At 42.9% G+C, this 57,671-nt stretch carries 60 protein-coding genes (2 of these 60 cut by a window edge); 33 read left to right on the top strand and 27 right to left on the bottom strand.

Translation table 11 applies throughout. The features are described from left to right. The 7 genes from sufB to mnmE all read right to left on the bottom strand — a co-directional run. Positions 1–904 carry the 5' portion of a Fe-S cluster assembly protein SufB gene (sufB, locus tag KW060_RS15535; RefSeq protein WP_249036363.1) on the bottom strand. The gene continues 551 nt to the left of window position 1, outside the view, so 904 of the gene's 1,455 nt are visible here — the first part of the coding sequence; it begins with the start codon at positions 902–904; its stop codon lies off the left edge, out of view. Positions 905–913: 9 nt separating this feature from the next. Then, the gene (locus tag KW060_RS15530; protein WP_249036362.1) at positions 914–1,366 is read right to left on the bottom strand and encodes an SUF system Fe-S cluster assembly regulator; all 453 of its coding nucleotides are present in this window, start codon (positions 1,364–1,366) and stop codon (positions 914–916) included. A 143-nt stretch (positions 1,367–1,509) separates the two neighbouring features. Continuing rightward, positions 1,510–2,436, bottom strand: coding sequence for a ParB/RepB/Spo0J family partition protein (locus KW060_RS15525; RefSeq protein WP_249036361.1), 927 nt, complete (start codon positions 2,434–2,436; stop codon positions 1,510–1,512). Positions 2,437–2,472: 36 nt separating this feature from the next. After that, on the bottom strand, positions 2,473–3,288 hold the full coding sequence (locus KW060_RS15520) for a ParA family protein (RefSeq protein WP_249036360.1): 816 nt from the start codon (positions 3,286–3,288) through the stop codon (positions 2,473–2,475). 32 nt (positions 3,289–3,320) lie between these two features. Then, positions 3,321–3,929: a 16S rRNA (guanine(527)-N(7))-methyltransferase RsmG gene (rsmG, locus tag KW060_RS15515; RefSeq protein WP_249036359.1), complete on the bottom strand. Its 609-nt coding sequence runs from the start codon at positions 3,927–3,929 to the stop codon at positions 3,321–3,323. Then, entirely contained in the window at positions 3,929–5,809 is a 1,881-nt protein-coding gene (mnmG, locus tag KW060_RS15510; protein ID WP_249036358.1) for a tRNA uridine-5-carboxymethylaminomethyl(34) synthesis enzyme MnmG, read from the bottom strand. The genes rsmG and mnmG overlap by 1 nt, the downstream gene beginning before the upstream one ends. Before the next feature lie 93 nt (positions 5,810–5,902). Continuing rightward, complete coding sequence (gene mnmE, locus KW060_RS15505; RefSeq protein WP_249036357.1) at positions 5,903–7,243, bottom strand: tRNA uridine-5-carboxymethylaminomethyl(34) synthesis GTPase MnmE; 1,341 nt, start codon at positions 7,241–7,243, stop codon at positions 5,903–5,905. A 275-nt stretch (positions 7,244–7,518) separates the two neighbouring features. Here mnmE and KW060_RS15500 point away from each other — a divergent pair, with 275 nt between their 5' ends. Further along, positions 7,519–7,998, top strand: coding sequence for a methylated-DNA--[protein]-cysteine S-methyltransferase (locus KW060_RS15500; protein ID WP_249036356.1), 480 nt, complete (start codon positions 7,519–7,521; stop codon positions 7,996–7,998). 17 nt (positions 7,999–8,015) lie between these two features. On the opposite strand, the gene nhaC is transcribed toward KW060_RS15500, so the two are convergent. From nhaC to hemE, 5 genes are all read right to left on the bottom strand, one after another. Next, positions 8,016–9,482 (bottom strand): Na+/H+ antiporter NhaC, encoded by a 1,467-nt coding sequence (gene nhaC, locus KW060_RS15495; RefSeq protein WP_249036355.1) that lies wholly within the window; start codon positions 9,480–9,482, stop codon positions 8,016–8,018. Positions 9,483–9,590: 108 nt separating this feature from the next. Then, complete coding sequence (gene rho / locus KW060_RS15490) at positions 9,591–10,847, bottom strand: transcription termination factor Rho (protein WP_249036354.1); 1,257 nt, start codon at positions 10,845–10,847, stop codon at positions 9,591–9,593. Between the two features lie 150 nt (positions 10,848–10,997). Next, complete coding sequence (hemJ, locus tag KW060_RS15485; protein WP_249036353.1) at positions 10,998–11,456, bottom strand: protoporphyrinogen oxidase HemJ; 459 nt, start codon at positions 11,454–11,456, stop codon at positions 10,998–11,000. Continuing rightward, the gene (gene hemH / locus KW060_RS15480) at positions 11,456–12,421 is read right to left on the bottom strand and encodes a ferrochelatase (RefSeq protein WP_249036352.1); all 966 of its coding nucleotides are present in this window, start codon (positions 12,419–12,421) and stop codon (positions 11,456–11,458) included. The genes hemJ and hemH overlap by 1 nt, the downstream gene beginning before the upstream one ends. Positions 12,422–12,427: 6 nt before the next feature. Further along, positions 12,428–13,465, bottom strand: a complete 1,038-nt coding sequence (hemE, locus tag KW060_RS15475) for a uroporphyrinogen decarboxylase (protein ID WP_249036351.1) — start codon at positions 13,463–13,465, stop codon at positions 12,428–12,430. Positions 13,466–13,814: 349 nt separating this feature from the next. Between hemE and KW060_RS15470 the strand changes: the two genes are divergently transcribed. From KW060_RS15470 to dnaQ, 5 genes are read left to right on the top strand one after another with little or no spacing between them, the layout of a single operon-like run. Next, the gene (locus KW060_RS15470) at positions 13,815–14,648 is read left to right on the top strand and encodes a pyruvate, water dikinase regulatory protein (protein ID WP_249036350.1); all 834 of its coding nucleotides are present in this window, start codon (positions 13,815–13,817) and stop codon (positions 14,646–14,648) included. Further along, positions 14,648–15,241 carry a Maf family protein gene (locus KW060_RS15465; protein WP_249036349.1) on the top strand — a complete coding sequence of 198 codons (594 nt, stop codon included), beginning with the start codon at positions 14,648–14,650 and terminating at the stop codon, positions 15,239–15,241. The genes KW060_RS15470 and KW060_RS15465 overlap by 1 nt, the downstream gene beginning before the upstream one ends. Then, positions 15,234–16,082 (top strand): shikimate dehydrogenase, encoded by an 849-nt coding sequence (locus KW060_RS15460; RefSeq protein ID WP_249036348.1) that lies wholly within the window; start codon positions 15,234–15,236, stop codon positions 16,080–16,082. The genes KW060_RS15465 and KW060_RS15460 overlap by 8 nt, the downstream gene beginning before the upstream one ends. A gap of 3 nt (positions 16,083–16,085) precedes the next feature. Then, positions 16,086–16,682: a dephospho-CoA kinase gene (coaE, locus tag KW060_RS15455; RefSeq protein WP_249036347.1), complete on the top strand. Its 597-nt coding sequence runs from the start codon at positions 16,086–16,088 to the stop codon at positions 16,680–16,682. Further along, positions 16,675–17,349 (top strand): DNA polymerase III subunit epsilon, encoded by a 675-nt coding sequence (gene dnaQ, locus KW060_RS15450; RefSeq protein ID WP_249036346.1) that lies wholly within the window; start codon positions 16,675–16,677, stop codon positions 17,347–17,349. Before coaE ends, dnaQ begins: the two co-directional genes overlap by 8 nt. Positions 17,350–17,417: 68 nt before the next feature. On the opposite strand, the gene secB is transcribed toward dnaQ, so the two are convergent. Together secB and KW060_RS15440 are read right to left on the bottom strand one after the other, a co-directional pair. Next, the gene (gene secB / locus KW060_RS15445; protein ID WP_249036345.1) at positions 17,418–17,930 is read right to left on the bottom strand and encodes a protein-export chaperone SecB; all 513 of its coding nucleotides are present in this window, start codon (positions 17,928–17,930) and stop codon (positions 17,418–17,420) included. A gap of 118 nt (positions 17,931–18,048) precedes the next feature. Then, a complete protein-coding gene (locus KW060_RS15440; protein ID WP_249036344.1) occupies positions 18,049–18,537 on the bottom strand; it encodes an FxsA family protein in 489 nt (162 codons plus the stop codon). Between the two features lie 130 nt (positions 18,538–18,667). Between KW060_RS15440 and KW060_RS15435 the strand changes: the two genes are divergently transcribed. From KW060_RS15435 to KW060_RS15420, 4 genes are read left to right on the top strand one after another with little or no spacing between them, the layout of a single operon-like run. Further along, a complete protein-coding gene (locus KW060_RS15435) occupies positions 18,668–19,381 on the top strand; it encodes a Tim44/TimA family putative adaptor protein (protein ID WP_249036343.1) in 714 nt (237 codons plus the stop codon). A gap of 14 nt (positions 19,382–19,395) precedes the next feature. Further along, complete coding sequence (gene mltA / locus KW060_RS15430) at positions 19,396–20,598, top strand: murein transglycosylase A (protein WP_249036342.1); 1,203 nt, start codon at positions 19,396–19,398, stop codon at positions 20,596–20,598. Continuing rightward, a complete protein-coding gene (locus tag KW060_RS15425; RefSeq protein WP_249036341.1) occupies positions 20,598–21,152 on the top strand; it encodes a Smr/MutS family protein in 555 nt (184 codons plus the stop codon). Before mltA ends, KW060_RS15425 begins: the two co-directional genes overlap by 1 nt. Continuing rightward, entirely contained in the window at positions 21,149–21,505 is a 357-nt protein-coding gene (locus KW060_RS15420) for a helix-turn-helix domain-containing protein (RefSeq protein WP_249036340.1), read from the top strand. The genes KW060_RS15425 and KW060_RS15420 overlap by 4 nt, the downstream gene beginning before the upstream one ends. On the opposite strand, the gene KW060_RS15415 is transcribed toward KW060_RS15420, so the two are convergent. Genes KW060_RS15415 through KW060_RS15405 form a run of 3 tightly spaced genes read right to left on the bottom strand, consistent with a single transcriptional unit; the run spans position 21,506 to position 24,534 of the window. Further along, positions 21,506–22,777, bottom strand: a complete 1,272-nt coding sequence (locus KW060_RS15415) for an HlyC/CorC family transporter (RefSeq protein ID WP_249036339.1) — start codon at positions 22,775–22,777, stop codon at positions 21,506–21,508. Positions 22,778–22,781: 4 nt separating this feature from the next. Then, on the bottom strand, positions 22,782–23,876 hold the full coding sequence (gene aroB, locus KW060_RS15410) for a 3-dehydroquinate synthase (RefSeq protein ID WP_249036338.1): 1,095 nt from the start codon (positions 23,874–23,876) through the stop codon (positions 22,782–22,784). Further along, positions 23,857–24,534 (bottom strand): shikimate kinase, encoded by a 678-nt coding sequence (locus KW060_RS15405; protein WP_249036337.1) that lies wholly within the window; start codon positions 24,532–24,534, stop codon positions 23,857–23,859. The genes aroB and KW060_RS15405 overlap by 20 nt, the downstream gene beginning before the upstream one ends. Positions 24,535–24,691: 157 nt before the next feature. Between KW060_RS15405 and KW060_RS15400 the strand changes: the two genes are divergently transcribed. The 4 genes from KW060_RS15400 to KW060_RS15385 all read left to right on the top strand — a co-directional run bounded on the left by KW060_RS15400 (position 24,692) and on the right by KW060_RS15385 (position 28,864). Next, the gene (locus tag KW060_RS15400) at positions 24,692–24,832 is read left to right on the top strand and encodes a hypothetical protein (protein WP_249036336.1); all 141 of its coding nucleotides are present in this window, start codon (positions 24,692–24,694) and stop codon (positions 24,830–24,832) included. A 15-nt stretch (positions 24,833–24,847) separates the two neighbouring features. After that, positions 24,848–26,869: a hypothetical protein gene (locus KW060_RS15395; protein ID WP_249036335.1), complete on the top strand. Its 2,022-nt coding sequence runs from the start codon at positions 24,848–24,850 to the stop codon at positions 26,867–26,869. Between the two features lie 21 nt (positions 26,870–26,890). Continuing rightward, on the top strand, positions 26,891–27,817 hold the full coding sequence (locus tag KW060_RS15390; RefSeq protein WP_249036334.1) for a site-specific tyrosine recombinase XerD: 927 nt from the start codon (positions 26,891–26,893) through the stop codon (positions 27,815–27,817). Positions 27,818–27,910: 93 nt separating this feature from the next. After that, the gene (locus tag KW060_RS15385; RefSeq protein ID WP_249036333.1) at positions 27,911–28,864 is read left to right on the top strand and encodes an acetyl-CoA carboxylase carboxyltransferase subunit alpha; all 954 of its coding nucleotides are present in this window, start codon (positions 27,911–27,913) and stop codon (positions 28,862–28,864) included. A 77-nt stretch (positions 28,865–28,941) separates the two neighbouring features. On the opposite strand, the gene secA is transcribed toward KW060_RS15385, so the two are convergent. After that, positions 28,942–31,680 carry a preprotein translocase subunit SecA gene (secA, locus tag KW060_RS15380; protein ID WP_249036332.1) on the bottom strand — a complete coding sequence of 913 codons (2,739 nt, stop codon included), beginning with the start codon at positions 31,678–31,680 and terminating at the stop codon, positions 28,942–28,944. Positions 31,681–31,886: 206 nt separating this feature from the next. On the opposite strand from secA, the gene argJ reads away from it, so the two are divergent. From argJ to mutT, 3 genes are read left to right on the top strand one after another with little or no spacing between them, the layout of a single operon-like run. Continuing rightward, the gene (argJ, locus tag KW060_RS15375; protein ID WP_249036331.1) at positions 31,887–33,113 is read left to right on the top strand and encodes a bifunctional glutamate N-acetyltransferase/amino-acid acetyltransferase ArgJ; all 1,227 of its coding nucleotides are present in this window, start codon (positions 31,887–31,889) and stop codon (positions 33,111–33,113) included. After that, entirely contained in the window at positions 33,113–33,649 is a 537-nt protein-coding gene (locus KW060_RS15370) for a GNAT family N-acetyltransferase (protein WP_249036330.1), read from the top strand. Before argJ ends, KW060_RS15370 begins: the two co-directional genes overlap by 1 nt. A 14-nt stretch (positions 33,650–33,663) precedes the next feature. After that, positions 33,664–34,116, top strand: a complete 453-nt coding sequence (gene mutT, locus KW060_RS15365) for an 8-oxo-dGTP diphosphatase MutT (protein WP_249036329.1) — start codon at positions 33,664–33,666, stop codon at positions 34,114–34,116. On the opposite strand, the gene KW060_RS15360 is transcribed toward mutT, so the two are convergent. Next, positions 34,111–35,034 carry a methyltransferase domain-containing protein gene (locus KW060_RS15360; RefSeq protein ID WP_249036328.1) on the bottom strand — a complete coding sequence of 308 codons (924 nt, stop codon included), beginning with the start codon at positions 35,032–35,034 and terminating at the stop codon, positions 34,111–34,113. The two genes, mutT and KW060_RS15360, sit on opposite strands and share 6 nt — an antisense overlap. Before the next feature lie 99 nt (positions 35,035–35,133). Here KW060_RS15360 and KW060_RS15355 point away from each other — a divergent pair, with 99 nt between their 5' ends. From KW060_RS15355 to mobA, 5 genes are all read left to right on the top strand, one after another. Continuing rightward, positions 35,134–35,856 (top strand): ComF family protein, encoded by a 723-nt coding sequence (locus tag KW060_RS15355; protein ID WP_249036327.1) that lies wholly within the window; start codon positions 35,134–35,136, stop codon positions 35,854–35,856. Positions 35,857–35,932: 76 nt separating this feature from the next. Continuing rightward, complete coding sequence (grxC, locus tag KW060_RS15350) at positions 35,933–36,190, top strand: glutaredoxin 3 (RefSeq protein WP_249036326.1); 258 nt, start codon at positions 35,933–35,935, stop codon at positions 36,188–36,190. Between the two features lie 32 nt (positions 36,191–36,222). Beyond that, a complete protein-coding gene (locus KW060_RS15345) occupies positions 36,223–37,056 on the top strand; it encodes a carbon-nitrogen hydrolase family protein (protein ID WP_249036325.1) in 834 nt (277 codons plus the stop codon). 71 nt (positions 37,057–37,127) lie between these two features. After that, a complete protein-coding gene (locus KW060_RS15340; protein ID WP_249036324.1) occupies positions 37,128–37,634 on the top strand; it encodes a DUF1178 family protein in 507 nt (168 codons plus the stop codon). A 10-nt stretch (positions 37,635–37,644) separates the two neighbouring features. Next, positions 37,645–38,223, top strand: coding sequence for a molybdenum cofactor guanylyltransferase MobA (mobA, locus tag KW060_RS15335; protein WP_249036323.1), 579 nt, complete (start codon positions 37,645–37,647; stop codon positions 38,221–38,223). Here mobA and fdhD read toward each other — a convergent pair. Together fdhD and ubiG are read right to left on the bottom strand one after the other, a co-directional pair. Then, positions 38,220–39,017 carry a formate dehydrogenase accessory sulfurtransferase FdhD gene (fdhD, locus tag KW060_RS15330; protein ID WP_249036322.1) on the bottom strand — a complete coding sequence of 266 codons (798 nt, stop codon included), beginning with the start codon at positions 39,015–39,017 and terminating at the stop codon, positions 38,220–38,222. The genes mobA and fdhD overlap by 4 nt on opposite strands. Continuing rightward, positions 39,010–39,777, bottom strand: a complete 768-nt coding sequence (ubiG, locus tag KW060_RS15325) for a bifunctional 2-polyprenyl-6-hydroxyphenol methylase/3-demethylubiquinol 3-O-methyltransferase UbiG (protein WP_249036321.1) — start codon at positions 39,775–39,777, stop codon at positions 39,010–39,012. Before ubiG ends, fdhD begins: the two co-directional genes overlap by 8 nt. 137 nt (positions 39,778–39,914) lie before the next feature. Between ubiG and KW060_RS15320 the strand changes: the two genes are divergently transcribed. The 11 genes from KW060_RS15320 to clpB all read left to right on the top strand — a co-directional run bounded on the left by KW060_RS15320 (position 39,915) and on the right by clpB (position 53,509). Beyond that, the gene (locus KW060_RS15320) at positions 39,915–41,132 is read left to right on the top strand and encodes an aspartate kinase (RefSeq protein ID WP_249036320.1); all 1,218 of its coding nucleotides are present in this window, start codon (positions 39,915–39,917) and stop codon (positions 41,130–41,132) included. 45 nt (positions 41,133–41,177) lie between these two features. Then, positions 41,178–42,185, top strand: a complete 1,008-nt coding sequence (locus KW060_RS15315; protein ID WP_249036319.1) for an NAD(P)H-dependent flavin oxidoreductase — start codon at positions 41,178–41,180, stop codon at positions 42,183–42,185. A gap of 92 nt (positions 42,186–42,277) precedes the next feature. Continuing rightward, a complete protein-coding gene (ptsP, locus tag KW060_RS15310) occupies positions 42,278–44,488 on the top strand; it encodes a phosphoenolpyruvate--protein phosphotransferase (protein WP_249036318.1) in 2,211 nt (736 codons plus the stop codon). Between the two features lie 219 nt (positions 44,489–44,707). Then, positions 44,708–44,878, top strand: a complete 171-nt coding sequence (locus KW060_RS15305) for a helix-turn-helix domain-containing protein (protein ID WP_249036317.1) — start codon at positions 44,708–44,710, stop codon at positions 44,876–44,878. A gap of 120 nt (positions 44,879–44,998) precedes the next feature. Then, positions 44,999–45,493 (top strand): DUF4115 domain-containing protein, encoded by a 495-nt coding sequence (locus KW060_RS15300; RefSeq protein WP_249036316.1) that lies wholly within the window; start codon positions 44,999–45,001, stop codon positions 45,491–45,493. A gap of 114 nt (positions 45,494–45,607) precedes the next feature. Continuing rightward, positions 45,608–46,717: a flavodoxin-dependent (E)-4-hydroxy-3-methylbut-2-enyl-diphosphate synthase gene (ispG, locus tag KW060_RS15295; RefSeq protein ID WP_249036315.1), complete on the top strand. Its 1,110-nt coding sequence runs from the start codon at positions 45,608–45,610 to the stop codon at positions 46,715–46,717. Positions 46,718–46,737: 20 nt separating this feature from the next. Then, positions 46,738–47,991, top strand: coding sequence for a histidine--tRNA ligase (hisS, locus tag KW060_RS15290; protein WP_249036314.1), 1,254 nt, complete (start codon positions 46,738–46,740; stop codon positions 47,989–47,991). Further along, positions 47,988–49,067 (top strand): peptide chain release factor 1, encoded by a 1,080-nt coding sequence (gene prfA / locus KW060_RS15285; protein ID WP_249036313.1) that lies wholly within the window; start codon positions 47,988–47,990, stop codon positions 49,065–49,067. Before hisS ends, prfA begins: the two co-directional genes overlap by 4 nt. Then, a complete protein-coding gene (gene prmC / locus KW060_RS15280) occupies positions 49,048–49,923 on the top strand; it encodes a peptide chain release factor N(5)-glutamine methyltransferase (RefSeq protein ID WP_249036312.1) in 876 nt (291 codons plus the stop codon). The genes prfA and prmC overlap by 20 nt, the downstream gene beginning before the upstream one ends. Before the next feature lie 210 nt (positions 49,924–50,133). Further along, the gene (locus KW060_RS15275) at positions 50,134–50,805 is read left to right on the top strand and encodes a DUF4167 domain-containing protein (protein ID WP_249036311.1); all 672 of its coding nucleotides are present in this window, start codon (positions 50,134–50,136) and stop codon (positions 50,803–50,805) included. Between the two features lie 127 nt (positions 50,806–50,932). After that, a complete protein-coding gene (gene clpB / locus KW060_RS15270; protein WP_249036310.1) occupies positions 50,933–53,509 on the top strand; it encodes an ATP-dependent chaperone ClpB in 2,577 nt (858 codons plus the stop codon). A 42-nt stretch (positions 53,510–53,551) separates the two neighbouring features. Here clpB and KW060_RS15265 read toward each other — a convergent pair whose 3' ends face one another. The 6 genes from KW060_RS15265 to KW060_RS15240 form a co-directional block, all read right to left on the bottom strand. Next, positions 53,552–53,953 carry a CBS domain-containing protein gene (locus KW060_RS15265; protein ID WP_249036309.1) on the bottom strand — a complete coding sequence of 134 codons (402 nt, stop codon included), beginning with the start codon at positions 53,951–53,953 and terminating at the stop codon, positions 53,552–53,554. Then, positions 53,950–54,300, bottom strand: a complete 351-nt coding sequence (locus KW060_RS15260) for a P-II family nitrogen regulator (protein ID WP_249036308.1) — start codon at positions 54,298–54,300, stop codon at positions 53,950–53,952. The genes KW060_RS15265 and KW060_RS15260 overlap by 4 nt, the downstream gene beginning before the upstream one ends. Further along, positions 54,297–55,082 (bottom strand): DUF1538 domain-containing protein, encoded by a 786-nt coding sequence (locus KW060_RS15255; protein ID WP_249036307.1) that lies wholly within the window; start codon positions 55,080–55,082, stop codon positions 54,297–54,299. Before KW060_RS15255 ends, KW060_RS15260 begins: the two co-directional genes overlap by 4 nt. Next, positions 55,082–55,804, bottom strand: a complete 723-nt coding sequence (locus tag KW060_RS15250; RefSeq protein WP_249036306.1) for a DUF1538 domain-containing protein — start codon at positions 55,802–55,804, stop codon at positions 55,082–55,084. Before KW060_RS15250 ends, KW060_RS15255 begins: the two co-directional genes overlap by 1 nt. Before the next feature lie 100 nt (positions 55,805–55,904). After that, positions 55,905–56,660, bottom strand: a complete 756-nt coding sequence (locus tag KW060_RS15245; RefSeq protein WP_249036305.1) for a Rossmann-fold NAD(P)-binding domain-containing protein — start codon at positions 56,658–56,660, stop codon at positions 55,905–55,907. Next, positions 56,661–57,671, bottom strand: partial view of a M23 family metallopeptidase gene (locus tag KW060_RS15240; RefSeq protein ID WP_249036304.1) — the 3' portion only. 267 nt of this gene lie beyond the right edge of the window; only the last 1,011 of its 1,278 coding nucleotides appear in the window; its start codon lies beyond the right edge, outside the window; the stop codon is at positions 56,661–56,663.

Genomic DNA, 57,671 nt, shown 5'->3' with positions numbered 1-57,671 from the left:
TTGAATTTGTGCCGCGACATGCCGCTCGCTTGGTCACGAAATTGTAAATGCCACCTTTACCTTCTTTATCGCCCGGATACCAGTTTTGTACCGTCGAATATTTGACTTCGGCATTTTCAAGAACAACAATTTCAACAACCGCCGCATGAAGCTGGTTTTCATCACGCATCGGTGCCGTACACCCTTCTAAGTAAGATACATAGCTATCATCATCGGCAATGATTAGTGTTCTTTCGAACTGTCCTGTGTTGGCTTCGTTAATTCTGAAATATGTGCTTAGCTCCATCGGGCAACGCACACCTTTTGGAATATAAACGAATGTCCCGTCTGTGAAGACCGCGCTATTAAGGGCCGCGTAAAAGTTATCCGCAGCTGGCACCACTGAACCCAGATATTTCTGCATCAATTCTGGGTAATCAATTGCCGCCTCTGAAATAGAGCAGAAAATAACGCCCTTTTCTTTTAATGTTTCACGGAAAGTGGTTGCCACAGAAACACTGTCAAAAACCACATCAACCGCAACACCGGCAAGAACCTCTTGTTCCTGAAGTGAAATACCAAGCTTTTCATATGTGGCGAGTAGTTCCGGATCCACTTCATCCAGACTTTTTGGTCTGTCTTCTTGTGATTTTGGTGCTGCATAATAATGAATATCCTGAAAATCAGGTTTTTCATAATCAAGCATCGCCCAATCCGGCTCTTCCATTTTTAGCCATTTTTGGTATGACTTAAGGCGCCAATCAAGCAGCCATTCCGGCTCTTCTTTTTTAGCAGATATAAACCTGATGACATCTTCATTAAGACCTTTTGGGGCCTTAACCATTTCGATGTCCGTGACAAATCCGTATTTATAGTCGCTGCCGACTTCTTCAACGGTTTGTCTTGTTTCCAGTGTACTTACCATATCGGTACTTTACCCTTGTTTTCTTAATTTCTTTTTTTCTTCTTCAGTAAAGAAGTCGTACTTACTTGGCACCATTTCAGAAAGCGGAACATTATCAAGTGCCTCGTAAACAGCTTTGTTGATCTTGTCCCATTTTCCACGGGTTGCACAAACCGGTACATAATCACAATTATGCTCTTCTTCACTTAAACAATTTGTAAGTTGGACCGGCCCATCAACCGCTTCAATGATATCCGCGATACTAATTTCCACTTCTTTATTCAGAGAAAAACCACCCCCCACACCTCGGTGGGAAATGAGCAAGTTTGCTTTTGCCATTTTTCCAAGAATTTTACTCACTGTCGGAAGTGGTACTTTTGTGTCTTCATTTAATACTGCTGCTGTGAAATTCTCGTCCGGACGTGCAGCAATCGTGCTCATCAGCACAACGGCATAATCCGCGAGATTAGAAAGTTTGATCATCAGTCATCCACACAACAAATAATAAATACGAATTATTAAATGATGCGGATTTCCGATTTTGTCAACATAAATACGACTAAATTAGTCTTTTTTAGAAAATGGCAGAAAATAAGGGCTTTTATTAAGAATCATTCTTAGAATTGTTAAGAATCATTATTAATTTTTGCACAAATATCATCAAGTTGTTCTAACGTCCGATAATGGATTTTTAAAACACCCGACTCACCACCCTTGCCATCAATTTCGACTTTTAAACCAATGCTTGCTGATAATTCTTTCTCAAATGCGATCGTATCAACATCCTTAGATGCACCGGGTTTAGATTGTCCCATAGATGGTTGAACGCCACCGGTTTTAACGGCCTTGGCAAGAGTTTCCGTTTGACGAACACTAAGCCCGTCTTTCACAACCAATTTCGCAAGTGATGCAGGATCCACAGCAGTGATAAGAGCACGGGCATGACCCATGCTTAACTTCCCATCACGCATAAAGGCTTGAACAGATTCAGGAAGGGCAAGCAATCTTAAAATATTGGCAACATGACTGCGGCTTTTGCCGACAGCTTTACCGAGTGCATTTTGTGTATGTGCAAATTCATCCATCAAACGTTTATAACCAAGCGCTTCTTCAATCGGGTTTAAATCATGGCGTTGAATATTTTCAATGATGGCGACTTCTAGTGCCTCTTCATCAGTCATTTCCTTAACGACCGCAGGCACTTCATGAAGTCCTGCCGCTTGTGCCGCGCGCCAGCGTCTTTCCCCGGCGATAATCTCATAACTATCTTGTGCTTTTTTACGCACCAAGATTGGTTGAAGGATGCCTTTTGATTTTACAGATTCTTGTAATTCTTTTGCTTTATCATCATCAAAATGAATTCGTGGCTGATATTCATTGGCAACAAGAAACTCGATAGGAATAACTCTTGATGATCTTGGTGCCGTTTCTTGTGTGGTGGCAGCAGGCTGAATTTTATCATAGGCCGTTTCACGGGTATCCATCAGTGATGAAAGCCCTCTTCCTAGTCCTGTTTTTGATGCTGCTTTTTTGGTTGTCTTTTTACCAGCCATTTTCAATTAAGTCCTTAATATATAATATAAATTTATTTATGCTGCTTTTTTCGCTTTATGACGTTTTAATAATTCTGACGCGAGTTCGAGATAAGCCTGACTTCCGGAACATTTAAGATCATATAAAAGCACTGGCTTACCATGTGATGGCGCTTCTGAAACACGAACATTTCGGGGGATCACCGTATCAAAGACAACATCGCCCAGATAGCTTCTTACATCAATCGCCACCTGTTCCGTCAGGTTATTACGTTTGTCATACATGGTTAAAATAACCCCACCCATTTCAAGGCTCGGATTAAAGTTCGTCTTCACTGTTTCAATTGTTTGAAGCAGTAAGCTCAACCCTTCAAGTGCAAAAAATTCACATTGAAGTGGTACAATCACAGAATGGGATGCCGCCAATGTGTTTAATGTCAGCAGGTTTAATGACGGTGGGCAATCAATCAATACATAATCATAATTTTCCAAAACAGGATCACGGAAAGCACGACGTAATCTAAATGTACGCTGTTCCTGATGTACAAGTTCCAGTTCCGCACCCGTTAGATCAATCGTTGATGGTACCAAATGCAAACCTGGCACAATTGTATCAACGATTGCTTCCGCTAACGATGCTTCCCCCATAATTACTTCATAACTGCTGCATTCACGTTCATTGCGTTCCCGACCAAGCCCCGTACTCGCGTTACCTTGCGGGTCCATATCGATGATCAATACATCTTTTTTAATAGCAGCGAGTGCTGTGGCCAGATTAATGGCTGTCGTGGTTTTGCCAACCCCTCCCTTTTGGTTGGCAACGGCAATAATTTCGGGTTGTTTATTGGCCGTTGAAAGTCCTTTTGCTGTCATCCCCGGAAATACTCCACTCTATATTTCTTAATCTATTTTCTTTTTATATTACTTAATTCGAGGATGATACCTGATTCTTCAGATTTACTCGCAGTTTTTTTCACATCAAACTGCCATTTTTTTTGTGCGTCCGATATTTCCTGATCTGCCTTTTCCCCTTTTAAAAACAAACACTGCGTTTTTTCACCGATAAAGGCCGATGTCAAATCAAGTAGTTTTTCTAAATCTGCACAAGCACGCGATGTAATCAGATCAACTGTAAACGGATCCATTTGTTCGATACGTTCATTGTGAACGATGGCATTCATTCCTGTTGCCCGGACAACTTGTTTCATAAAAGAACACTTTTTCCCAACACCTTCGACAAGATGAACTTCCCCCGCCCCCATCAATGAAATCACCAAGCCGGGAAAGCCAGCACCGCTACCAAGATCAAGAATTTTCCTATTTTCATCTGGTTCAATCATTTCCATTAGCTGCGCACTATCATAAAAATGACGCAGCCATTTATCAGATAATGTTGTATTACTAACCAGATTTATTGACTTTTGCCATTTATCAAGCATCTCTGCATATGTGATAAATTTCTCAAGTGTTTCACGTGAAACATCTGTTTTTTGTTGAAACTCTTTTGCATTCATCAGGCGATTGCCTTTTTATCTTTGCGTTTTACATATCGTAATAACGCGGTAAGTGCAGCTGGCGTAACCCCTGAAATACGGGCCGCTGCACCCAGTGTTGCTGGTTTTGCCTGATCAAGTTTTTCACGGACTTCATTTGATAAACCGCCAATGGATTTATAATCAAGATCAAGAGGAAGCGTTAGATTTTCGTCTTTTCTAAATGCAAGAATATCAGCCTCTTGTCTTTCGAGGTATCCGCTATAGGTGGCATCAATTTCAATCTGTTCCAGTATATCAGATGGAATTTCTTTTAGCTCTGGCCAAATAACAGCAATCTGTTCAAACGTAATTGTCGGGTAAGACAACAATGTTTTGGCCGATCTTTTGACACCATCCTTATTGATTTTTAATCCATGCTTTGCGGCTTCATTTGGGCTTATTTCCAGTGAATCCATCAATTCACCAAACTTAGCCATCATAGACATCTTATTTTCATAAAAGCTTTTCCGCTCTTCTTTAACAAGCCCGATATCGATACCAAGCTGCGTCAGACGTTGATCTGCATTATCGGCCCGTAATTTAAGACGGTATTCCGCGCGAGATGTAAACATACGGTATGGTTCTTTGGTTCCCTTCGTCACCAAATCATCAATCATCACACCAATATATGCATCCGCACGGTCAAGCATAAATATATCTTTACCTTGTGAAGTGCGCGCAGCATTAATACCGGCCATCAAACCTTGCGCTGCCGCCTCTTCATATCCGGTGGTGCCATTGATTTGTCCAGCGAGGAATAAACCATTTATTTTCTTGGTTTCTAGTGTCGCTAGCAATTCCTGTGGGTTCACATAATCATATTCAATCGCATATCCCGGCTGTAAAATTTCAACATTCTCAAGACCTTTAATGGATTTGATATAGGCTTCCTGAACATCTTCTGGAAGTGACGTTGAAATGCCATTTGGATAAACTGTATCTGTGTCCAGTCCTTCCGGCTCAAGGAATATTTGGTGTGATGTTTTGTCGGCAAAGCGGACGACTTTATCCTCGATTGATGGACAGTAACGCGGACCTGTCCCCTCGATATGTCCAGAATACATCGCAGATTTATGCAAGTTGTCTTTGATAATCTGATGTGTTTTTTCATTGGTATGGGTGATATGACAATCAATTTGTGGGACTGATATTTCTCTATTCATAAATGAAAATGGTGTTGGCGGTGTATCTCCAGGCTGTGTTTGGCATACTGACCAATCAATTGTTTTGCCATTTAATCGTGCTGGTGTGCCTGTCTTTAAACGTTCTAGAGTAAATCCAAATCTTTCAAGCGTATCTGATAACCCAAGTGCTGGGGGCTCATCTTCGCTTCTGATTGATTTACGACCAGCCGGTATGCGTTTATCACCGATATGGATCATGCCACGTAAGAAAGTACCTGTAGTCAGGATTACTTTTTTACATGGGATTTCTTCGCCATCACCCGTAACCACGCCGGCAATAACATTCTCATTTTCAATAATTAAGTCTTCTACAGCCGCCGCTTTAATGTTTAAATTTTCAAAATCAGATAACAATTCCTGCATTGCACTACGGTATAAACTTCTATCCGATTGACACCTTGGGCCGCGAACTGCCGGTCCTTTACGGCGATTTAGCATTCTAAATTGAATGCCAGACGCATCAGCAATTTTGCCCATAATACCATCTAAGGCATCAATTTCACGAACCAAATGTCCTTTACCAAGACCACCAATCGCTGGATTACATGACATTTCACCAATGGTTTCTAGTTTATGAGTTATAAGTAATGTATTCGCGCCGAGCCGCGCAGATGCCGCTGCCGCTTCGCATCCTGCATGCCCGCCCCCGATTACAATTACATCATATGAAGTCATATTCTCATTTACCCTGCTTTAAAAAGTATGGCGGAATGTACGGATTCGCGATCTTAAAGTCAAAGTGTTTCACGTGAAACACTCTTGAAAAAGCTATTTACCGATGCAAAACTCAGTAAAAATCTTTTCCAGAATATCTTCTACATCGACATATCCAGTGATTTTTCCAATATCCCGTGCTGCCATACGTAGATCTTCGCTTAAGAGTTCTAATTCAAAATGCCCTGCATTTAGGAACCTATCCATATGTTCAAGTGCATTCTGAAGGTTCTGTCTATGGCGTGTGCGGGTCAGTGACGGTGTATCTGATAGTCCCATGCGTTTATCAACTTCACCTTCAAAGGCTCTCATAAAGTTGTCTAAGCCATCCCCTGCTTTCACAGAAAGATTCCATTTTCCAATGATATTTTCCGGTAAATTATTACCCGTATCAGACTGTCCCAAATCAGATTTATTGATAATGACCATTGTTTCACCATCCATATGGCTTAACATTTGCGGATCAATTTCTTTATTATCTGAACCATCTATAATGATGATTTTTAAATCAGCATCTTCGGCACGTTTTACGGCGCGTTTAATGCCTTCTACCTCGATAGTGTCATCGGTTGATCTGATCCCCGCCGTATCAATAATGCTAACTGGGTACCCTGAAATATCCAAATGAACCTCAAGCGTATCACGTGTCGTGCCCGCTATATCAGAAACAATAGCCACTTCGCGTTTCGAAAGATAATTAAGAAGTGTCGATTTACCGGCATTTGGCGCACCTAATATCACCACCTGAAGTCCGTGTCTTAATCGTTCCCCCCGGTACCCATCAGCAAGATGCTTATTAATATCTTGATATAATTTTTCAACAATCGGACGAATTCTTTCGGTCACATCATCTGGGATTTCTTCATCCGCAAAATCAATATCCGCCTCTAAGTATGCCATCGCAGAGATCAATTCATGGCGCCACCCTTCATAAAGTTCAGCCAAATTACCATCCATTTGACGAAGCGCTTGGCGTCTTTGTCCTTCTGTTTCTGAATTGATCAGGTCCGCTAAGCCCTCCGCGGCCGTTAAATCCATTTTACCATTATCAAATGCACGGCGGGTAAATTCCCCTGCCTCGGCTGGTCTTAATCCATCAATATTTGAAAGTGCTTCTAAAAATCCGGCAACAACGGCATAGCCACCATGAATATGAAATTCGGCAACATCCTCTCCTGTAAAGCTATTTGGACCAGGAAAATAAATCACCAAACCATGATCAAGACGCGAACCCGTCACCGGATCATAAAACCATTTGAGTGATGCCTTTCTCGCATCAGGACATTTTTCAGAATTGGTCAATTTTAAAATGGCGTTTTTGGTTTCAGGACCCGACACACGAATGACACTGACGCCCGCCTTTCCCTTTCCACTTGATAATGCAAAAATTGTCATTTTAAATTTCACCAATCATCTTCAAAAAATTATGCACTATGCTATAACGGATGAAAGAGGATAAATCATCAAAAAAACAGGACTCTATGACAAAGAAGAAGGTCCCAATATACGATCTTTTATTCTCTTGGCCGTTAGAGAGCCCAAAAAATAATCAAATATTAAAGTTGTCTTTTTATAAGTTATTGTTTTTAAATAAATATTTTGTAAAGTAGCGCCAGTTTCGCGCAAATAATTTAAAGGTCATTTTTTCTAATAATAGGTGTATAAAATTCATGACTCAACTATCACTACATAGTCCTGTTGGCGAGCTGACCATCAGCGAAGAAGATGGTGTCATCGTTTCCGTTGATTGGGGATGGTCGCCATTTCAGGAAGAAAATGAATTATTGCTCAGAGCAAAAAAAATGCTTGATGATTATTTTGATGGTGAAGAGGTTGAATTTGATCTGCCCTTAAAACCACATGGCACTGAATTTCAGAAAAATGTCTGGAAAATTATGTCTGAAATTCCTTATGGTCAGATTTTAACTTACGGGGAAATATCCGACCGTTTAAATTCACATGCACGTGCTGTGGGTCTTGCCTGTGGTGCAAACCCCATCCCAATCATTATTCCATGCCACCGCGTCATGGGGAAAAATGGAAAGTTAACCGGTTTTTCCGGCGGCGAAGGCATTTCAACAAAAAGGTACCTTCTAGAATTAGAAGATACCTTTAATAATTTGGATGATAATTTAAGCTTACCGTTTTAGTTTTCGGCTGGCCGTGATTATTCGGCCATTACCTCATCAGGATTAATCGGTGCAATCTTTACATTCATGTAACCATACATCACTGATACAAACGGACTAATCAGGTTAAAGAAACAATATGGCGCATATGCAAGCGTCGCAATCCCAAGTGTACCAGAGAAGAACGCACCACATGTATTCCATGGAATAAGAACCGACGTCACTGTTCCAGTATCCTCAAGCGCACGAGAAAGATTTTTCGCCGCCAGGTTACGTTTCTTAAATTCAAGTCGGTACATACGGCCCGGAAGAACGATTGCGATATATTGATCCGCTGCCATGATGTTAACACCGATACAAGTCAGCGCCGTCACCAAAATAAGCGAACCAGTTGTTTTCGCCATACCAATAAGACCAACAACCAGCTTCTTAAGAAGGCCTAGTTTTTCAAGGATAGAGCCAAACACAATAGCACACATCACAAGCCAGATTGTATTAAGCATGCTCGACATACCGCCACGGGTTAGAAGCTCATCCATCGCTGTATCACCAGTATCAGCGGTGAAACCATCGAATAATGCAGTCCAGATACCTTTAATAACAACAAAGATACCTTCAACATCATCTGCATCCGCAAACTTGATAATCACATCCTGCTGGAAAATAAGCGCAAAGAAAACACCAACAAGCGCACCAATTACAAGTGATGGGAACGCTGGGTATTTTTTCATCGCCAAATAAAAGACAACAACAAGCGGTAATAATAAATAAAGCCCGATATCAAAATTTTGTTCAATAAGTGATAATTGAGCATCGAGACTAATGGCTGAATCATTAATTTCACCAGTAAAACCAAGGATCAGATAAAGAACGAGCGCAATAGCAATTGATGGGAATGTCGTCCAGATCATATGTTGGATATGGGTGAATAGATCCGTACCCGCAACTGCCGGCGCAAGGTTTGTAGTATCTGATAATGGTGACATTTTATCACCGAAATAAGCACCTGAAATAATTGCACCCGCTGTAATTTCCGGCTCAAGGCCAAGGCCAGCTGCGATACCGATTAGACCAATACCAATGGTTCCCGCAACAGTCCAACTACTACCGATACTGATGGCGGCAACCGCAGATAATATACAGGCGGTGAAATAAAAGACATTCGGGTTAATGATTTGAAGACCATAATAAATCATAGCCGGCACAGTCCCCGATATAATCCAGGAACCAATAAGCATCCCCACCGAAAGCAAAATCAATATGGCACCGAACGTATTGCCGATCCCTTCTTTAATGGCTTTTTCAATTTCGCGCCATTCGAAACCATTCTTTTTACCGATGATCAATGTAATACATGATGCAAGAATAAGGGCGATCTGATTAGCCCCCGATGATGATCCGTCCCCATATAAATATACGGATATAGCAAGCATACACACCAAGGAAACAACCGGGATGAGAGCATCCACAAAACTTGGTTCGCGTGCAGTATTATTATCTGACATAAAAAATATTCCCTAAATATTTTGAAATTTTTCTGATTAAAGCAAAGAAATCCTAAAAATGCGAGCAATAAAAAAAGGCCCAATAATATTGGGCCTTTAGCGCATAGTTTAGTTATTCATCGAACTGTAAAACTCTTCATTATCCTTAGTATCTTTAAGTTTATTAAGAAGGAATTCAATCGCATCAACAGATCCCATTGGCATCAAGATACGGCGAAGAACATACATCTTCGCGAGCGTTCCAGCATCAAGAAGTAATTCTTCCTTACGTGTACCGGACTTGGTAATATCAATCGCTGGGAAGATACGTTTATCACTAACCTTACGGTCAAGAACAATCTCAGAGTTACCTGTACCTTTAAATTCCTCAAAGATAACCTCATCCATACGGCTTCCGGTGTCAATAAGCGCTGTTGCGATGATTGTTAAAGAGCCCCCCTCTTCAACATTACGCGCTGCACCAAAGAAACGTTTCGGACGTTGAAGCGCATTGGCATCAACACCACCGGTAAGCACTTTACCGGAGCTTGGAATAACCGTGTTATATGCACGTGCAAGTCGAGTAATACTATCTAGCAAAATTACGACATCATATTTATTTTCAACAAGTCGTTTTGCTTTTTCAATAACCATTTCAGCCACTTGAACGTGACGGCTCGCTGGTTCATCAAATGTTGAACTTACAACTTCCCCTTTAACAGAGCGGCGCATGTCGGTTACCTCTTCCGGGCGTTCATCAATAAGAAGAACGATCAAAAACACATCCGGATGATTTTCTTTAATGGCATGTGCAACATTCTGCATCAATACCGTTTTACCAGTTCTTGGCGGCGCCACAATCACACCACGCTGACCAAATCCAATTGGTGCCACAAGATCAATAACACGTGTTGATTTGTCTTTAATGGTTGGATCATCACGGTCCAGTTTAAATTTCCGGTCTGGATGAAGCGGCGTAAGACTATCAAAGTGAACTTTGTGTTTTCCAGCATCAGGGTCTTTATAATTTACCGCAGAAACTTTAAGAAGTGCGAAATAACGCTCGCCATCTTTCGGTGCACGGATCAAACCTTCTACCGTGTCACCTGTTCTTAGACCAAAACGTTTAATCTGGCTCGGGCTGACGTAAATATCATCAGGGCCCGGTAGATAATTTGATTCTGGTGATCTTAAAAACCCAAATCCATCCTGTAATACTTCTACAACACCGCCGCCGGAAATTTCCTCTCCCCGTGATGCATAAGCTTTAAGAATGGCAAACATCATATCCTGCTTGCGCATGTTGCTGGCATTTTCAACATCATTTTCTTCAGCAAGTGATAAAATGTCTGCGGGGGATTTCTTTTTAAGGTCCAATAGATTCATAGGAGATATCCAAAATGTTATGATTAGAAATGCGGTAGTGTGAGAATTTTCAAGAATTTTGATTAAAATAATAGGAAGATATAATCATTTGCGATTATTCGCTTATGATAAACTATTTTTGTATACAAGCAAAGATAAAAAATTAACCTCTTAAAATGGCTTTAAAATCACCATAAATACAATCAAAAACATCAGTAAAGTTGGCACTTCATTGACCATGCGGAAAAACTTTTCTGACTTCTCATTTTGATCACGGTAAAAGGCGCGGCGCCAATATGACAAGTATCCATGGAACCCTGACATCGCGAGCACAGCGGCAAATTTAACATAAAACCATCCGCCCGCGTTCCAGCTATCCTGTCCAAATGATAACGCAAGACCAAACACCCAAGTGGCAATCATTGCTGGATTTATAATAATCCTGAGCAGCTTTCTTTCCATTTCCTTGAACATTTCTGATGCATCGGACCCCACCTCTAAGCGTGTGTGATAAACAAAAAGGCGTGGCAAATAAAACATACCTGCCATCCAGCTGATAAATGAAATGATATGAAGCGCCAGAAGCCAGTAATAATAGTCCTGAAAAAATTCAATTAATGTTTCGATCATTAAATTCTGTGCTCCGTCACAAGGCTTGCAAGTCCGTCAATGAACTTATCACGGTCTTGAACTGTGTCAATACGGACATAATCTTTGATGCCTGCTTCATCCGCAAGCTCTTTATATTCAATATCAAGCTCAACAAGCGTTTCTGAATGTTCGGACACAAACGCAACAGGCACCATGATGATATTTTTACCGTCAACACCAGCGCGTTCAATTTCATCTTCTGTTGATGGACCGATCCATTCTAGCGGGCCAACGCGGCTTTGATAACAGACCACATGATCAAGATTTTGATCCTTTAAAACTTCCATCAATGCAGCACAGGTTTGTTCAACCTGTGTTTGATATGGATCGCCATTTTCAATGGTTTTCTTTGGCAAACCATGCGCAGATAATAAAAGCCTATATGCATTTTTATCATCAACATTTGCAAGTTTTTCCCGGATCATATCCGCCATTGTTTCTACGAAAAACTTATGATCAGGATATTCTTTAATCACACGATATGGGCTGATCAGCCCTTCTTTTTTGGCGCATTTATTCCATTCAATAATGCCGGTTCCAGTGGTCGTGATGCTATATTGTGGGTAAAGTGGCAAAAGAATAATTTCATCCGGGTTATATTCTTTAACCTGTTTCACCACATCTTTGGCAAAAGGTTTCCAATAACGCATAAAGATGAAACATTTATATTCATCTTCTTGCTCATTATTTAGAATATTTTCAAGCTTAACGCGTTGCTTTTCCGTTTCCTCAAGGATCGGTGATTTATTGCCGATTTCACGGTAAATGTTGCGCGCAATTGGTGCCCGTCTACTGGAAATGGTCTTTGCGATCATCCACCGAAGTGGATTTGGCACAGAAATAATCGCCGGATCATAAAATAAATTAAATAAAAACGGCTTCACGGCGTCCAGATTATCCGGACCACCCAAGTTAAACATAACAACAGCACATTTTTTGCTCATAGAATTTTATCTTCTATAATTTAAAATAATATCAGACACCATTTTTACATTTTCCGGCGGCGTTTGCGGGATAATGCCGTGTCCTAAATTAAATACGTGTGAGCCGTCTTTTAGATGATCTAAAATGTTATAAACTGCATTTTCTAGTGGTTTTCCTCCACTTACAAGCAATAATGGATCTAAATTCCCCTGAACAGTACACAGCGGCTGAACCACATCACGCACCCATGTGCATGATGTTGATGTATCAATACTGACAGCATTGACCTTGGTTTTCTTAATGAAATTCTTAATCTTGGCACCTGCCCCTTTTGGGAAGCCAATAATTGGAACATCAGGATGAACAGTGCGGATATTTTCAACAATTTTTTGAACCGGTTCCACACACCATTTGATAAATTCATCAGCAGGAAGCGTGCCGGACCAACTATCAAAAATTTGTAGCGCTTCTGCGCCGTTATTGACCTGCTCAATCAGATATTCTGATGTTGATGATACAAGTAGATCTATAAGCTTGGAGAATGTCTCACGGTCTTGATAGGCCATTAAACGGGTTTCTGCCTGATCTTTTGATCCTTTACCGTTGACCATATAGGTGGCAACCGTCCATGGCGCCCCTGCAAAACCAATTAACGCCACATGATCAGGTAATGCCTTTGAAAGGTTAGAAACCGTTTTATAAACAGGGCTTAGGTGGTCATGAAGCTTAGATGTTGATAATGCTTCAAGCTTTTCAAGATTATCTACAGGGGTGAGAACCGGACCTTCACCTTGTTTGAAAGCCAAATCCTGTCCCAGCGCGTGCGGGATGACCAGAATATCGGAAAATAATATGGCTGCATCCATATTAAATCTTCTAATGGGTTGAAGTGTGACTTCAGTTGCAAAATCAGAATTATAACAAAGATCAAGAAATGATCCTGCTTCTTTACGAAGTTTCATATATTCTGGTAAATATCTTCCGGCTTGTCTCATAAACCAAAAAGGAACACGATCAGTTTTTTCACCACGAAGAGTTTTAATGAATAGCTTATTATCAGTCATATTTTCATTCTTAAAAGTTATACACGAACAATACTACTTATATATTATTTATATATAAAAGGATGTAGTGGTTAATTGTTCCTGTGGATATTGTGGATTAAAAGTTATCAACAATATATTAAGGTAATTATCAACAGTATAAAATCACACTTTTAATATATGAAAATCCCTATAAAATAAACAAATATTGATGATTAATTTAAAAGTTATAAATGACCAGAATAACAATTATTCACAAAGGAAAAAAAACGTATCAAATATGAATTGCGGGTAGTAAAATTTATGAATGTGAAAAATTACACACTTATCCCCGTTATTCACGTTATTCATTTTTAAGCAAAGTACTCTTATGAAAAAAATCCATCTTCATCTTGTATCTGATTCCACCGGCGACACACTAGAACAGGTTGCTAAAGCAGCACTCGCGCAGTTTCCTGGTATTGAAACCGTAAAACATTATTGGCCAATGATCAGAACGGCCCGCCATATGGCAAGAATTATTGCTGAAATGGAAGAAAACCCAGGTGTTGTTATGTTTACACTGGTGGATCATGAAATTGAAAAAGTGTTGGTGGACAGCTGTAAAAAACATGGCTGGCGCTATATTTCCGTTCTTCACGGTATTATCCGTGAATTAGGCCGTCATGTGGGTGAAAAACCATCCGAACGTCCGGGGCTTCAGCATCAAATGGATGATGAATACTTTGACCGCATTGATGCTATTCAATATACGCTTGCCCATGATGATGGACAGATTGCCGATAATTTGATGGATGCAGATATTATTCTGGTTGGTGTTTCCAGAACTTCAAAAACACCGACCTGTATTTATCTTGCGAACCGTGGTTATCGGGCGGCAAATATTCCGATCGTGCCGGGATTGCCGTTACCACAAGACCTTGAGAGAGCAAAAGCAGAAGGAAAGTTTATTGTCGGTCTTGTGAATAGCGTAGATAGATTGGTTCAAATCCGTAGAAACAGGCTCCTCACATTAAAGGAAACTAAAACCACAGATTATGTTGATGAAGACCTGGTGAAGGAAGAAGTGAAAGAATCGCGCCGGTTATTTACTAAAATGGGATGGCCGGTGATTGATGTCACGCGCAGATCGATTGAGGAAACATCAGTAGCGATCATAAACCTTAAAAATAAATATGATGAAGAAATGGCAGCAAAAAAATAATGGGGCTTATTCTTGCATCAAAAAGCGCTTCGCGAAAAAAGATACTTGAAAATACGGGTCTTTCATTTGAAACAAAACCTGCGCCAATTGATGAACAATCAATTAAAGAAGAAATGTTAAGCACAGGCGATAATGTCCGAAACATCGCGGAAAGATTGGCATCTGAAAAAGCGTTATATGTTTTAAAAGATCATCCCGAAGATTTCATTTTAGGTGCAGATCAAATTCTTTCCTGTGATGGGCATTTATTCAGTAAAGCAAGAGATAAGAATGAGGCCAAAGAACATCTTGAATTTTTCCGTGGGAAAAAACATACCCTAACCACATCTATTGTACTTGCCAAAGCAGACAAAATTATCTGGGTTTATACCTGCGAACCGGAACTAACCATGCGAGATTTTAGCGAAGCATTTCTGAATGACTATATGGAAAAAGCAGGTGATGCTTTAATTCATTCGGTTGGCTGTTATTATATGGAAGATATTGGTATTCAGTTATTCTCTGAAATAAAAGGGGAATATTATGACATATTGGGATTGCCCTTATTGCCATTACTTAAGAAATTACGGGACTTAAAAATTATAAATGACTGAAAATAATAAATTAATTGCTGGTGTTGTTGGGGACCCGATATCACACAGTCTTTCGCCAAAATTGCATGGCTTTTGGCTTAATAAATACGGCATCAATGGTGAATATAAAGCCTTTCACGTGACCGCGGATGAACTGCCAAACTTTCTATTAAACTTATCTGAAAATGGTATAAGCGGGGTTAATCTAACCGTTCCCCATAAAGAACAAGCGTTAGGTCTTGTTGATATTGTGGATGAAAGTGCGAAAAAAATTGGTGCCGTAAATACGGTTTATTTTAAAGACGGTAAAATGATTGGTGCAAATACGGATGGTATTGGTTACCTAATGCATTTAAAACAATCATCAAATCAGTGGAAAGCAGGTAATGGCCCTGCGGTAATATTGGGGGCTGGTGGTGCGGCCCGTGCGGTTCTTGTTAGTCTGCTAGATGATGGTGTGCCGGAAATTCGTATTACCAACCGTACGAAATCCCGCGCCGAAGCACTGGCAGCTGAAATTGGTGATGACCGTATTAAAGTTATAGATTGGGAAGACCGCGATTTTGCGTTAAAGGGTGCTGCGCTTCTCACCAATGTCACGACACTGGGCATGACTGGTCAACGCCCGCTTGAAATTTCGCTTGAAAATTTACCGACATCAGCAACCGTTTACGATATTGTTTATGCCCCGCTTGAAACGGAACTGCTTAAAAGCGCGAAAGAACGTGGTAATGAAACGGTTGATGGTCTTGGCATGCTATTGCACCAAGCTGTACCCGGTTTTGAAGCATGGTTTGGCAAAAAGCCGATTGTGGATGAAGCGCTCAATAATCATTTACTGGAAGCTCTGAAAGGACAATAAGAAATGATCAAACTGGGCCTCACAGGGTCAATCGGCATGGGAAAATCCGAAACAGCCAGAATGTTTCGTGATTTGGGTGTCCCCGTTTTTGATAGTGATGCAATCGTGCATGAACTAATGGGTATTGATGGTGAGGCGGTTGATCTGGTTGAGGATGCTTTCCCAGGGGTTAAAAATAATAATCAAATTGACCGAAAAGAGTTAGGCAAGCGCGTTTTTGGCGACGATGGCGCTTTAATAAAACTTGAAAAAATCATTCATCCGATGGTTTCTAATAAAAGAGATGAATTTGTGGAAATGGCCAAAATAGATGGTCATGATGTGGTCGTGTTTGATATCCCGCTACTTTATGAAAAATCATATGAAACATTATGTGATTATGTGGTTGTGGTTTCTGCGCCAGCGAGTGTTCAAAGAGAACGTGTTCTTGCAAGGCCAGATATGACCGAAAAAAGGTTTGCAGAAATATTATCAAAACAGGTTCCTGATAATGAAAAACGCGAAAAGGCAGATTTTATTGTTCAAAGTGATCAGGGTTTTGACTATGCTGAAAGACAAGTAAAAGAAATTCTTGAAAAAGTGAGCCTTTCCAATGCGTGAAGTTGTATTTGATACAGAAACAACAGGTTTTGACCCTTTTAATGGTGACCGGGTCGTTGAGATTGGCTGTGTGGTTGTTGATGATTATCTGCCAACGGGCGAAGTGTATCATGTTTATATCAATCCGGAACGCGATATGCCGACGGCCGCCGTGAATGTTCATGGTCTTACTGAAGAGTTTCTTGCTGATAAACCGACATTCAGTGAAATTGTCGCTGATTTCAGGGATTTTTGCGGTGACATGAACCTCGTGGCTCATAATGCTGAATTTGATATGAAGTTCATCAATTGGGAAATGGAAAACCTTGGGTTTAAACCCTATCCGGCGACAAGGGCTGTTGACACATTGGCAATCGCGCGGCGTAAATTTCCGGGTGCGAATAATACTCTTGATGCGCTTTGTAAGCGTTTTTCTATTGATAATTCAAACCGTGTGAAACATGGCGCGCTTCTTGACGCTGAACTGCTTGCGGATGTGTATCTGGAACTTATGGGGGGACGTCAAACGGGCTTGGGCCTTATGGCTGAAGAAAAAAAGAAAGCAGCTGCAACAGAAACGGTGGATGTGGTTCGAAACTTTAGAGAGCCACGTGCCCACGCGGCAAGCGAGGAAGAGCTTGCTCGTCATAAAGAATTTATTTCAAAAATTGAAAATAATCTCTGGTAAAAATCAGCCATTAAAAAAGGCCCCTTGAGTAAAAGGAGCCCTTTAAAATTTCAGGTGCTGTAAATATATTAATTTACAACGATATCATCTTCTGCAGGTGCTTCACCTTGCTGCGCAGCCGCTTGTTGCATTTGTTGCTGATAAAGGCCCGCAAAATCAATTGGCTCAAGCATTAATGGTGGGAAACCGCCATCACGTGTAACATCAGAAAGAATGCGACGTGCAAATGGGAAAATCTGACGTGGTGCTTCGATCATCAGGAACGGCTGAAGCTGATCTTCAGGTAATCCTTTAATGCCGAAAAGACCGGAATAAAGAAGCTCAGCAACAAATGCTGTTTCGTCGTTTGAAACGGCAGTTGCTGTAATCTTTAGGTCCACTTCATAAACATCTTCACCGATTTGAGCGGCGTTTAGATTTACGTTGATGTTCATTGATGGCTTTTCCGTTGCAAGCTTTTGAATTGTTTGCGCCGGTGTTGGGTTTTCAAATGAAAGGTCTTTGATATATTGACCAAGAATGCTGATTTGCACTTCACCTTCTTCTAGTGGTGCTTCATTTTGTTCTGTAGTATCTGACATGTTGTCTGTTCCTAAATAAAATTTCTAAAATCTTTCGTCTGCTAACATGCTTTTATATTTTATACAAGCATTAGCCGCCGAAAACTGCGGTTAAATTAATATTTTTGAAAAAGTATGATTAAATATCATCATCTTTTCTTTTGTCTTCGCTTATTGTTTCTTGTGTTTCTGTTTCTTCTTTTGGGGCTTCTTCAAATTCACCATCAATGATAATGCCGCCGGAAAATGAAGACCGCGGCTTATTTTGATAGTTTCTTTTGCCGGCTTGCACCATCATATCCCCCAAAAAGGCTCTTATGGGTGCGATGGCAAAAAGTATGGCGATAGAATCCGTAATGAAACCAGGAAGTAGAAAAAAGAAACCGGCAACAGCCAGGAAAAACCCGTGAATTAATTCTTTAACTGGGCTTTCACCTTGGTCAACGGTTTGCTTCATATTCAGAAGAACTTTAATGCCTTCTTGTCTGATGATGTAAATTCCAAGAACGGCTGTCAAAATCGTAAGAAGCAGTGCCGAAAAAGTACCGATTCCATCGGCAACTTCAGCAAAAACGATAAACTCCATATAGATTACCGTAACAAAGGTAATTAAAAATATTAATGGCATAAATAATCCATAATGTTGAAATAGTGTTTCATTATATATACATGATGGTTTATCTAATATAGTATTAAAAATTGAAACGCCAAGGGATGGACGCAAATTTATGCGGTCCTACATATTTTCAGGATAGAGAATGAACAACGATTCAGAAAGTTTATCACTTATTATACTTGCCTTTGTGGCCGGCTTTATCATCTTGCAATTACGCCGAACATTAGGGCGACGTGATGGTTATGACGGCAAGGATGAAAAAAAACAGAATAATCCTTTTAAGGATAACCGTCCGGATAGATCAAGAAATGATGAAAATGTTATTCCGATTAGGTCTGGCTTAAATGATGAAAATGAAAAACCAGCCCCTGAGCCAGCATTTGATGTTGGCGTAAAGAAAACATCACCGTTTTATGGGACACTGGAAAAAATCTGTAAATTTGATCGCAGTTTTACTTTGCCGCTTTTCATTGATGGCGCTGAATATGCTTACGGTATGATTTTAAACGCCTTTTGGACTGGGGATAGTAAAACATTAAAAACATTCTTAAACCGTGATGTATTTGGCCAGTTTGAAGATGCCATAAAATCCATGAAGGATGACGGAAAGACATTTGAAAACAAATTAGAAGACGTTGAAAAAATCGAACTTATTGATGCCAGCATTCAAGGTTCAATGGCGGAACTTACGGTTAAATACAGCAGCCACATGACCATCGTTATTAAAGATGAAGACGGTAATGTTGTAGAAGGTGACCCAGAAAAAGTTGTGCCTATTGTTGATGTTTGGACATTCTGCCGTGATGTAAAACGCAATGACCCGAACTGGACATTAGTTTCAACCAGCGAAGCATAAGGATCAAATAAATTATGAAGCAGTTCTCAGCACTGGCCGTATTGCTCGGACTTTTTGTTGTTTCGCTTTATATCCTATTTGTGCCTGTTCCTTTGCCGCCCCCTGAACAGGAATATCGTGAAATTCCACTTGCCCAATTAAATGGTTGGAATGATGATGAACATGATAAAGCATTCCAATCCTTTCAAATATCCTGCACACGTCTTTTAAGATATCCTGACACCCGAGAATATAACGGGTTTGGTTTGGCCGCAGACTGGAAACCGGCATGTGAGGCGGCAAGCCTGCTTGAAAATGCGAATGCGATTGATGCGCGGGCCTTTTTTGAAAGTCATTTCACCGCTCTTTCATTTATGAAAGAGGAAGAAGGACTTTTCACTGGATATTATGCCCCGCTCTATAAGGGGTCAAAAACCAGATCAGAACAATATAGTGCGCCGCTTTATGCTATTCCAAATGATCTACAGGCCTTAAACCTTGGTGATTTTGATCAGCGTTTAAAGGGGCGTTCGATTATCGGCGAAGTGGAAAATGGCAAATTTGTTCCCTATAAAGACCGCAAAGAAATAGCCCAGGGCGCATTGAATGATCAGAATCTTGAGCTCGTTTGGCTTGAAAAAGAAGAGGATAGTTTCTTTTTACAAATTCAGGGTTCAGGTTTTATCGAATTAGAATCAGGTGAGATTATGCATATGGGATATGCGCAACGTAATGGTCGACCATACCGCGCCATTGGTCAGTTTTTAATCGAAAGCGGTGATGTTGCGCGTGAAGATATGTCGCTACAGGCAATCCTCGACTGGATGATGAAGAACCCGGAAAAATCAGATGAGCTGATGTGGAAAAACCCGTCTTATGTGTTTTTTCAGGAAAGAAAGACCGATAAACCGGTTGGCAGCCTTGGTGTTGGGTTAACCCCCGGCAGGTCACTTGCCGTTGATAGAAGCCACATTCCCCTTGGTATGCCGCTTTGGTTAGAGACTTATCAAGAAACGGCAACAGATAATGAAACAATGGAACAGGTTCCCCATTTAAAAAGACTTGTAATTGCGCAGGATACGGGCGGTGCCATTAAAGGAAAAGTTCGCGGCGATGTTTATTGGGGCATTGGTGATGAGGCTGAATTAAAAGCGGGGCCAATGAAAGACCGTGGAATGTATTATCTGCTCGTGCCTAAAAAAGTGGCGGCTGATATTCTTTCCGGGACGAATGGATAATGGCGCGCCGTGACCTCACGGACGAGGAAAAACATCTTTGGAAAGTTTATACGAAAGATGTGAAACGGCTTTCTGATCGTGTGAAAATTCCTACGCCTACTGATCAGGGAAAACGATTTGAAATTAAAATCCCGAAAAAGAAAGTAAAGCTGGATCAAAAGGTATCAACGCTTTCAAATCATGAGAGTTTGCATGAAAAAGATAGCAACTGGTCCAAGAAACTTAAAAACAAACGCGCAAAACCAGAGGGCAAAATCGATCTTCATGGTATGACCTGTGCTCAGGCCCATGAAAAATTATATCACTTTCTTGAGCGTTCCCAACGTAACGGCAAAAGAGTGGTTCTTGTGGTGACTGGAAAAGGAGGGGTAAAAAAAGATTATGATGCTTACCGGTTTAGTGATTTTGAAAATAGCCACGGTGTTTTAAAACGGGAAGTACCCATGTGGTTATCGGGTGGTTCCATGCGCCATATGGTGGTTTCTTTTCAGGATGCGCTTGCCTCAGACGGTGGAACAGGTGCACTTTATGTTGTGTTAAAGAGGATATCATGACCCCATTTGGTGAACGAGTGAGAGAGCTTAGAAAAGAGCGCGGTATCAGCCAGAAACAAATGGCCAAGAAGCTCGCCATCAGTCCGGCGTACCTTTCTGCGCTTGAACATGGGCATCGCGGCAGACCGTCTTGGCCGCTTATTCAACAGATCATCAGCTTTTTTAACATCATTTGGGATGAGGCAGAAGAACTGGAAAATTTGGCTAGAATCTCTCATCCAAAAGTGTCAGTGGATACATCGGGGTTAAGCGTAGAGGCAACAGAACTTGTAAATCTATTAAGCCGAAATATTCGTGATCTTGATCAGGAAAAAATTGAAGAAATGCTTGAAATAGTTAAGTCGAAAGAGTGATTATTCGGCGAGCGGCGGATGAATTTTTACCAAGGTAATCTGATTTCTTTTTCGTTTTAATATTTCAAAATTAAAATCGCCGATTTTATATTCCTGGCCTGGAAGAGGAATGATTTCAGCTTCATCAATAATATATCCGGCGATTGTTGTGGCTTCTTCATCACTAAGGCTCCAGTTAAACTGCCTGTTTAAATCGCGAATAGGGGTAAGCCCTTCTGCAACAATAGCGCCAGATTTTAAAACGGTCACGTCACTGTTTAATGTGTCATGTTCATCGGCAATATCGCCAACGATTTCTTCCAGAATATCTTCCAGTGATATAACCCCCATTAGCGCCCCATATTCATCAACCACGATGGCAAAATGGGCATTTTGTGCGAGAAACATTTTTAACTGGTCACGAAGTGTGGTTGTTTCCGGAACAAACCAAGGTTCCGAAATAATATCGTTCAGTGAATCATTGCATAATTCACCTTTATTTCTGCGGGTTGTCCTAAGCACATCTTTCGCATGGACAATCCCGATAATGTTATCCGGATCATCGCGCCAAACAGGAAGTCTTGTATAAGGGCTGCTGACGATTTGTAAGAAAATATCGTCAATATCATCATCTGCATTGATGGTTTCCACATTCTTGCGGTGGACCATTACATCTTCAACTGAAATTTCCTCGAGATCCAATATACCCGCAAGCATATCTTTATGCTCTTTTACAATGCCGCCTTCATGTGCCTGAAGATCAATGGCGCCGCGAATTTCATCATGTGGTGTTAGTACTTTTTGGTTGTCTCTTGTGTTAATACCAAAAAGCCTAAGGGTTGCGCGGGCTATTAATTGAATAAGCCTGACGATAGGGGATAGAACAATTACAAAAACATTGATAATTGGGGCGACTTTAATGGCCACTTTTTCCGGGTTGGAAATAGCATATGTTTTTGGCATGACTTCCGCGAAAATAAGCACAACCGCTGTCATGGCAAAGGTGGCATAAACCACGCCCAATTCACCAAATAGTTCGATGAAAATATATGTGGCAAGCGCAGACGCCAGAATATTAACCAGATTATTCCCAAGAAGAATAGCGCCGATCAGGCTTTCTGGATCAGAAATTAGCTTTTCAACCAGCCCTGCCCGCTCATCGCCCTCTTTTGACATTTTGTGCATATTGGATGCGGATGTAGCAGTAAGCGAAGTTTCAGAACCAGAAAAGAAACCGGAAAAAACGATTAGAAAGACAATAGCAATGACGGCGGAAATTAATTCCGTTTCCATGGGGTTATCCTTTAAGCGCGTCTTTCAGGATATCACGCACATCATCCATATCAACATTGTTTGAAAGGAATGATTTGCCAATACCGTTTGCGATTACAAATGTCAGTTTGCCGTCTGACATTTTTTTATCGCCTTTCATATGATGAAGCAATTTTGAAACGTCAAAATCAAATGTTGATGCCTTTTGGGCGCCGATCTCGTCAAAATGATTTCTTACTCTATCGGCATCATTACCACTGCAAAGCCCCATTTTCACGGATAAATCAAATGCCATGATCATGCCCATGGCCACCGCTTCACCGTGGAATAATGCATCATTGTAACCGTTTTCTGCCTCTAACGCGTGGCCGAAAGTATGCCCTAGATTTAATAGTGCTCTGGCGCCTTTTTCTTTTTCATCTTCGGCAACAACGTTCGCTTTTGCTTCGCAGCTTTTCAAAATGGCTTCTGTGCGTAATTCACTTGAACCTTCAACAAGTTCTTTACCATTTTTTTCAAGCCAGCTGAAAAAATCAGCATCATTAATCAGGCCGTATTTCACAACTTCGGCGTATCCGGCGATAACATGGCGGTGTTCCAATGTTTTCAGTGTTGTAACATCAATCAGAACCAGTTTCGGTTGATGAAAAGCGCCCACAAGATTTTTACCAGCCTTGGTGTTAATGCCTGTTTTGCCGCCAACGGAACTATCCACCTGCGCAAGTAAAGTGGTCGGGATTTGAATGAAATCAATGCCGCGTTGATAAACGCTTGCAGCAAAGCCAACAAGGTCGCCAATAACCCCGCCACCAAAGGCAATGATGGTGTCTTTTCGCTCAAGTCTTAAAGACAGTAATTGATCCAACAGGGTTTCCAGCATACTGAATGATTTTGTGGTTTCGCCAGCAGGTAAAATAATCGTTTCATAATCGATGCCATTATCATCAAAACTTTTTTCAAGTCTTGAAAGTTGATATCTGGCGACATTCTCATCAGTAATAATAACCGTTTTATTGCGGTTTAAGTGTGGGCGAACGTGATCCGCGGCAGAATCTAATAGATTTTCACCGATTAAAATATCGTAACTGCGATTTCCCAGATCAACTGTTGTTGTTTTCATTTTTTTGTTCGCCTGATTTTTCTGCTTCTTTCGCCATGCGCGCTTTTTTGCGGGCCATGCGGCGTTGATATTTCTTTTTCTCAATGGCCAGATATTTATTCAGTTTCCAAATGATATCATTAACCACTTTATCGTGGGGGCCTTGCCCGCTTTCAACGACAATATGTGCTTCTTCATATACCGGATAGCGTTCATTTGCCAGATTGGTGAGAATTTTTCTGGGGTTTCCTTTTCGAAGTAGCGGTCTTGTATCCCGTTTCGAAGTGCGTTCAACCAGTAAATCCACATCTACTTTTAACCAGATGACGATGGTTTGGCGTTTAAGCCTGCCTCTGGTTTTTTTGTCCATAAATGCACCGCCGCCTGTACCCAAGACAATTTTCTTATCTTGATTGACAAGGCGGTTGATAACCCGTCTTTCGCCTTTTCTGAAATCTTCCTCGCCAAATTTTTCAAAAATTTCACTGACGGTGTGACCGGCGGCTTTTTCAATTTCCTGATCACTATCCATAAATTTCAAATGAAGACGTCTTGCAAGGCGCACACCAACGGTTGTTTTGCCACTGCCCATAAGCCCGACGAGTGCAATACTTTTTCTCAGCGGGTATCTCAGTCGCGGCGCAAGGTTTTTTCTTCTTTTTCTATTAAAACTATTCATTATGTTTTCTGTTTACATGCGTTTAACGGGATTAGCCATTAAATAAACATATTTTTCCTTAAGTTTTAAAGTGCACTTTACCAATGACCGCGACACGGTTAGTATGGTGTCTTATTTATATTCATTCTTTTAATATATTACTGAGGTCAATATACCAATGGCAAAATTGTGGCTAGTTCTGATTATTTTAATAGTAGTTGGCATTGTCGGCGCAGGCATTTACCTGATGACAGCCGATATCCCGGCACCAAGCGAGCGTGTCGAAAAAACACTTCCGGATGATATGTTCCCGAATTAAGGAAATCCTTTGCCGATGTTCAATCAAAACGCCCTAAAATCATCCTTATTGATAACCGCTATAGCAACGTCATTTATGTCCCCTGTGTTTGCACAGGAAACAGGCGTTGATGTTAGGTCTGCTATTCAGGAAAGAAGCGAGGCGGAAACGGATCCCCGTTCCATATTGTTTCCTTCTGGACTGCCGGGGCCCTATTTTCCCGATGATGTTGAAATTTCAAGATCCGCAGAAGAACGCCTTAACAATGTTCAATCCGTATCCACGCAAGAAATAGACGGAAATATTGATGTTCTTCCTGAAGTGGAAATTCCCGATGAACAGGATGATGACCCGGCGGCATTTGGCATTTTATCAAATGGATATTCAGGACTAGATAAGAATATCTGGCAACCGTCATCGATTGAAAAAATTGATGTACTGTTGAAATCATTAACATTGCCGTCGCATTCACCAGTGATGGATGAAATTGCAAGAAAGCTATTACTTTCTGTAACAACCGCACCGACAGGGGTACCGCTTGTTGATGAAACAGAAAATATGATGGCTGTAAATGATTTCATGACTGAACCACAGCCTTTTGATGAGGCATTATTAAAAGATTTTATTAATTTACGCCTGAATAAATTAATTGAACGCGGCAACCTCGAAGATCTGGTGATGTTTGTACAGGCCTTACCGGAAGAAACCCTGAAAAACAGCATTCAAAATACGGAGATTTTGCTTCTTGGTGGTGATTATCTGGGTGCGTGTCAGATGGCAGCAGATTTTCAGGAAACTAGAAGACGGTCCGGTAATTCACTTGCTGTTTCAACCTTTTCATCCATGCAATCCGGACAGGGCATGAGCCAGGATGATGTATTCTGGTCAAAAATGACTGTTTTCTGCCGCATTATGGAAGAAGATCAAATGGGCGCGCAAATCGCGCTTGATATGCTGGCTGAACAGGATAACGCTGATTTTATTTTTATTGATCTGGCCAATAAACTGATGGAAGAGCCGGACATGCGCCTTCCGTTTTTAAGTACAGGGATTACATCGCTTGATCCGCTAAATTATACAATGCTGTCCATGTTGGATCAGACAATCGACGCGCAGCTAATTGAAAATAGTTCTGCCTTGATCATCAGCGCCATGGTGATTAATCCTAATGTAAATCAGGAAAATAGATTTCAAGCTGCAATTAAAAGCAATCTTTCCGGCGGTCTTTCACTTGAAACTTTAAAAAGCATATATGACGGTCAGGAATTTTCCGAGATTGAATATCAGAATGCCGTCAGAATGGCAGAATTTGATGATCGTCCGCTTGCGGATGTGCTGCTTTATCAGGCGGCGGAACGTCAAATGAATGATTTTGAGCGGGTCGCCATACTGGATGTTATCTGGAATAAGGCGGCTTTGAATAATGATATGAGCCGCAAAGCGGCCCTTAACGCGGAAGCACTAAAATCAATTGTACCAAGTTCTAGGCTGACGGGTTATGCCCATCAAATTACGCGTGGCTTGCTTTTGGCTGGCGAAGCTGACCGTGCTTACGAATGGTACGAATTTGTGCGCCGCCTTGCCGTTAGAGGTGATGCAGAAGCAACGACGGCCTTAATCAACATTTGGCCTTTGGCTGTGCTTTCCGGTGATATCAACGAGGTTCCATGGTCAGCCGATATTCTTGATTTATGGTGGAACGGTCAAATGGTTCTGTCCCCTGAAAACCGCGAAGGGCGCGCGACGCTTTTTTATTCGGTGGCGGAAGCACTTGGCCACAGTGTGGGTGATGCTAAATGGCAAGAACTGATTAGCAATAATTCACTTGAAGGAACGCGTCCGATATCACTTGGTGTTTGGCGGGAAATGGTACGTGCCGTTGGTGAGAATAAACCCGCAGAAGCCATCATTCTTAGTTTAATTGCCATGGGTGAAGACGGACCGGGAAAACTTGATGCAGCGGGTGTTAGCACAGTTATTAGACTGCTTAGAAGTTTTGGTCTTGAACAAGAAGCACGAGCAGTTGCGCTGGAAGCTTTGGTCGCCAACGATTTTTAATCATCCGTTTTAGGATTGCATATGAACGATCAAAATCTGATAGATGTATTTCTGGAAATGATTTTGACCGAACGGGCGGCATCCATAAACACCCTTGAAAGTTACCGCCGCGACCTTGAACTTTTTGTGGAAATGACGGGCTGTTCATTAAAGGGTGCTTCATCTGACGACCTTAAAAAATATCTGTCGTTACTTGAAAAACAGGATTTTGCAGCCAGTACGGCCGCCAGAAAATTAAGTTGTCTAAGACAGTTTTATAAATTCCTATATGCAGAAGGGTTAAGGGGCGATAATCCTGCGCTTGATCTGGATAGTCCCAAGACAGGAAGGTCGCTTCCCAAGCTCTTAAGCGAAGATGAAGTTTCAACATTATTAGATGAAGCAAGCAATAAAGCAGAAAAATCCGGCCATGTGAATGATTTAAGGCTGCTTGCGTTATTAGAGCTTTTATACGCAACAGGACTTCGGGTTTCCGAACTTGTCAATTTACCATTAAATGCATTTAGAAGCGGTGAGCCCTATATTTATGTGATTGGTAAAGGGGAAAAAGAAAGGCTCGTTCCCCTAAGCGAGAGGGCCTTAAATGCTGTTCAGAACTACATGACCGCCTTAAAAACGGCAAAAGATTCGAGCGGTAAATTAAAATTTGCGGATAATAAAAAATGGCTTTTCCCGTCGCGCGGCAAAAGCGGGCATTTGACCAGACAATATTTCGCCAAGGAATTAAAAGCGCTTGGTGTTGAGGCCGGCATTATGCCCAACAGATTATCCCCGCATGTAGTGCGTCATGCATTTGCGACTCACTTATTATCTAATGGCGCGGATTTGCGTGCCGTACAAAAAATGCTTGGACACGCAGATATCAGCACCACACAAATATATACGCATGTGCTTGAAGAGCGGTTGAAATCACTCGTGCAGAGCAAACATCCACTTGCGGGCAAATAAAGGATGGGGATTTAGGGTCATTTTTTTATCGCCTTTTATCTGACATAAGGGTATAAGGAATTTTTTGCGAAAATAAGAGTAAAGTCATATTAAATGCAAACATATTTGGATTTTGAAAAATCAATCGCCGAGCTTGAAAGCCGTATTCGTGATATGAAGAGCCTTGAAAGCGGTGATGAGATTAACATCGCAGAAGAAGTAACGCGACTTGAAAAGAAGCTGGATAAACTTCTTCGTGATACATATGCGAAACTTTCTTCATGGGATAAAATTAAAGTGGCTCGCCATCCGGACAGACCACATTTATCGGATTACATTGAAAACCTGTTTACTGATTTTATGCCGTTATCTGGCGACCGTGGCTTTGCCGACGATCATGCGATCATTGGTGGTATTGGTCGTTTTAACGGTCAGACGGTAATGGTGGTTGGTCATGAAAAAGGCAACGACACTGAAAGCCGCATCAAGCATAATTTCGGCATGGCAAGACCGGAAGGTTTCCGTAAAGCCATTCGTCTGTTTGAACTGGCGGATCAATTCAATATTCCGATTGTGACTTTTGTTGATACGGCTGGTGCATATCCGGGCGTTGGTGCCGAAGAACGCGGTCAAGCAGAAGCCATTGCCCGTTCAACTGAAGCCTGCCTTGCCGTTAAAGTGCCGTTTATTAGCGTGATTATTGGTGAAGGTGGTTCTGGTGGTGCGGTGGCACTTGCGGTTGGTAATAAGGTTCTGATGATGGAACATGCGGTTTACAGCGTTATTTCACCAGAAGGATGCGCATCCATCCTATGGCGCACCAATGAAAAAGCAGAAGACGCGGCAAATGCGCTTAAGATTACGGCACATGACCTTCATAAACTTGAAGTGGTTGATGAAGTTATTCCAGAGCCAATTGGCGGCGCGCACCGCGATCATGATAAGACGATGAAATCTGTTGGGAAAGCGATTGATAATGCCTTAATGGAATTTTCAGCCATCAGTGCAGATAAGATTAAAGAACTGCGTAGTGAAAAGTTCCTTAACATGGGGAATGTTGGGCTTTAAATCTTACACATACAGTTAAAGAAAAAGCGCTGAAATTCATCAGCGCTTTTTTTGTGACTTATTTTAGAATGCTTTTTTTAGAAAGCACCGTGGCAGTGCTTATATTTCTTGCCGCTTCCGCATGGACATGGGTCATTACGGCCTACTTTTGGCATAACCGCACCATGACAGTGTTTATACTTTTTACCGCTTCCACATGGGCAAGGTGAATTGCGTGGTGTTTTTGTCCATGCACCAGGGTTGCCGCCACCGGCGGGTGCTTGTGATGCACTGCTTCCTGGGTGGCTTTCGCTCATATTGTCCATGTCAGGTTCGGCGAGATCAGGAACCGGTTCTTCACGGCGCAGTTCAACGTGAGCCAGTAACATCGCAACATTATCACGGGTCCCGGTCAACATGTCTTCAAACATAGAAAAGGCTTCCGTTTTATATTCATCAAGCGGGTTACGCTGACCATAAGCACGAAGCTGTACGACCTGACGCAAATGATCAAGTTGGGAAAGGTGCTCTTTCCAATGGCTATCGATGGATTGCAGTAGAATGGTGCGCTCTAATTGACGCATAATTTCAGGGCCGATTTCTGCTGTGCGCTTGGCCATGAATTTATCTGCTTCTTCAACCATACGGTCTGCGAAGGCTTCGTCATCAATGCCTTCTTCCTCGGCCCACTCTTCCATACCGAAATCTGTGGTAAAGACACGTTTTGATTCGATTGAAAGACCCTTGATATCCCAATCTTCCGGATAACTTTTTGCTGGAATGTGATTGCCGATAAGATCATCCACCAAATGTTCACGCATATCTGCAATGGTTTCGTCCAGATTATCTTCTGTCATAACTTCGCGGCGCTGATCATAAATAGCGCGGCGTTGATCATTCATCACATTATCAAATTTCAGAAGGTTTTTACGAATATCATAGTTTCGTGTTTCAACCTTTTCCTGTGATTTTTCAACGGCACGGTTAAGCCACGGGTGAACAAGGGATTCGCCTTCTTCAAAACCAAGTTTTTGCATCCAGCTGTCCATACGTTCGCCGCCGAAAATGCGCATCAGGTCATCTTCCATACTTAAATAGAACTTCGAATAACCCGGGTCACCCTGACGGCCGGAACGACCGCGTAGCTGATTATCAATGCGGCGGCTTTCGTGACGTTCAGTACCCAGAACAAAAAGACCGCCTGCTTCTTTAACGCGTGTTTTTTCTTCCGCGATTTCTGCTTCGATCTTTTCGATCAGTTTTGCGCGTTTCGCTTCGTCTTGTTCAGTGACCTCTCGCTCGACGCGCATTTCAAGGTTACCGCCAAGCTGAATATCCGTACCACGGCCCGCCATGTTGGTGGCGATGGTTACGGCGCCTTCACGGCCAGCCTGACTAACGATAAAGGCTTCTTCTTCGTGGTATTTCGCATTAAGAACATTGTGTTTGATTTTGCGTTTTTTCAGCATATCAGAAAGATATTCTGATTTTTCAATGCTGACGGTACCAACAAGAATTGGTTGTTTGGATTTATGGCATTCTTCGATGCAATCAACGATGGCGTTATATTTTTCCGCTGCTGTGCGGTAAATTTCATCGTGGTCATCAATACGGTTAATACCGATATGTGTTGGAATTTCAATTACACCCAGACCGTAAATATCACCGAATTCCGCGGCTTCTGTTGCGGCTGTACCGGTCATACCGGACAGTTTTTCATAAAGACGGAAATAATTCTGGAATGTTACGGACGCAAGCGTTTGGTTTTCTGTGCGGATTTCAACGCCTTCTTTGGCTTCAATTGCTTGGTGCAGGCCTTCTGAAAGGCGTCGTCCATCCATCATACGGCCAGTAAATTCATCGATCAGAACGATATCGCCATCTTTTACGATGTAATCTTTTTCGGCCTGGAATAATTTATGCGCTTTTAGCGCCTGATTAACATGATGAACCACAGCAACGTTGCCATAATCATATAGATTATCTGTTTTGATGATGCCCGCTTTTTTCAGAACATCCTCAAGATGTTCCATGCCCTCTTCCGTCAGGGAAATATTACGGCTTTTTTCATCAAGTTCGTAATCATCATCATTTAATTCAGGGATGATCTTATCGATGGAAACATAAAGTTCCGATTTATCCTCTGTTGGTCCGGAAATAATCAGTGGTGTTCTGGCTTCGTCGATCAGGATACTGTCAACCTCGTCAACGATGGCAAAATGCGGCGCGCGCTGCGCCATGGCACTGGCATGGAATTTCATATTATCGCGCAGATAATCAAATCCCAGTTCATTGTTGGTTGCATAGGTGACATCACAGTCATAAGCGGCTTTTCTGTCATGATCAGGAATATTTGGAACGATACAGCCCACAGTCATACCAAGGAAACGATAGACCTGCCCCATCCATTCTGCGTCGCGGCTGGCAAGGTAATCATTCACCGTCACAATATGGACGCCCTTACCCGGTAACGCGTTCAGATATCCGGCGAGTGTGGAAACAAGTGTTTTACCCTCACCTGTTTTCATTTCTGAAATCTGACCTTCATGAAGAACAATACCACCGATCAACTGTACGTCATAATGACGTTGACCTAATGTGCGCACGGCTGCTTCACGGACAACCGCGAATGCCTCAACAAGCAAGCTATCAAGTTTTTCGCCCTTTTCAAGGCGCGCGCGAAACTCTGCGGTCTTGCCTTTTAATTCGTCATCAGAAAGTGCCTGAATTTCAGGTTCCATCGCATTAATGGCATTAATTCTAGGCTCTAGCCCCTTAAGATAACGGTCGTTTGCTGTACCAAATAACTTTTTGGCAATCTTGGAAAGTCCCAGCATTATTTTTTCCTATATGGCGCTCATGTAACGCAGGCGCCTATTTATTGATCAATTGATATGTGTAGACACATAAGATTGTCCGCCCCATCTGTCAATGTTTGATGGCTATATAATTGATATTTTTAAGAGAAAATATGGACATTGCAACTTTTCAGGGCCTATATAGAGGGATATTGATAATTTGAATGATAATAACGGTATAATTTATGACAAAAAAGTCACCCTTAGCACCAAAAGAGAATCCCTCTCTCCCTGCCCTTGATGGCGTGCTTTTAAGCACGGCTGCAACAGAAATGAAATATAAGGGCCGTGATGATTTGTTGCTGGTTTCCATGCCGAATGGCGCGGCGGTTGCGGGGGTTTTTACAACATCAAAATGTTATTCGGCCCCGGTTGGATGGTGCCGTGATATTTTGAAATCAGGAAAGCAAGCAAAAGCCGTGCTTGTGAATGCGGGGAATTCCAACGCGTTTACAGGTAAAAGTGGGGATGCCGCCATGAAGTCAAATGTTGAAAAGGCGGCTAAAACATTGGGGTGTGACCCTGAAGAGGTCTATGTCGCGTCAACAGGTGTGATCGGTGAAGTGCTGGACGCGAAACTGATCAATGATCATATTGATGGTGCGGTTAATAAGCTTGGCCCTGATCATTGGCAGCAAGCAGCAGGGGCCATTTTAACCACGGATACTTTTGAAAAAGTTGCCACAAGAACGGCGATGATTGATGGAAAGCAGGTTACGATCAATGGTATTGCCAAAGGATCGGGCATGATTGCACCGGATATGGCAACTATGCTTGGATTCGCTTTTACCGATGCGGCTATTGATCAGGATGTATTGCAAGCCCTGCTCACGGATACCAGTAATACAAGCTTTAACAGTATTACGGTTGATAGTGATACTTCCACATCGGATACAGTACTGTTATTTGCCACAGGTAAAGAAAACAGCATTTCTGATATTAATGACCCACGTTTAGACGACTTTAAAGAAAAGTTGTCTGATTTGATGTTGGACCTTTCCCATCAAATCGTCCGTGACGGTGAAGGAGCCAGTAAATTCGTCAGTATTTCTGTATCTGGTGCGGAACATGATGGGGCTGCAAAAAATATTGCCATGTCGATTGCCAATTCGCCGCTGGTGAAAACGGCCATTGCTGGCGAGGATGCGAACTGGGGCCGTATTGTTATGGCAGTCGGTAAGGCGGGTGAAATGGCGGACCGTGACAAGTTGGATATTCATATTGGCGGACAAAAAGTCACTGAAAATGGTATGGCCGTACCCGGATATGATGAAGATAAATGTACCGAGCACCTTAAGGGCGAAGAGATCGATATAAACGTGGATGTGGGGATTGCAGACGGCAAAGCGACCGTCTGGACATGTGATTTGACCCATGAATATATTACCATCAATGCGGATTATAGAAGCTAATGCTGGACCCAGAGTTTCAAATAGAAACGGACCGATTGATTTTGCGGCGATTTTGCAATGATGATCTTGATCAATTGGTTTCGATCATGGGCAATTGGGACGTTACACAGTGGCTTTCAAAGAATGTTCCCTTTCCTTATACCCGAAAAGACGGTGAAGAATTTATCGAAATCGAACGCGCTGATTTTATGAAAGCAGATAAGATTAATTTTTCGGTTATTGAAAAAGCATCTATGAAATGTATCGGCAGTTTCAAACTTTTTTCCATGAGCGACGAAGAATGCGAAATCGGATATTGCATTGGAACTGATTTCTGGGGCAAAGGCTATGCAAATGAAATGACGGGTGCTGTAATTTCATGGCTTAAAGAACGCGGTGAAGTGAAAAGGCTGACGGCACAAACAGCAAGCGAAAATATTGGTTCCAGAAAATTGCTTGAAAGACAAGGGTTTATCCATCTGGGCACCCCACCAAGCACTGTTGCGCGCTGCGGCCATGGAACAAGCTGTAGTGAATATTATGTGCGCGATTTATGAAATAGGAATAAGTGATGAATTATGAAGATTTCTGCCCTGATCCCCCCGGTGGTTGGTCCACTGACCCGGTAAAATTAATTACCGTATCTGCGGTGGTGATGGTTGATATGGACGGGCGTATATTGATCGCGCAGCGCCCAGAAGGCAAAAACATGGCGGGACTATGGGAATTTCCCGGTGGTAAGGTTGAGCCCGGTGAAACACCGGAACGCGCCCTCATCCGTGAACTTAAGGAAGAACTTGGTATTGATACCAGTGAATCATGTCTTGCGGCATTCACATTTGCATCGCACAGCTATGATGACTTTCATCTGTTGATGCCGGTGTTTTTATGCCGTAAATGGTCCGGTTTTGTCACCCCCCAAGAAGGCCAGAATTTGAAATGGGTGAAAATATCAGAACTTAAAGATTATCCGATGCCGCCAGCGGATGAACCATTGATCGCAATGATCCGTGATTTTTTATGATGGTTCCTTTGGCGGAAATTTACCAAGGGCATCAGTGAGTGACATCTTAGCACTGCCTGGTTTTAATGGTTTTTGCTGACTTTCGTGGGGGGCCCATCCTTTAAAATATAATATGTCGAATGTTGCAGGGATGCGTCCATTAATATCTGCAAAATCATTTTGGTAATGTTCCGCGACCTTCATCATCAGGGATGGTTTGGTCAGTCCTTTAAATGTTTTTGCCAGGATATTATTTTCTGCCATTCCTTTTAATTCTTTCATCAATTTAAAGGCATTGTCATAATTCACGGTAATACGTTCCGTGCTTACCACCGGTAGCGCGAACCCTGCCCTTTGTAATAAACCGCCAGCGTCACGAACATCCATGAATGGCGAAACATGCGGTCTTATGCCACCAAGCGCATCCATATCTGCTTTCATCATTGAAGCGCGTAATTCATGTAATGTTTCACCGCCAAATGCCGCGCCGACGAATAAACCATCGGGCTTAAGGCTATGTAATATTTGAATGAGCGTTCCGGGAAGGTCATTGATCGAATGAAGGTTTAAGATGCTAAACACCAGATCAAGACATCCCGGTTTGACGGGAATAAATTCTTCATCTGCCTGAATATTATGAAAGGGTGACTTGTTCAGCATTTTATCTGATAGGTCTGTGTTAAGGACGGTACTATCTTTGAAGTATGATTGCATGGGTTCCTGATGGCCGCCCATATTCAGCACCAGTTTAAATTCCCTTTTGATATCGTCAAGGTTGTCCAATTGGCGTAACGTGATTTCACGGTTTAAAAAATCGTGATTATCAAAATTTTTTGCGGCCTGATCGCGCCTTAATTTAAGTAAACCGCGATTAAAAATCTGCGCTTCTTGTGCGGCAGGTTTAAAAAGGGTCTTTTTATCATCAGTTTCTTCAGTCATAATGACTATATGACATTTTTACGGGGTAACGAAAAGCAACAAATGTTCAAACGGGGGATAAAAAGAATTTTTCCCGTAATAAAATCCTGTGGCACCGTGGTGCTTGACCTTATTTTACCGCCAAAATGCTTGAAATGTGCATCTCGCGTTGATGTCGCCCATAGTATTTGTCCGGATTGCTGGAAAGAGCTTCAGTTTTTGACGGGGAATAAATGCGCGTGTTGTGGATATCCATTCGGTATTGATGCGACAGTTGATTATTCTCTGGTCGGTGAAACTTTATGTGGGGTTTGTGCAAAAGGACCACGTCATTTTGACCGGGCCATTTCCGCACTACGTTATGATGATGAGAGCCGTGATATGGTGATCGGGTTTAAACATAATGACCGAACCGAATATGCCCGTTATTTTACGAAACTTTTGCAGATGGCTGGAAAGGATCTTATTGAACAGTCGGATATTGTTGCCCCCGTCCCGCTTCATAAGAGACGCCTGTTAAACAGGCGCTATAATCAATCAGCCTTATTGTCAGCGAGGTTGGCGTTTGACGCCGGATTAAAACACGAGCCGGAATTATTAATCAGAACCAAAAATACCCCTCCCCAACAAGGTAATTTGAACAAACGCCAGAAAAATGTATCGGGCGCATTTCGGATGAAAGTCAAAAAGGATATCAAGGATAAAAATATTCTTTTAATTGATGATGTTTACACGACGGGTGCGACGGTTGAAAATTGTGCAAGGGTTCTTAAAAAAGCGGGTGCCGGATCCGTTAATATATTGACCGTGTTTCGCGTGATCGCGCCGCAATCCTTAAAATAATTCAGCTTCCTTGTTGAAAACTGCGGCAATCAACCTATATATCAACCAACTTTTTAATTATTTTTTGGATGTTCGTATGACTGATGTAGTAATTTATACACGCCCGGGATGTGGGTATTGCACCATGGCAAAGCAGCTTCTTGGTAAAAAAGGCAAAGAATTTCAGGAATTTAATATCTGGTCTTCTGATGAGATTAAAAAAGAAATGGAAAAGCGCACTAATGGTGCACAAACAGTTCCACAGATTTTTATTGATGGCGACCTGATTGGTGGATGTGATGATCTTTATGCGCTTGATCGCGCAGGTCATCTTGACGCGCTTTTAAATCAATAGCCTAATTTTATTTCGTCTGATAATCTGACGATATGTCTGAAGTAAGCAGAAAATTAAAAATCGGCATTGTGCAGATGACCTCTAACGAGGTCATCGAAGAAAACGTACGGCTTGCCGAAAAGTTAATTCGGGATGCGGCGGCAAAGGGTGCGGATTTTATTCTAACGCCCGAAATGACGACATTACTGGATTTTGGCACAAAGCAAGTCATGGAAAAAGTTGTGCCGGAAGATCAAGACGACTCTTGGCCACGTTTTGCAGCGCTTGCAAAAGAGCTGGGCGTGTGGCTCATGATTGGTTCCATTGCGATTAGAAACGGTGACAAGGCCGCGAACCGCTGTTTTGTTTTTTCGCCGGATGGCAAGAAACAGGCAACATATGATAAAATTCATATGTTTGATGTGGATATTCCGGGTGATAAGGCATACCGGGAATCAAACGCTTATCAGGCTGGTGAAGAAGCGGTACTTGTTAAGGCGCCTTGGTGTAAAGTTGGCTTGTCGATTTGTTATGATCTGCGGTTTCCGCATCTTTACAGAAGTCTTGCGCAGGCTGGTGCGGAAATATTGACTGTTCCGTCTGCTTTTACTTATGTAACGGGTAAGGCGCATTGGCATACATTGCTTAAGGCGCGCGCCATTGAAAATGGTGCCTTTGTGATCGCGCCGGCACAGGTTGGCGATCACCGCAATGGACGTAAAACTTATGGTCATTCATTGGTTGTTAGTCCATGGGGCGAGGTTTTAGCAGATCTTAAGGGTGAGCAAGGCACAGAGGTTATAGAAATTGATCTTGAGGAAGTTTCGTCTGCTAGAAAGCGGATTGCTTCTTTGACCCATGACAAAAAAATTGTTATAAAGGGATAATTAAATAGTTGTCCCATTTAATAAAAGTTGGCCAATTATGTGGATTTTCCACTTAAATAGTTAGAAATATTATGATTTTATTTGATATTAAATGCAGTGAAGGTCATGTTTTTGAAGCATGGTTTCAAAATAACGAGGCATATGAAAAACAAGTGGAAAACCACCTGATTGAATGCCCTTTATGCGGTAATACAAATGTATCTAAATCGCTGATGGCGCCTAATATCTCACCAAAATCAAATAACGAGTCTTCCCATTTTGATGAATTATCCCCTGCGGAAGGAAATCGAAATGTGATGGTAAGCGCCCATGCCCCAACCGGTGATCATGTTAGCCCGGAAGATGTGAAGCGTGCTTTAGATCATATGCATAACACCATGTCGAAATTCCGCAAACAGGTGGAACAATCATGCGAATATGTCGGTGACAATTTCGCTGAAGAAGCCCGAAAAATTCACTATGGTGATAGTGAAAAACGTGGCATTTACGGTGAAACTACCGTCCGCGAAACGGAAGAGCTGATCGAAGAAGGCATTGAAATTTTACCTGTGCCGGGTTCTGGCAAGCTCGACAGCTAATTCATTAATCATGTCAAACCAAGACCAACGCCCCTTATATGTGATACTCGCAGGGGGCGGATCAAGCCGTATGGGCGGGGTCGATAAATATACGTTGATGTTAGGCGAAAGGCCTATTTTAGATCATATTATTGCCCGCATTGAACCGCAGGCGTCCAAAATATTGTTTAATTGCAATAAAGAAATTGATGTTTCACTAACGGTTATTAGGGATCAAAAGCCAAACCTTGGCCCACTGGGCGGCATACAGGCGGCGTTAGAGTATGCCAAGGAAAAAGGATATAATTCAGTTATTACAGTTGCTTGTGATACACCGTTTATCCCAGAAAATTTGACGTCACGGCTTCAAAGTCTTGAAGGTAATCCATTGGTGATCGCTGCTTCAAATGGCAGATTGCATCCGGTTGTAGCCCGTTGGTATGTCAGTCTTCTGGATCAGGTTACTGAAGCACTTGATCAGGGCGAGCGAAAATTAATGAAGTTCATTGATAATATTGAATATGCAATTTGTGAATGGAATGAACCGCGTGACCCGTTTTTTAATATCAATAGGCCGGAAGATCTTAAAAAAGCAGAAAGCCTCTTTTAAGAAATCCTGTTTTCAGAATCCGTTACAATATTAAGCCCATCTTTTCTGACGAATGTGGCAAGGCTTATACCTGCTTCTTCTGCAAGATTACGTGCTAATTCTGTCGTCGCTGATACGGCTGCGATAACAGGAATACCGGCTATTGCGCATTTTTGCACCATTTCGAAGCTGCAACGGCTCGTGATCATTGCAAACCCATCCGCGGGATTAATATTTTCCCTGATTAAATGGCCAATCAATTTATCAAGCGCATTATGACGACCGATATCCTCGCGTGTGGCTATGATGTTGCCGTCTTTATCCGTGAATGCAGCTGCATGAAGGGCACCTGTTTCTTTATTAAGATGTTGTTCTGATTTAAGCTTTTGCATCGCTTCATGAATAGTTGCGGGGGATATTTTTGTGTCTGAGACAACTTTATCAAGCGGTTTTATGGCTTGATCCAGTTTTTCCACACCGCATAATCCGCATCCTGTTCTGCCAGAAAGAGTACGGTTATATGTTTCCAGGCGGTGGAACGCATGGGCATTGATTTCGATAGCCGCGACTTTACCCTTAGGCGCATCTTTGATTTGTGCGTAAATAACATCACTGGGTTTTTCGATAATGCCTTCCGTTAGGCTAAATCCATATGAATAATCAACAAGGTCCGTTGGCGAAGCCATCATAACGGCAAAAGTCACGCAATTATATTCCAGTACCACTGGCACCTCATCGCTTAAGGGGCGGGTTTCATTTTTTTCCCCATCCGGCGACCAGATGCGCATGGGTTTATGGTTTGACGGGTTATCCATTGTTTGATTTCACCGCAAGTGCCACATAATTAACGGAAAAATCATGATCGCTTAATGACCATGTTCCACTAAGTGGGTTAAACACCATGCCTTCTATAGTGTTAATGGTGAAACCGGCTTGCTTATTCATTTCGCATAATTCAGATGGCTTAATGAATTTTTTCCAGTCGTGGGTACCGACAGGAAGCCATCTTAAGATATACTCGGCACCGGCAATGGCCATCGTCCATGATTTTAATGTGCGGTTCAGGGTGGATAATGTCATACAGCCATTATCCTTTAATAAGGTGTGGCACGCCCCTAGGAACGATGGAATATCGGCGACATGTTCGATCACTTCCATATTCAGGATCACGTCGAATTTTTCACTGGCGTCCGCGAGCTCTTCTGCTGTGATGTGCCTGTAATCTATGTCTAGTCCCATTTGTTCTGCATGAATACTGGCCGTCTTGATATTTTTTTCGGCAGCATCCGCACCAACCATGGTGGCCCCCAAACGGGTCATGGGTTCACATAACAGGCCGCCACCGCAACCAATATCCAGAATTCTAAGGCCTTCTAGTGGTTTTTCCGCATTAGAGTCCCTGTCAAAATGCTTGCAAATTTGTTCTTTTACGAATTTGATTCGCGTCGGATTAAGTTTATGAAGCGGTTTAAACGGCCCATTTGGGTCCCACCATGTTTCTGCCATGGAGGAAAAATGGGCAATTTCGTCAGGATTGACGGATTTTGAGGCAAATTTTGTATTTTCGGAAGCCATAACGGTCTCATTTGATAAAAAAACGAATAAAACCATAATATATACAAGTCCGCCCTTGCTTCAAGCACCTATAAGCATATATGTAAGGCGCATAATTATTTTATATTTTTAGATAAGCAAATTTTAAGAGAATACTTATGGCACGAATTGTTATGAAGTTTGGGGGAACATCCGTTGCGGACCTCGATCGAATTCGTAATGTCGCTAATCGCGTAAAAAAAGAAGTTGATGCTGGCAATCAGGTATCGGTTTTTGTTTCTGCGATGGCGGGCACAACTGACCGTCTTGTTGGCTATGTAGAAGGGATTTCACCAATGCATGATGCCCGTGAATATGACACGGTCGTATCAGCCGGTGAACAGATTACATCAGGCCTGCTTGCAATTGCCCTACAGGATATGGGCATTCCGGCCAGATCATGGCTTGGTTGGCAAATGCCAATGAAAACAAATAAGGTTCACGGCGCTGCCCGTATTGAAGACATTGGCACAGAAGAAATCATTAGCCGCCTTGAAGATGGTGTTGTTTGTGTAATGGCCGGTTTCCAGGGTATTTCTGATGATAACCGTATCACGACGCTTGGTCGTGGTGGATCAGATACATCGGCGGTTGCTATGGCAGCAGCGCTTAATGCGGATCGCTGTGACATTTATACGGATGTGGACGGGGTTTACACAACGGATCCACGTATTGTGCCGAAAGCGAGAAAGCTCGATAAAATTACATATGAAGAAATGCTTGAAATGGCATCATTAGGCGCCAAGGTCCTGCAAACACGTTCTGTTGCGATGGCGATGAACCACGGCGTACGTGTACAGGTACTATCAAGTTTTGAAGATAAGCCAGGAACACTGGTTGTTGATGAGGATGAAATTGTGGAAAATCAAGTTGTAAGCGGCATCACATATGCCAAAAATGAAGCCCAGGTGATTGTTGTTGGCGTTAAAAACAAGCCGGGTATTGCCAGTGATGTATTCACCCTATTGGCGGATAGTAACGTTAATGTGGATATGATCATTCAGAACGAAACGGAAGACGGCAAAAAAACCGACCTGACTTTTACTGTGGTTGAATCAGATCTTGAGAAATCCAAGGAAGTTCTTGAAAAAGCAGAAAATATTGAATTTGAAAATATTGTCACCGACGACAATGTTGTAAAAATTTCTGTTGTTGGCGTTGGCATGCGTTCACATGCGGGTGTTGCGGCAACAATGTTTAAAACGCTTGCGGACAAAGGCATTAATATTCAAGTTATTTCAACATCTGAAATTAAAATCAGTGTGTTGATTGATGCAGAATATACAGAACTTGCTGTTCGCGCGCTTCATACGGCTTATGGTCTTGACGCAGAATAAAGTCATCGCATAAAACTATATCACAAATCAGTAAGGGGTGAGGACATGAGCGCAGAAGGTCATGCAAAATTAAAAGAGCTTTGGAAACGTGGAACGGACTTCCTCGGGACCGAATATGCTATCATGGGCGGCGCAATGAGCTGGCTATCAGAAAGCAATCTTGTCAGTGCCCTTTCAAATGCGGGTGGTTTTGGCGTGATCGCGTGCGGCAGCATGACACCTGACCTGCTTACAAAAGTGATCGAAGAAACACATGCAAAAACAGATAAGCCGTTTGGCGTTAATCTGATTACGATGCATCCGCAAATCGATGAATTGATTGATGCCACATTAGCGCAAAATGTGAAATTTATTGTTCTTGCGGGCGGTATTCCGTCTGGCGATAGTATCAAAAAAATTAAAGAGGGAGGCGCAAAAGTTATTTGTTTCGCACCGGCCTTAATTCTGGCTAAGAAACTGATCCGTAGTGGTGTTGATGCCCTTGTTGTTGAGGGATCAGAAGCAGGCGGTCATATTGGCCCTGTTTCAACATCCGTATTGGCACAGGAAATCTTACCGCATATTACGGACGTTCCGGTGTTTGTCGCAGGCGGCATTGGCCGTGGTGAAGTAATGGCATCATACCTAAGAATGGGGGCGGCGGGTGCGCAACTTGGCACCATGTTTGTCTGCGCTGAAGAAAGCATTGCCCACGAAAACTTCAAAAAAATGTTCATGCGCAGTAATGCCCGTGACGCCGTGACGTCAGTTCAAATCGATAAACGTTTTCCGGTTATTCCGGTTCGCGCTCTTAAAAATGCAGCATCAGAAGAATTTCTGGATGTACAGCGCGAAGTTATTAATAAATACCAAGCTGGGGAATTGGAAATGGAAGCTGCCCAGCTTGAAATTGAGCATTACTGGGCAGGCGCGCTGAAGAAAGCGGTCATTGATGGTGATGTTGAAAGTGGTTCTGTCATGGCCGGACAAAGCGTCGGCATGGTCAAAAAAATACAACCTGTTTCCGAAATAATAGAAAATCTGGTAGAACAGGCTGCACAACAACTGGCTTAAAGTAAATAGGGAGCTTTAGTCGCTTTAAGGAGGGTAATTTGACCCCCATTAAGAACACGCCCCGTCTTATGATGAGGCAATTACATGAGATAATGGCAAGCACAGACGATGCGGAAGTTCGTCTGAATAATGTCGTGCATCTTGTTGCGGACAACATGATTGCCGAGGTTTGTTCGGCCTATTTCATTCGTGGCGGCGATATTCTTGAACTATTTGCGACAGAAGGTCTAAATAAAGAAGCGGTTCACCAAACCCGTCTTCGTGTTGGCGAGGGTCTTGTGGGTCTTGTGGCGTCAACGGGAACATCACTGAATTTAAGTGATGCGCAAAGCCATCCGAAATTTGCTTACCGCCCGGAAACCGGTGAAGAGATTTATAAATCCTTCATGGCGGTACCGATTTTAAGAAGCGGCCGTGCCGTCGGTGTACTGGTCGTACAGAATAAAGCGAGCCGTTATTATTCCGAGGAAGAAGAAGAAGCGCTTCAAACGGTGGCCATGGTTCTGGCGGAACTTGTGGTTAGTGGTGACCTGATCACATCAGAAGATCAGAATGACGGTAATATGGACCGTGCGATTATTTCACGGTTTGAAGGTCAGGTCTTTGCGGAAGGTCTCGCCGAAGGTGTGGTTGTCATGCATGAGCCACGCGTTGAAATTATTCAGCATCTATCCGAAGAATATGAACAGCAAAAAACAAGACTCGCGCAAGGTTTTGAAAGCCTGAATAAGCAGCTTGATGAAATCATGTCTGCAGAAGATATTGTTCATCACGGCGAACACCGTGAAATTCTTGATGTTTATAAGCTTTTCGCTCGTGATAAGGGCTGGCGGACAAAAATTGAAAATGCCATCGATAGTGGTCTGACGGCGGAAGCTGCGGTTGAGAAAATCCAGATCGAAAACCGTTCACGTATGATGAAAACGGAAGACCCGTACTTGCGTGACCGATTAAGTGATCTTGATGATCTGGCGAACAGGCTTATTCGTCATTTGATGGGCATGGCGGGAACGGCCGCGCAAAAAGACTTACCGGATAATGCAGTGGTGATTGCCCATAGTATGGGGCCGGCTGAGCTGCTTGATTACGACAGGGATAAATTGCAAGCGGTTATCTTGCAAGGCGGTGCAACCACATCCCATGTTGCGATTGTTGCGCGTGCATTAGGCATTCCTATGATCGGGCAGGTCGAACAAGCCTTGATGGATATTGATGAAGGCGTTCAAATCATTGTTCATGGCTTGGATGGCGAAGTTTATGTGGCACCGCCACCGGAAATTCTTGAAAGTTACCGTGATGCAATCGCCGACCGTCAGGAACTTCTTGCCAGTTATGAAGGTTTGCGTGACAAGCGTGCCGTTACCAAAGACGGCGTAGAAATTGATCTTGTGGTCAATGGTGGCCTTGCCATTGATATTAAAGGAATGCACCGCACGGGCGCCAATGGCGTTGGTTTATTCAGAACTGAATTTCAGTTTATGATCAGTGAAACATTGCCACGTATTCAGCCGCAGGCGGATTTTTACCGTTCAATCATCGAAGAGGCAGGTGATAAAACTGTAACGTTCCGTACACTTGATATCGGTGGTGACAAGGATGTTTCGTTCTTAAAAAGGGACAAAGAAGATAATCCGGCCCTTGGATGGCGCGCCATTCGTATCGCATTGGACCGTCCGGCATTACTTCGCTATCAGTTAAGAGCGCTTATTACCGCGGCAGAGGGAACCGTACTACACGTCATGTTCCCGATGATTACCAATGTGGCCGAATTTAAAAAAGCTAAATCAATTCTTGATAAAGAGCTGGAACGTCACCGTAAAAACAACCGTCCGATGCCAGTGGATATTAAAGTTGGTACCATGCTTGAAGTACCAAGCCTGGTTTGGCAGCTTGATCATTTATTACCGCTTGTGGATTTTGTATCCATTGGCAGTAACGACCTGATGCAGTTTTTCTATGCCGGGGACCGTGATAATCCGAAACTGAATAATCGTTATGACACCATCGCACCACCAGCACTTAATATGTTGAAACTTATTGTTGATAAATGTGATGAACATGATGTGCTTTTAACCCTATGTGGTGAGATCGGTGGAAAGACTGTCGGTGCGCTTGCATTAATCGCAATCGGGTTTAGGCGTCTATCCGTTGCCCCAGCGGCCGTTGGCCCGGTAAAAATGATGATCAGAAGCATGAATTTATCAGATGTAGAGGCATATGTAGATGAGTTGCTGAGTCGTTCTGACCATAGCTTACGCGGCCTTTTAGAGACTTTTGCCCGCGATCATGGCATAAAAATCTAGCATTTTATAAAAATTTACCTTTTATTTACCATATGTTGCACTTTTTAGTTGACTCATCGCATTAAAGTGATGTTGACTTTCATTTCCTTGGGGAAATTAAGAGAGCCTCTGCGGAAAAAAATATAAGAAAAGTCGTTATATAAAAATAAAGAAACGACAAAGAAAACGCAGAAATAAGTTTGATAAAAATCAGACAGTTGGTGGAGCTGGGGAAAAAAGGTGGAAGAAAAAAGTATTGATAGTATAAAGCCGCAATTTAAGCGCCCGGTCGGGGTGCTGCTACGAGACACGCGTCTTGAACATAAGACGAGCGATCTTGAAGTCATTGCAAATGAGTTATGTATTCGTCCTCATCTATTAAAGGCATTAGAAGAGGGGGATTTTGATTAATTCCCGTCTGCTTGTTATGCGACAGGCAACCTCAAAAATTATGCGAAATTTTTAGGTCTTGATACAAAAGAGGTCATTACCCGTTATGAAGCGGAATATGCAGGATCAAAGCAAACAGTTGTGCTTGCTTTTCCGGAAGTTGAAAGACCGTCATATTTTTCATTAAAAAGACTAATGGGTGTTTCATCCGTTTGTGTGGCGATGATTTCAGGGGTATTGGCAACAAGCACGCTTGATGCAGAAGAAATTGATAGTTCATTTGACGTTGCGAACGAAGTAACGAAAACAGCAACGAAGATGTCAGAAGTGGCGCCGGCCGCAGGGACAAACATTATTACCGCAAAAGAAACAAGCATTAAGTTACAAGCTAATGATGATGTTTGGGTCAGAATTTCTGATCATAAAGGTGACACTGTAATCGAGCGTATATTGACTAAAGGCGAAGATTATATCGCCCCAAGTGCAGACAATCTTAAATTAATGACAAATAATGCTGCCGCATTATCAGTTTTAATTGGTGGGGAAAAGCTAGAATCACTGGGTAATACGGGTGAAATTATTCAGGATTTATCGCTGCATTCGGAAAAATTACTAGAACTTACGATGCTAAGGTAATTTTTTAGTTCGTAACGCAATAAATTAATTTCAAATCTCCTCTTTCCTTGGTATTAAAGGGCCAAGGATTGTCAGGAGATTTTTTTTATGTCTCCGTAAATTGAAAGTATTCAAATGAGCATTCGCCCTTACCGCGACATCATGAGACGTAAAAGCCGCCAGATTATGGTGGGCAATATACCTGTTGGTGGTGATGCGCCGATCACAGTTCAGTCGATGACCAATACACTCACCACAGATGTTAAGGCGACGGTTGAACAAATTCATGCGCTTGAAGAAGCGGGTGCAGATATTGTTCGTGTGTCGTGCCCTGATGAAGGATCAACAAAAGCGTTAAAAGAAATCATTGATAATGTGACAGTGCCGATTGTCGCTGACATTCATTTCCATTACCGCCGCGGCATTGAAGCCGCAGAGGCAGGGGCCGCTTGTTTACGGATCAACCCGGGTAATATCGGTAGCCCGGAACGTGTCCGCGAAGTGGTTCAGGCGGCCAAGGATCATAATTGTTCCATGCGCATTGGTGTTAATGCCGGATCACTTGAAAAACATTTGCTTGAAAAATACGGTGAGCCTTGCCCGGATGCGATGGTGGAAAGCGCCCTTGAACATGCCCGCATTCTTGAGGACAATGATTTTCATGAATTTAAAATCAGCGTTAAAGCATCCGATGTCTTTTTGGCGGTGGCCGCATATCAAGGGCTTGCGGACGCTTGTGATTACCCGCTTCATGTTGGTATCACGGAAGCCGGCGGTTTAAGGGCAGGGACGGTAAAATCATCCATTGGTATGGGTATGCTGCTGTGGTCCGGCATCGGGGATACAATTCGTGTGTCACTGTCCGCTGACCCGGTTGAGGAAATCAAGGTTGGCTTTGATATTTTGAAAAGCCTTGATTTGCGTCACCGTGGCGTGCGTATTATTTCTTGCCCGTCTTGTGCAAGACAGGCTTACAATGTCATTCAAACTGTTGAGACATTAGAAAAACGTCTTGATCATATTTCAACGCCAATGTCACTTAGCATTATTGGCTGTGTCGTGAACGGCCCGGGTGAGGCCAAAGAAACAGACATCGGCCTAACGGGCGGTGGCAACGGCAATCACATGGTTTATTTGAACGGCATGTCTGATCATAAGATTGACGATGAACAAATTATTGACCATATTGTTGAACTGGTAGAGGCCAAAGCGGCTGAACTGGAAGCAGAAAATCAAAACTCATAGAGCATTTTGGGAGAGAAAAAGTGGCGCGGCTTCAACCGGTACGCGGAACACACGATATTTTAGGCGACAAAGCCATCAGGTTCCGTACTATTTTTGAAATTTTTAAAGCTATCGCGGAACGTTATAGCCATCATGAAATAGACACGCCGATTTTCGAATTTACTGAAACATTTAAACGTACGCTCGGTGAAACATCCGATGTGGTTTCAAAGGAAATGTATACTTTTGAAGACCGTAGCGGTGAAGAGATTACCTTACGCCCTGAATATACGGCGGGGATCGCGCGTGCCTTTATGTCAAATGGCCTTCAGCAATCGATGCCTTGTAAATTTTATAGTTTTGGCCCGATTTTCCGTTATGAGCGCCCGCAAAAAGGACGCATGCGCCAATTCCATCAAATGGATATTGAAATTCTTGGCGTGGAAGAACCGCAAGCAGATATCGAAGTGCTCGCGATTGCATCTGATCTGTTAAATGAACTGGGTATCGGTGAACATATTACGCTTGAACTTAATAGCCTTGGTGATCCGGAAAGCCGTATTGGTTACCGCGATGCGCTGGTTGAATATTTCACAGGATTTAAGGATAAACTTAGCGAAGACAGCCTAAAACGTCTTGATAAAAATCCGATGCGTATCCTCGATAGTAAAGACGAAGGCGACCGTGAATTGGTCGCGAATGCGCCGCGCATTGCTGATTATTATAATGACCATACAAAGGATTTCTTTAAAACCGTTATTGACGGGGTTGAAGCCCTTGGCATTAAGTATGTGATTAATGACCGTCTTGTGCGTGGCCTTGATTATTACTGTCATACGGCATTTGAATTTACAACAGACCAGCTTGGTGCGCAGGGCACGGTGCTTGCCGGCGGCCGTTATGACGGTCTTATGGAAATGATGGGCGGGCCAAAAACGGCCGGTATCGGATGGGCTGCGGGGATGGAACGTCTTTCGGAACTGATTTCTGAAGATTTGCTGATAAAGCCGAACCGCCCGGTTGTGGTGACACCTGTTGGTGCGGATGCACAAACGCCGGCTGTGAAGGTGGCACATGATTTAAGATCATCCGGCATTGTTGTTGATATGGCCTATAAAGGCAATGTTGGTAAACGTATGAAACGTGCCAATAAACAAAATGCAAGGTTTGCCGTGCTTCTTGGTGAAGAAGAGCTTGCAAGAAATGTCGCCATGGTGAAAAACCTTGATGAAGGATCACAGGAAGAAGTCAGCCTTGATGTTCTTTCTGAATATATTAAAGGGAACACAAAATGATTCCACGCGAAAGACTGGACCAGTTTATCACCCGTCACGAAGAACTTGAACATATGATGTCGGGTGGCGAAGAGCTGTCATCAGATGAATTTGTAAAAATTTCCCGAGAATATAGTGATCTGACACCTGTAGTGAAAAAAGCCAAAGATTACATGGATGCCATTCAGGAAATCGAAGACCTGGGTGAAATGCTTGTATCTGATGAAACGGACGCTGAAATGCGTGAGCTTGCGGAAATGGAACTTCAGGAATTAAAAGAAGCGCTACCCGAAATGGAACATCAGGTTCAATTGATGCTTCTGCCGAAAGATGTGGATGATGATAAAAACGCCATGCTTGAAATTCGCGCGGGTACCGGCGGTGATGAAGCAGCACTATTTGCAGGTGATTTATTCCGTATGTATCAAAAATATGCCGCCATTCAGGGTTGGCGTTTTGAAACAGTAAGTTCATCATCAAGTGATGCTGGCGGGTTTAAAGAGGTTGTGGTTTCAATAAGCGGCCCGGGTGTTTTTGCCAAAATGAAATATGAAGCAGGCGGCCACCGTGTACAGCGGGTTCCAGATACGGAAACACAAGGGCGCATTCATACATCAGCCGCCACCGTTGCCGTTATGCCGGAAGTTGAAGAAATTGACATTAAGTTAGAGGATAAAGATCTTCGGATTGATATTTTCCGCGCCAGTGGCCCGGGTGGGCAATCGGTGAATACCACCGATAGTGCGGTGCGTATTGTTCATATTCCAACGGGCATCACCGTGCAGCAGCAAGATGAAAAATCCCAGCATAAAAACAAAGCCAAAGCGATGAAGGTTTTGATGTCACGCGTTTATGCTGCGGAAAAAGAAGCCCGCGATGCAGAGCGCGCCGCTGACCGTAAGGACCAGATCGGATCTGGTGATCGTTCTGCGCGGATCAGAACATATAATTTCCCGCAAGGGCGATTAACGGATCACCGTATTAATCTGACGCTATATAAGCTTGATAGCATTCTGGATGGTGAAGGGCTTGAAGAAGTCATCACATCACTGATTACAGAAGATCAGGCAGCCCAACTTGCCGCCATGGAAGGCTAGTGTGGTTACGCTTGCCACTTTCAAGAAAGAAATTGAAGCGCGCCTTCGTAACGCGGGAATAGAAGAAGCGGAACTGGACGCGCGTCTTTTGATTGTTGAAGGCGCTGGGGTAAAGCAGATTGATTTTGCCCTTGATGGTGGGCGGGCATTAAGTATCCAGGAAGTTTCCAAAACCGAAAAGCTGGTTTCATTACGTGAAGCACGAATTCCCATGTCACAAATATTCGGTGAAAAGGAATTTTGGTCGCTGATTTTTAAAGTAACCAAGGACACGTTAACACCAAGGCCCGACAGTGAAACATTAATCGATGTGGTGTTAAAATCGGAAAAAGACAAAACCAAACCATTGAAAATATTGGATTTGGGCACTGGAACAGGTTGTCTTTTATTAACATTGCTTTCAGAATATAAAAATGCACGTGGCGTAGGTGTGGATGCATCAGATGCCGCATTAAAAGTAGCGCACGAGAATACTGTTAATCTTGGTTTAGAAAACCGCACTGAACTTATAAAAAGTAATTGGTTTTCAAATGTTCCGGATGATCAGAAATTTGATGTTATCATTTCAAACCCCCCTTATATTGGATTAATTGAAAAGCCGAACCTTTCCCCTGAAGTCAAAACCCATGAACCGGATACAGCATTATTTGCCGGTGAAGATGGGCTGGATGATTATAAAAAGATTGCAGCAGAAATTGCCCCTTATTTGAATGATGATGGCTTCATCGTACTGGAGATTGGACATAAACAGGCAGCGAAGGTAAGCGATATTTTTTCTGAACAGGGATATTCCGATATTGATACGTTTCAGGATCTTGGGGCCAGGGACAGGGCATTAAAAATATCAAAACCTTAAAAAAACGAAAAAGCCCTTGGCATTTACATTAAGGCACGCTAAAGTCTCCACACGCAAATGAGAGCGTGGATACTGAACAGGTGATTCAGTTATATAACTCCAAAATTCTTGAATAAATATGATAGGGACTAAAGATACCTTTATGGTTTCTTGTATTATAAATTCCCAAGAGAATGAACAAGATATTACCAACTACGAATTAGACAATAAATGAGTACAAATCAGAAATCCCGTGGGAAGTCGGGACGACACAACAACAGATCAAATAATCGTGGCCGAAATCAGGGGGGACGTGGCCGAAAAGGTGGAAAGAAACAAACGCAACAGCCGTTAACCACCAATAAACAGATCGACAGTAACGGACCAGCGGGAAAAATCCGCGGTAATGTAAAGCAGCTTTATGATAAATATAAGCAGCTTGCCCATGAATGCCGTACCAAAGACCGCACATTATCAGAAGATTACGGCCAACACGCCCATCATTATTATAGTATCTATTCTGAAATTGCCGCAGCTGAGGCCGCCGCAGAAGTAGAACGCGAAAAAGAACGTGAGCGCCAAAAAGAGGCTGCCGCCGAAAATCAGTCAAATATTGTGACGATGAATGAAGGCGAAGAAGAAAATAAAGAACAGGCGACTGAGGATTTAGGCACACAAGAAGAAGAGCCAGTAGCAGAAAAGAAACAAAGGCGTAAACCGCGCAAGCAAGAAGAGCCGCAAATGGATGCGATAGCGGAAAGTGAAACATTGCCAGAACCGCTTGAATTGCCACTTGATGAACCAGCCGCAGAAGAAAAGCCAGTTAGAAAAAAAGCGGTGAGAAAACCGCGTAAGCCAAAAGAAGCAAAAGAAAAAGAAGTCAAAGAAGAAGTCGCTGAATAATCAGCGACTTTTTTTATGATTAGTAGATATCCAAATAAAAATACTCATCCCCCTTGTGTTGCCAAAATACAACACTATATGAAGATTATACTTGAAACATTTAAAGACTTTTCTGGAGTATGAGAAAATGGATTTTGAAAAATTTACCGACAGAACAAAAGGATTTATCCAGTCCGCCCAGAATCTTGCACTTAGAGAGGGGCATCAGAGATTTACGCCTGAGCATATTTTAAAAATCTTGCTCGAAGATAAAGAAGGGTTATGTTCAAACTTAATGACGGCTGCGGGTGCGGACCCGTCATCAGCATTACTTGCTGTGGAAAAAGAAGTAAACGGTTTCCCTAAGGTTGAGGGTGCCGGTGGTCAGCTTTATATGGATGCACTTACCGCGAAACTTTTTGATAGCGCGGGCGAAGTTGCTAAAAAAGCCGGTGATGAATATGTCACCGTTGAAAGGTTGCTGCTTGCGCTTACGCTATTATCCGGCAGTAAATCAGCAGACATTCTTAAAAAATCCGGCCTAACGGCGCAGAACTTAAACACAGCCATTAATGAAATTCGTAAAGGTCGTAACGCCAATTCCCCAAGTGCAGAGGATGGCTATGATGCGCTGAATAAATATGCACGCGATCTGACACAAGCGGCCAAGGACGGCAAGCTTGACCCGGTGATCGGGCGCGATGAAGAAATCCGTCGCACCATTCAGGTGCTATCACGCCGCACAAAAAACAATCCGGTGCTGATTGGTGAGCCGGGTGTGGGTAAAACGGCCATCGCAGAAGGGCTCGCCTTACGCATAACGAATGGTGACGTACCCGCAAGCCTTAGCCAAAAGAAAATCATGTCCCTTGATATGGGCGCGCTTGTTGCGGGTGCAAAATACCGCGGCGAATTTGAAGAACGATTGAAGGCGGTTCTGCAAGAGGTCTCTGCATCAGATGGCTCTGTCGTACTTTTCATTGATGAAATGCACACGATCGTGGGCGCGGGCGCATCGGAAGGCTCAATGGATGCTTCTAACCTGTTAAAACCAGCGCTTGCCCGTGGTGAGTTACACTGTATTGGTGCGACCACGCTTAATGAATACCGTAAATATGTGGAAAAGGATGCGGCCCTTGAACGCCGGTTCCAGCCAGTATTAATTGGTGAGCCAACAGTGGCTGATACCATATCTATCTTGCGTGGCCTTAAGGAAAAATACGAACTTCATCATGGTATTCGCATTAAAGACAGCGCGCTTGTTGCCGCGGCAACCCTTTCCAACCGTTATATCAATGATCGCTTCCTTCCTGATAAAGCCATTGATTTGATGGATGAGGCCGCCTCAAAGATTAAAATGGAAGTGGATAGCAAGCCATCAGAGCTTGATGAGCTGGACCGCCGTATCATTCAGTTAAAAATTGAACGCGAAGCTTTAAAGAAAGAAAAGGACGACGCATCAAAAGACCGTCTGAAAAATCTGGATAAGGAACTTTCTGAATTAGAGCAATCATCAGCAGAAATGACAGCCCAGTGGCAAAAAGAAAAAGACCGCATCGAAGGCGATCAAAAAATCAAGGAACGTCTTGATGCTGCCCGTGTCGAACTTGAAAAAGCACAACGTGAAGGCAATCTTGCCCGTGCGGGTGAACTTACCTACGGTGAAATTCCTGAGCTGGAAGAAAAGCTTAAAAATGTAACCGAAGGCGACGCAGACGATAATCAGTTACTAAAAGAAGAAGTTTCCGATAACGATATTGCCGCCGTGATCAGCCGCTGGACAGGTATTCCGGTTGATAAAATGCTGGAAGGCGAGCGTGAAAAACTTCTGAGCATGGAAGACAATATTGGAAAACGCGTGATTGGACAAGACGAGGCCATTTCTGCGGTGGCCGCGGCCGTTCGCCGCGCGCGTGCGGGGCTTCAGGAAGAAACACGCCCAATAGGTTCGTTTCTTTTCCTTGGTCCAACGGGTGTCGGTAAAACAGAACTGACCAAGGCGCTGGCCGAATATTTATTCGACGATGAAAATGCCATGGTGCGCATTGATATGTCTGAATTTATGGAAAAACATTCTGTTGCCCGCCTGATAGGTGCGCCGCCCGGATATGTGGGATATGACGAAGGGGGCGTGCTGACCGAAGCCGTTCGCCGCCGTCCATATCAAGTGGTACTATTTGATGAGGTGGAAAAGGCCCATGGTGATGTTTTCAATATCTTGCTGCAAGTCCTTGATGATGGCCGCCTCACTGACGGGCAGGGCCGCACCGTTGATTTCAGTAATGTGTTGATCATCCTGACCAGTAATCTCGGCAGTGATCTGATCGCCGCATTAGGAAGTGATGAAGATGTGGATACAGTACGTGATGATGTGATGAATGTGGTTCGGGCAAGCTTCCGTCCCGAATTTATCAACCGTCTTGATGAAATTACGCTGTTCCATCGTTTGGCTGAAAAACACATGCATAAAATCGTTGATATTCAGCTCGCGGGCCTTGAAAAACGCCTTGCAGAACGCAAAATTTCACTTGAGCTTGATGTCAGCGCAAAAGACTGGCTTGCCCACACCGGCTATGATCCGGTTTACGGCGCAAGACCGTTAAAACGTGTGATCCAACAACATGTGCAGGACGCTCTCGCTAATATGATTTTGGCGGGAGATATTATGGACGGTCAAACCGTCAAGGGCACAGCAGGTGCAAATGGCATCGAATTGAGCGTTTAAATGAAAATGCCCCGTTTTTTAAGCGGGGCATTTAATTATGACTTACTTTTCTTCCGTATATCTTAGCACCATATCTCGTAATGTGACGATACCGACGGCTTCGTCATTTTCAATCACCAATGCGCGGGATACTTTGAATTTTGCACACAGGCGAATGGCATAACGGATGTTCATATTGGCGCGCATGCAAAGCACAGGTTTCTGCATCACTTGATAGGCACTCGTTCGTTCAGGTGCTAGATCAGGCACAAGTACTTCATTCGCGATATCCGATGCGGTCAGCAAACCATATTCATCGCTTTCGTTTCTGCGGTTAATCACAAGCGAGCTGATCTCGTTTTTACGCATAATATCCAGTGCATCAGATATCGTTGTCAGCCCATCAACCATAATCAGATTGGTTGTCATGACTTCTTTTACTGTTTCATGTTTTATTTCGGTCATATCTGTTCCTCGATTTCATCCTGAATGGTTGCAAGCTGGCTTTCCAGGCCTACAACGTCTTCAATGTCTAATTGTAACGCAACACCGGATCCTTGTGAGCCTTTAAAATCGCTTGCTTCCGAAATTGCTTCCAAAATTGTTCTGCTCATATGTTCTTCAACAATAAACAGGGCTACATCAACTTGTCCTTCGACCGTTACACCGAAAAAGCTTTTGGCGGGTGTAAGTCCCTCGCCGCGTGCGCTGGTGATAACGGTGGCGCCTGTGGCCCCTAATTCTCGTGCTGTTTCAATGACTTGGTCCGTTTTTTCATCAGCGACCATAGCGACAATCAATTTAAATTTCATTGTGCGCTCCTTTCATTACGTGTTTGAAGAAATTGTGAAATTTGTGCGTATCCCATAACGGTAATCATCGGGAACAGGCTTGCAAGCGCGATCAGGCCAAACCCGTCTACAAGCGGGCTTCGTCCCGGTACAGTTGACGCGAGGCCCAGACCCAGCGCGGTGACAAGCGGCACGGTAACGGTTGATGTGGTCACACCACCACTATCATAAGCAAGCGGGATAATTGTTTTCGGGGCAAAAATGGTTTGTACGATCACAAATAAATAACCCGCCATCATGTAATAGGCCAGTGATGTACCGGTTACGATCCTAAATGCACCCAGCGCGATTGATAAGGCAACACCAATAGCCACAGCAATCCTTAAGCCCCATGGTTTTAATGTGCCACCGGATGTATCGCTTGCTTTCATCGCAACCGCGATTAATGATGGTTCCGCGACAGTGGTGGAAAAACCAATGGCAGCCGCGAATATATAAACCCAGTAATATTGCCACCATTCTAATACTTGTCCGTCGGCCCCTTCACCGCCAGTGATAAAGGCAGGGTCGGTTAATTGCTTTGCCATAATATCCCCAAGCGGGAATAATGCCTGCTCAAGGCCGATCAGGAATAATGCCAACCCGGTAATCACATAAATAAACCCAACCACCACCTTTTTTAAATTTGGCACTGGGGATTTCAGAACGAATGTCTGGAAAAAAACGAGCAAAATACCAATCGGTGCCACATCACGCACCGTAAGTAAGAATGTCGTTATCATTTTGATCAGTAATTCTTCCATTAAAACACAATCCCGTAAACAAGAACAAAGGCGATCGGAAACAGGCTAGCAAAGGCAATAAGCCCAAAGCCGTCAATCATTGGGTTCCGGCCTTTAATCACGGTTGATAACCCGATACCAAGCGCGGTTACGAGCGGCACGGTGATGGTGGATGTGGTCACGCCACCACTATCATATGCCACACCAATAATGCTTTCTGGCGCAAATTGGGTCAGCACCACAATCACCAAATAACCGCCGATGATTATATACTGTATCGGCCATCCTTTAATGATCCGGATTACGCCCGTTACAATGGCAATGCCAACGGATACGGCCACCGTCATACGAAGCCCGAATGCGTATGAGCTTTGCGCCTCTTCCGTCGCGGGGATCATGCCGGCGGATGCTGTGATACGGGCGGCTTCTTGACTAACGGCAATAAGGGCGGGTTCCGCAACAGTGGTTCCAAATCCAAGCGCAAATGAAAATATAATTAGCCAAGGAATGCTGCCTTTACGTACAAGTGCCCCTGCCATATTTTCACCAAGCGGAAATAAACTTAATTCAAGGCCCTGAATAAAAAGCGCGAGCCCCACCACCACTGCCGCCATACCGCCAGCAATTTTAAAGGGTTCCGGTAATGGTTGTTGTAAAACAATAAGCTGGAAAAAAAGAACCACACCGACAATCGGTGCAAGGTCTCTTAAGGCATCAACTAATGTTTTAAAAAATTGTGGCATTTACTTTTCACTCTCCTGAATACAGGTGCTAAGTAACATGGCTAATGCCTGATAATCTTTGATATATATCAATTTTGCAATCTATTTAATTTTTTCCTGATTACAATGTCCAATAACCAACAAGATGGGTTATGCTGATTTCTGGGTCAGCTTCTCCTTCTGGGGCGATATTCCATTTCCAGGTACTGATGGGATCCGGTAAATCTATTTTTAGCAGTGTTGGGATTGTTTCAACCAATTTTTCATGATGATAATATTCCCGTTCAATATCGGATATTAAAAGTACATTTGTTTTTTGTTTTTTGAGCCAATCAACATGTGCCTGCATAACATTTTCTTGAAACAAGATGCCAAGATCATGGGAATGCTTCTCAGCATATCTAATCATTTTAAGCGGCAACTGCGAAAGAAGATTTAAAGATATAATTAAATCTGGCGTTTTGATCAGTTCCCAATCACTTGCGGGTGAAACGCTTTTGTTGTTATTTACGGCATCAAATAATTTTTGATTTAATCCGGTAACATCATGTTCCACGAAGTTGATGTCAGGGTATCGATTTTTTACTTTTTGCAAATGTACGATATCAACAGCTGTAATAGTATGGCCAAGGGCTAATAATTCGCTCATTGGGATATCATGAAAGCCACCGGAGCCCAGAATCATAATATTTGATCCTTGTTCCAGTTTTTCTGCTTGTTGAAGGATTAGCTTTTTACATGTATCTAAATGCGGTTGCCACGCATCACGGCATCTATTAACGCGGGCTTCAATGGCAATTGATTCTTTTAAATAACCCATTTTTTTGACATATGTCGGCGCAGGCGTAAAAAGGTGGGTTAGCGCCTCAATGATCATTTATGGGGCCACGCTCGTATCGGTTTCTTCATCATGGCGCGCCAAAAGTATATGGGTCTTTGTATCATTGATGCGGCCCTGGACATTGGCTATCAACATTTCAAATTTCTTTAATGGTTCACCGTTTAATTTAATACCGGATGGCATTTTAAGTGACATTGGATTAACGGCTTTGCCATCTTTATGAACTTCATAATGCAGGTGGCGACCTGTAACCCGACCAGTGGCGCCGACATATCCAATGATTTGCCCTTGTTGAACACGCGCGCCTTTTTTAATGCCGCGACCGTATTTGCTCATATGGGCATAAATGGTTTTATAACTGCCGTTATGGCGAATACGGACGTAATTACCAAAACTGCCGAACCAGCTGGCTCTTTCCACCACGCCGTCACCAGCGGCCATAATCGGTGTGCCGGTTGGGGCGGAAAAATCAGTTCCTTTATGCAAACGGTTATAACCCAGCACTGGGTGTTTACGGTTTCCATAATGAGACGACAACCGCGCGCCTTCAATCGGTGTTTTCATCAATGCTTTTTTAGAACTTTGTCCGTCTTCATGGAAATATTCCGGATAATCGCTGCCTTCTGGTGTATGACGGTAAAGATGGATATCTTCTCCTTTAATATTCAGGCGCGCATATATAATGTCGCCTTCCTGAACGCGGCGGCCATCTTCGGAAATCTTTCTTTCATAAAAAACTTCAAACTGATCCCCTTTTCTGATCTCGCGTTGGAAATCAACGTCATAACTGAAAATACGGATAAGCTCGACAATGGTTGCTTGCGGAAGACCTTGTCTTTGTGCTGCTAAAAACAGGCTGTCATCAATAATACCTGAACTGTGGCGGGTAATGATGGTGCTTTCAAGTGGTTCTAAACCGCCTTGGTATTCGTCACCGGTTCTTTGAACCACGATCATGGTGTCGAAATCTTTTTGAAAACTTAATGATAAAAGTGTGCCTTTTGCATTATATTCCGTATTCATTTTTTGCCCTGCCTGAATGCGGCG

Source organism: Pseudemcibacter aquimaris, assembly GCF_028869115.1.
Classification (GTDB): Bacteria; Pseudomonadota; Alphaproteobacteria; order Sphingomonadales; family Emcibacteraceae; genus Pseudemcibacter; species Pseudemcibacter aquimaris.
Note: the sequence above shows the minus strand (reverse complement) of the source record. Positions and strands in the feature narration are given on the sequence as shown.

Coding starts and splice junctions, on each gene's coding strand:
- KW060_RS15275 (WP_249036311.1), top strand. CDS start 50,134: ATGAGTACAAATCAGAAATCCCGTGGGAAGTCGGGACGACACAACAAC.
- KW060_RS15530 (WP_249036362.1), bottom strand. CDS start 1,366: ATGATCAAACTTTCTAATCTCGCGGATTATGCCGTTGTGCTGATGAGC.
- coaE (WP_249036347.1), top strand. CDS start 16,086: ATGATCAAACTGGGCCTCACAGGGTCAATCGGCATGGGAAAATCCGAA.
- KW060_RS15420 (WP_249036340.1), top strand. CDS start 21,149: ATGACCCCATTTGGTGAACGAGTGAGAGAGCTTAGAAAAGAGCGCGGT.
- argJ (WP_249036331.1), top strand. CDS start 31,887: ATGACAAAAAAGTCACCCTTAGCACCAAAAGAGAATCCCTCTCTCCCT.
- KW060_RS15460 (WP_249036348.1), top strand. CDS start 15,234: ATGACTGAAAATAATAAATTAATTGCTGGTGTTGTTGGGGACCCGATA.
- fdhD (WP_249036322.1), bottom strand. CDS start 39,017: ATGGATAACCCGTCAAACCATAAACCCATGCGCATCTGGTCGCCGGAT.
- secB (WP_249036345.1), bottom strand. CDS start 17,930: ATGTCAGATACTACAGAACAAAATGAAGCACCACTAGAAGAAGGTGAA.
- nhaC (WP_249036355.1), bottom strand. CDS start 9,482: ATGTCAGATAATAATACTGCACGCGAACCAAGTTTTGTGGATGCTCTC.
- KW060_RS15435 (WP_249036343.1), top strand. CDS start 18,668: ATGAACAACGATTCAGAAAGTTTATCACTTATTATACTTGCCTTTGTG.
- KW060_RS15320 (WP_249036320.1), top strand. CDS start 39,915: ATGGCACGAATTGTTATGAAGTTTGGGGGAACATCCGTTGCGGACCTC.
- ubiG (WP_249036321.1), bottom strand. CDS start 39,777: ATGGCTTCCGAAAATACAAAATTTGCCTCAAAATCCGTCAATCCTGAC.
- KW060_RS15500 (WP_249036356.1), top strand. CDS start 7,519: ATGACTCAACTATCACTACATAGTCCTGTTGGCGAGCTGACCATCAGC.
- KW060_RS15440 (WP_249036344.1), bottom strand. CDS start 18,537: ATGCCATTAATATTTTTAATTACCTTTGTTACGGTAATCTATATGGAG.
- KW060_RS15415 (WP_249036339.1), bottom strand. CDS start 22,777: ATGGAAACGGAATTAATTTCCGCCGTCATTGCTATTGTCTTTCTAATC.
- KW060_RS15390 (WP_249036334.1), top strand. CDS start 26,891: ATGAACGATCAAAATCTGATAGATGTATTTCTGGAAATGATTTTGACC.
- KW060_RS15315 (WP_249036319.1), top strand. CDS start 41,178: ATGAGCGCAGAAGGTCATGCAAAATTAAAAGAGCTTTGGAAACGTGGA.
- KW060_RS15370 (WP_249036330.1), top strand. CDS start 33,113: ATGCTGGACCCAGAGTTTCAAATAGAAACGGACCGATTGATTTTGCGG.
- KW060_RS15265 (WP_249036309.1), bottom strand. CDS start 53,953: ATGACCGAAATAAAACATGAAACAGTAAAAGAAGTCATGACAACCAAT.
- rsmG (WP_249036359.1), bottom strand. CDS start 3,929: ATGAATGCAAAAGAGTTTCAACAAAAAACAGATGTTTCACGTGAAACA.
- ptsP (WP_249036318.1), top strand. CDS start 42,278: ATGGCAAGCACAGACGATGCGGAAGTTCGTCTGAATAATGTCGTGCAT.
- KW060_RS15385 (WP_249036333.1), top strand. CDS start 27,911: ATGCAAACATATTTGGATTTTGAAAAATCAATCGCCGAGCTTGAAAGC.
- rho (WP_249036354.1), bottom strand. CDS start 10,847: ATGAATCTATTGGACCTTAAAAAGAAATCCCCCGCAGACATTTTATCA.
- ispG (WP_249036315.1), top strand. CDS start 45,608: ATGAGCATTCGCCCTTACCGCGACATCATGAGACGTAAAAGCCGCCAG.
- KW060_RS15525 (WP_249036361.1), bottom strand. CDS start 2,436: ATGGCTGGTAAAAAGACAACCAAAAAAGCAGCATCAAAAACAGGACTA.
- secA (WP_249036332.1), bottom strand. CDS start 31,680: ATGCTGGGACTTTCCAAGATTGCCAAAAAGTTATTTGGTACAGCAAAC.
- aroB (WP_249036338.1), bottom strand. CDS start 23,876: ATGAAAACAACAACAGTTGATCTGGGAAATCGCAGTTACGATATTTTA.
- hemJ (WP_249036353.1), bottom strand. CDS start 11,456: ATGATCGAAACATTAATTGAATTTTTTCAGGACTATTATTACTGGCTT.
- hemE (WP_249036351.1), bottom strand. CDS start 13,465: ATGACTGATAATAAGCTATTCATTAAAACTCTTCGTGGTGAAAAAACT.
- KW060_RS15395 (WP_249036335.1), top strand. CDS start 24,848: ATGTTCAATCAAAACGCCCTAAAATCATCCTTATTGATAACCGCTATA.
- KW060_RS15250 (WP_249036306.1), bottom strand. CDS start 55,804: ATGCCACAATTTTTTAAAACATTAGTTGATGCCTTAAGAGACCTTGCA.
- mutT (WP_249036329.1), top strand. CDS start 33,664: ATGAATTATGAAGATTTCTGCCCTGATCCCCCCGGTGGTTGGTCCACT.
- KW060_RS15340 (WP_249036324.1), top strand. CDS start 37,128: ATGATTTTATTTGATATTAAATGCAGTGAAGGTCATGTTTTTGAAGCA.
- KW060_RS15470 (WP_249036350.1), top strand. CDS start 13,815: ATGAAAAAAATCCATCTTCATCTTGTATCTGATTCCACCGGCGACACA.
- clpB (WP_249036310.1), top strand. CDS start 50,933: ATGGATTTTGAAAAATTTACCGACAGAACAAAAGGATTTATCCAGTCC.
- prfA (WP_249036313.1), top strand. CDS start 47,988: ATGATTCCACGCGAAAGACTGGACCAGTTTATCACCCGTCACGAAGAA.
- KW060_RS15520 (WP_249036360.1), bottom strand. CDS start 3,288: ATGACAGCAAAAGGACTTTCAACGGCCAATAAACAACCCGAAATTATT.
- mnmG (WP_249036358.1), bottom strand. CDS start 5,809: ATGACTTCATATGATGTAATTGTAATCGGGGGCGGGCATGCAGGATGC.
- grxC (WP_249036326.1), top strand. CDS start 35,933: ATGACTGATGTAGTAATTTATACACGCCCGGGATGTGGGTATTGCACC.
- hemH (WP_249036352.1), bottom strand. CDS start 12,421: ATGAGCAAAAAATGTGCTGTTGTTATGTTTAACTTGGGTGGTCCGGAT.
- KW060_RS15345 (WP_249036325.1), top strand. CDS start 36,223: ATGTCTGAAGTAAGCAGAAAATTAAAAATCGGCATTGTGCAGATGACC.
- KW060_RS15255 (WP_249036307.1), bottom strand. CDS start 55,082: ATGGAAGAATTACTGATCAAAATGATAACGACATTCTTACTTACGGTG.
- mnmE (WP_249036357.1), bottom strand. CDS start 7,243: ATGACAATTTTTGCATTATCAAGTGGAAAGGGAAAGGCGGGCGTCAGT.
- KW060_RS15360 (WP_249036328.1), bottom strand. CDS start 35,034: ATGACTGAAGAAACTGATGATAAAAAGACCCTTTTTAAACCTGCCGCA.
- KW060_RS15245 (WP_249036305.1), bottom strand. CDS start 56,660: ATGATCATTGAGGCGCTAACCCACCTTTTTACGCCTGCGCCGACATAT.
- KW060_RS15465 (WP_249036349.1), top strand. CDS start 14,648: ATGGGGCTTATTCTTGCATCAAAAAGCGCTTCGCGAAAAAAGATACTT.
- dnaQ (WP_249036346.1), top strand. CDS start 16,675: ATGCGTGAAGTTGTATTTGATACAGAAACAACAGGTTTTGACCCTTTT.
- KW060_RS15405 (WP_249036337.1), bottom strand. CDS start 24,534: ATGAATAGTTTTAATAGAAAAAGAAGAAAAAACCTTGCGCCGCGACTG.
- mltA (WP_249036342.1), top strand. CDS start 19,396: ATGAAGCAGTTCTCAGCACTGGCCGTATTGCTCGGACTTTTTGTTGTT.
- KW060_RS15400 (WP_249036336.1), top strand. CDS start 24,692: ATGGCAAAATTGTGGCTAGTTCTGATTATTTTAATAGTAGTTGGCATT.
- mobA (WP_249036323.1), top strand. CDS start 37,645: ATGTCAAACCAAGACCAACGCCCCTTATATGTGATACTCGCAGGGGGC.
- KW060_RS15425 (WP_249036341.1), top strand. CDS start 20,598: ATGGCGCGCCGTGACCTCACGGACGAGGAAAAACATCTTTGGAAAGTT.
- KW060_RS15260 (WP_249036308.1), bottom strand. CDS start 54,300: ATGAAATTTAAATTGATTGTCGCTATGGTCGCTGATGAAAAAACGGAC.